Origin of the sequence: Listeria grayi DSM 20601 (assembly GCF_000148995.1) — a bacterium.
Classification (GTDB): domain Bacteria; phylum Bacillota; class Bacilli; order Lactobacillales; family Listeriaceae; genus Listeria; species Listeria grayi.
The window spans coordinates 1,248,002-1,305,672 of sequence record NZ_GL538352.1 but is presented as its reverse complement, the minus strand read 5'-3'; the positions used below and the strand labels follow the sequence as shown (position 1 = coordinate 1,305,672).

The 57,671-nt window shown below is 40.6% G+C and carries 60 protein-coding genes, 1 tRNA gene and 1 pseudogene (1 of these 62 cut by a window edge); 50 read left to right on the top strand and 12 right to left on the bottom strand.

Annotated features, from left to right (window positions below; all coding sequences use genetic code 11):
- The 5 genes from HMPREF0556_RS06565 to HMPREF0556_RS06545 form a co-directional block, all read left to right on the top strand.
- On the top strand, positions 1-443 hold the end of the coding sequence (locus HMPREF0556_RS06565) for a beta-glucoside-specific PTS transporter subunit IIABC (RefSeq protein WP_003756754.1). 1,462 nt of this gene lie to the left of the window's left edge; only the last 443 of its 1,905 coding nucleotides appear in the window; the start codon falls outside the window, past its left edge; its stop codon occupies positions 441-443.
- Between the two features lie 124 nt (positions 444-567).
- Positions 568-1,626, top strand: a complete 1,059-nt coding sequence (locus tag HMPREF0556_RS06560) for a bifunctional transcriptional activator/DNA repair enzyme AdaA (RefSeq protein ID WP_003756752.1) — start codon at positions 568-570, stop codon at positions 1,624-1,626.
- A gap of 23 nt (positions 1,627-1,649) precedes the next feature.
- Positions 1,650-2,513 carry an LD-carboxypeptidase gene (locus HMPREF0556_RS06555; RefSeq protein ID WP_003756750.1) on the top strand — a complete coding sequence of 288 codons (864 nt, stop codon included), beginning with the start codon at positions 1,650-1,652 and terminating at the stop codon, positions 2,511-2,513.
- Between the two features lie 218 nt (positions 2,514-2,731).
- Positions 2,732-3,067, top strand: coding sequence for a DUF4064 domain-containing protein (locus HMPREF0556_RS06550; RefSeq protein WP_003756748.1), 336 nt, complete (start codon positions 2,732-2,734; stop codon positions 3,065-3,067).
- A 117-nt stretch (positions 3,068-3,184) separates the two neighbouring features.
- Entirely contained in the window at positions 3,185-3,847 is a 663-nt protein-coding gene (locus HMPREF0556_RS06545; RefSeq protein ID WP_003756746.1) for a DedA family protein, read from the top strand.
- An 18-nt stretch (positions 3,848-3,865) separates the two neighbouring features.
- Here HMPREF0556_RS06545 and HMPREF0556_RS06540 read toward each other — a convergent pair whose 3' ends face one another.
- A complete protein-coding gene (locus HMPREF0556_RS06540) occupies positions 3,866-5,359 on the bottom strand; it encodes a glycosyltransferase (protein ID WP_003756742.1) in 1,494 nt (497 codons plus the stop codon).
- Positions 5,360-5,542: 183 nt separating this feature from the next.
- Between HMPREF0556_RS06540 and arcA the strand changes: the two genes are divergently transcribed.
- The 13 genes from arcA to HMPREF0556_RS06480 all read left to right on the top strand — a co-directional run bounded on the left by arcA (position 5,543) and on the right by HMPREF0556_RS06480 (position 16,681).
- Positions 5,543-6,766, top strand: a complete 1,224-nt coding sequence (gene arcA / locus HMPREF0556_RS06535; protein ID WP_040486533.1) for an arginine deiminase — start codon at positions 5,543-5,545, stop codon at positions 6,764-6,766.
- Between the two features lie 241 nt (positions 6,767-7,007).
- Positions 7,008-7,301: a 30S ribosomal protein S6 gene (gene rpsF / locus HMPREF0556_RS06530; protein WP_003756739.1), complete on the top strand. Its 294-nt coding sequence runs from the start codon at positions 7,008-7,010 to the stop codon at positions 7,299-7,301.
- A 56-nt stretch (positions 7,302-7,357) separates the two neighbouring features.
- The gene (ssb, locus tag HMPREF0556_RS06525; protein WP_036105238.1) at positions 7,358-7,849 is read left to right on the top strand and encodes a single-stranded DNA-binding protein; all 492 of its coding nucleotides are present in this window, start codon (positions 7,358-7,360) and stop codon (positions 7,847-7,849) included.
- Positions 7,850-7,875: 26 nt separating this feature from the next.
- Positions 7,876-8,115, top strand: coding sequence for a 30S ribosomal protein S18 (gene rpsR / locus HMPREF0556_RS06520; RefSeq protein WP_003756734.1), 240 nt, complete (start codon positions 7,876-7,878; stop codon positions 8,113-8,115).
- 223 nt (positions 8,116-8,338) lie between these two features.
- A complete protein-coding gene (locus HMPREF0556_RS06515) occupies positions 8,339-8,953 on the top strand; it encodes an accessory gene regulator ArgB-like protein (RefSeq protein WP_003756732.1) in 615 nt (204 codons plus the stop codon).
- The gene (locus HMPREF0556_RS06510; RefSeq protein WP_003756731.1) at positions 8,937-9,095 is read left to right on the top strand and encodes a cyclic lactone autoinducer peptide; all 159 of its coding nucleotides are present in this window, start codon (positions 8,937-8,939) and stop codon (positions 9,093-9,095) included. The genes HMPREF0556_RS06515 and HMPREF0556_RS06510 overlap by 17 nt, the downstream gene beginning before the upstream one ends.
- A gap of 75 nt (positions 9,096-9,170) precedes the next feature.
- Positions 9,171-9,893, top strand: a complete 723-nt coding sequence (locus tag HMPREF0556_RS13790) for a hypothetical protein (protein WP_003756729.1) — start codon at positions 9,171-9,173, stop codon at positions 9,891-9,893.
- Positions 9,883-10,467, top strand: coding sequence for a sensor histidine kinase (locus HMPREF0556_RS13785; protein ID WP_003756727.1), 585 nt, complete (start codon positions 9,883-9,885; stop codon positions 10,465-10,467). The genes HMPREF0556_RS13790 and HMPREF0556_RS13785 overlap by 11 nt, the downstream gene beginning before the upstream one ends.
- Positions 10,468-10,483: 16 nt before the next feature.
- Positions 10,484-11,218 carry a LytR/AlgR family response regulator transcription factor gene (locus tag HMPREF0556_RS06500; RefSeq protein WP_036105229.1) on the top strand — a complete coding sequence of 245 codons (735 nt, stop codon included), beginning with the start codon at positions 10,484-10,486 and terminating at the stop codon, positions 11,216-11,218.
- A gap of 183 nt (positions 11,219-11,401) precedes the next feature.
- Positions 11,402-13,375, top strand: coding sequence for a DHH family phosphoesterase (locus HMPREF0556_RS06495; RefSeq protein ID WP_036105497.1), 1,974 nt, complete (start codon positions 11,402-11,404; stop codon positions 13,373-13,375).
- Between the two features lies 1 nt (position 13,376).
- Positions 13,377-13,823, top strand: a complete 447-nt coding sequence (gene rplI, locus HMPREF0556_RS06490) for a 50S ribosomal protein L9 (protein WP_036105227.1) — start codon at positions 13,377-13,379, stop codon at positions 13,821-13,823.
- A 20-nt stretch (positions 13,824-13,843) separates the two neighbouring features.
- Complete coding sequence (dnaB, locus tag HMPREF0556_RS06485) at positions 13,844-15,211, top strand: replicative DNA helicase (protein ID WP_003756719.1); 1,368 nt, start codon at positions 13,844-13,846, stop codon at positions 15,209-15,211.
- A gap of 177 nt (positions 15,212-15,388) precedes the next feature.
- Entirely contained in the window at positions 15,389-16,681 is a 1,293-nt protein-coding gene (locus tag HMPREF0556_RS06480; protein WP_003756716.1) for an adenylosuccinate synthase, read from the top strand.
- Between the two features lie 63 nt (positions 16,682-16,744).
- Here the strand turns inward: HMPREF0556_RS06480 and HMPREF0556_RS06475 are convergent, their stop codons facing one another.
- The gene (locus HMPREF0556_RS06475; RefSeq protein ID WP_003756714.1) at positions 16,745-17,380 is read right to left on the bottom strand and encodes a GntR family transcriptional regulator; all 636 of its coding nucleotides are present in this window, start codon (positions 17,378-17,380) and stop codon (positions 16,745-16,747) included.
- Between the two features lie 162 nt (positions 17,381-17,542).
- Here HMPREF0556_RS06475 and HMPREF0556_RS06470 point away from each other — a divergent pair.
- From HMPREF0556_RS06470 to HMPREF0556_RS06420, 11 genes and pseudogenes are all read left to right on the top strand, one after another.
- A tRNA-Lys gene (locus HMPREF0556_RS06470) sits at positions 17,543-17,615 on the top strand.
- 240 nt (positions 17,616-17,855) lie between these two features.
- Positions 17,856-18,164, top strand: a complete 309-nt coding sequence (locus HMPREF0556_RS06465; RefSeq protein WP_003756711.1) for a hypothetical protein — start codon at positions 17,856-17,858, stop codon at positions 18,162-18,164.
- Positions 18,165-18,335: 171 nt separating this feature from the next.
- Positions 18,336-19,121: a C40 family peptidase gene (locus tag HMPREF0556_RS06460; RefSeq protein WP_003756708.1), complete on the top strand. Its 786-nt coding sequence runs from the start codon at positions 18,336-18,338 to the stop codon at positions 19,119-19,121.
- Positions 19,122-19,136: 15 nt separating this feature from the next.
- Positions 19,137-19,469 carry a DUF3139 domain-containing protein gene (locus HMPREF0556_RS06455; protein ID WP_003756705.1) on the top strand — a complete coding sequence of 111 codons (333 nt, stop codon included), beginning with the start codon at positions 19,137-19,139 and terminating at the stop codon, positions 19,467-19,469.
- 382 nt (positions 19,470-19,851) lie between these two features.
- Positions 19,852-20,076, top strand: coding sequence for a hypothetical protein (locus tag HMPREF0556_RS06450; protein WP_003756704.1), 225 nt, complete (start codon positions 19,852-19,854; stop codon positions 20,074-20,076).
- A 449-nt stretch (positions 20,077-20,525) separates the two neighbouring features.
- Positions 20,526-21,035 (top strand): DinB family protein, encoded by a 510-nt coding sequence (locus HMPREF0556_RS06445; protein WP_003756702.1) that lies wholly within the window; start codon positions 20,526-20,528, stop codon positions 21,033-21,035.
- 493 nt (positions 21,036-21,528) lie between these two features.
- The gene (locus HMPREF0556_RS06440) at positions 21,529-22,200 is read left to right on the top strand and encodes a hypothetical protein (protein ID WP_139028061.1); all 672 of its coding nucleotides are present in this window, start codon (positions 21,529-21,531) and stop codon (positions 22,198-22,200) included.
- 152 nt (positions 22,201-22,352) lie between these two features.
- Positions 22,353-22,985: an ECF transporter S component gene (locus HMPREF0556_RS06435; protein ID WP_003756698.1), complete on the top strand. Its 633-nt coding sequence runs from the start codon at positions 22,353-22,355 to the stop codon at positions 22,983-22,985.
- A gap of 88 nt (positions 22,986-23,073) precedes the next feature.
- Positions 23,074-23,253 (top strand): annotated as a pseudogene (locus tag HMPREF0556_RS13780) (single-stranded DNA-binding protein); the annotation flags it as partial.
- Between the two features lie 159 nt (positions 23,254-23,412).
- Positions 23,413-24,231, top strand: coding sequence for a MarR family winged helix-turn-helix transcriptional regulator (locus HMPREF0556_RS13015; protein ID WP_003756696.1), 819 nt, complete (start codon positions 23,413-23,415; stop codon positions 24,229-24,231).
- A gap of 65 nt (positions 24,232-24,296) precedes the next feature.
- Entirely contained in the window at positions 24,297-26,063 is a 1,767-nt protein-coding gene (locus HMPREF0556_RS06420) for an ABC transporter ATP-binding protein (RefSeq protein WP_050776995.1), read from the top strand.
- Between the two features lie 148 nt (positions 26,064-26,211).
- Here HMPREF0556_RS06420 and HMPREF0556_RS06415 read toward each other — a convergent pair whose 3' ends face one another.
- Complete coding sequence (locus tag HMPREF0556_RS06415; protein WP_003756691.1) at positions 26,212-27,585, bottom strand: M24 family metallopeptidase; 1,374 nt, start codon at positions 27,583-27,585, stop codon at positions 26,212-26,214.
- Between the two features lie 310 nt (positions 27,586-27,895).
- The gene (locus HMPREF0556_RS06410; protein WP_040486530.1) at positions 27,896-29,038 is read right to left on the bottom strand and encodes an epoxide hydrolase family protein; all 1,143 of its coding nucleotides are present in this window, start codon (positions 29,036-29,038) and stop codon (positions 27,896-27,898) included.
- 403 nt (positions 29,039-29,441) lie between these two features.
- On the opposite strand from HMPREF0556_RS06410, the gene HMPREF0556_RS06405 reads away from it, so the two are divergent.
- Both HMPREF0556_RS06405 and HMPREF0556_RS06400 read left to right on the top strand, forming a co-directional pair.
- Positions 29,442-30,005, top strand: a complete 564-nt coding sequence (locus HMPREF0556_RS06405; RefSeq protein WP_169308995.1) for a helix-turn-helix domain-containing protein — start codon at positions 29,442-29,444, stop codon at positions 30,003-30,005.
- Between the two features lie 40 nt (positions 30,006-30,045).
- Positions 30,046-30,267 carry a hypothetical protein gene (locus HMPREF0556_RS06400; RefSeq protein WP_139028058.1) on the top strand — a complete coding sequence of 74 codons (222 nt, stop codon included), beginning with the start codon at positions 30,046-30,048 and terminating at the stop codon, positions 30,265-30,267.
- Positions 30,268-30,270: 3 nt separating this feature from the next.
- On the opposite strand, the gene HMPREF0556_RS06395 is transcribed toward HMPREF0556_RS06400, so the two are convergent.
- Entirely contained in the window at positions 30,271-30,786 is a 516-nt protein-coding gene (locus tag HMPREF0556_RS06395; RefSeq protein WP_139028056.1) for a hypothetical protein, read from the bottom strand.
- A gap of 93 nt (positions 30,787-30,879) precedes the next feature.
- The gene (locus HMPREF0556_RS06390) at positions 30,880-31,734 is read right to left on the bottom strand and encodes a MurR/RpiR family transcriptional regulator (RefSeq protein WP_003756683.1); all 855 of its coding nucleotides are present in this window, start codon (positions 31,732-31,734) and stop codon (positions 30,880-30,882) included.
- Between the two features lie 173 nt (positions 31,735-31,907).
- On the opposite strand from HMPREF0556_RS06390, the gene HMPREF0556_RS06385 reads away from it, so the two are divergent.
- The 5 genes from HMPREF0556_RS06385 to HMPREF0556_RS06365 all read left to right on the top strand — a co-directional run bounded on the left by HMPREF0556_RS06385 (position 31,908) and on the right by HMPREF0556_RS06365 (position 36,127).
- A complete protein-coding gene (locus HMPREF0556_RS06385; RefSeq protein ID WP_003756681.1) occupies positions 31,908-32,924 on the top strand; it encodes an oxidoreductase in 1,017 nt (338 codons plus the stop codon).
- A 2-nt stretch (positions 32,925-32,926) separates the two neighbouring features.
- Entirely contained in the window at positions 32,927-33,925 is a 999-nt protein-coding gene (locus HMPREF0556_RS06380; RefSeq protein ID WP_003756679.1) for a Gfo/Idh/MocA family protein, read from the top strand.
- Between the two features lie 49 nt (positions 33,926-33,974).
- On the top strand, positions 33,975-34,859 hold the full coding sequence (locus tag HMPREF0556_RS06375; RefSeq protein WP_003756677.1) for a hypothetical protein: 885 nt from the start codon (positions 33,975-33,977) through the stop codon (positions 34,857-34,859).
- Between the two features lie 303 nt (positions 34,860-35,162).
- Positions 35,163-35,819: a Crp/Fnr family transcriptional regulator gene (locus tag HMPREF0556_RS06370; RefSeq protein ID WP_003756675.1), complete on the top strand. Its 657-nt coding sequence runs from the start codon at positions 35,163-35,165 to the stop codon at positions 35,817-35,819.
- 14 nt (positions 35,820-35,833) lie between these two features.
- On the top strand, positions 35,834-36,127 hold the full coding sequence (locus HMPREF0556_RS06365) for a hypothetical protein (protein WP_003756674.1): 294 nt from the start codon (positions 35,834-35,836) through the stop codon (positions 36,125-36,127).
- A gap of 28 nt (positions 36,128-36,155) precedes the next feature.
- Here the strand turns inward: HMPREF0556_RS06365 and HMPREF0556_RS06360 are convergent, their stop codons facing one another.
- Entirely contained in the window at positions 36,156-36,620 is a 465-nt protein-coding gene (locus tag HMPREF0556_RS06360) for an ImmA/IrrE family metallo-endopeptidase (RefSeq protein WP_003756672.1), read from the bottom strand.
- Positions 36,621-36,626: 6 nt separating this feature from the next.
- On the bottom strand, positions 36,627-36,962 hold the full coding sequence (locus tag HMPREF0556_RS06355; protein WP_003756670.1) for a helix-turn-helix transcriptional regulator: 336 nt from the start codon (positions 36,960-36,962) through the stop codon (positions 36,627-36,629).
- A 142-nt stretch (positions 36,963-37,104) separates the two neighbouring features.
- On the opposite strand from HMPREF0556_RS06355, the gene HMPREF0556_RS06350 reads away from it, so the two are divergent.
- Positions 37,105-37,356 carry a holin gene (locus HMPREF0556_RS06350; protein WP_003756668.1) on the top strand — a complete coding sequence of 84 codons (252 nt, stop codon included), beginning with the start codon at positions 37,105-37,107 and terminating at the stop codon, positions 37,354-37,356.
- Positions 37,357-37,391: 35 nt separating this feature from the next.
- Here HMPREF0556_RS06350 and HMPREF0556_RS06345 read toward each other — a convergent pair whose 3' ends face one another.
- Positions 37,392-39,368, bottom strand: a complete 1,977-nt coding sequence (locus tag HMPREF0556_RS06345; RefSeq protein ID WP_003756665.1) for a MucBP domain-containing protein — start codon at positions 39,366-39,368, stop codon at positions 37,392-37,394.
- Between the two features lie 251 nt (positions 39,369-39,619).
- Here HMPREF0556_RS06345 and HMPREF0556_RS06340 point away from each other — a divergent pair, with 251 nt between their 5' ends.
- A complete protein-coding gene (locus HMPREF0556_RS06340; protein ID WP_003756663.1) occupies positions 39,620-40,600 on the top strand; it encodes a matrixin family metalloprotease in 981 nt (326 codons plus the stop codon).
- Between the two features lie 47 nt (positions 40,601-40,647).
- Here HMPREF0556_RS06340 and HMPREF0556_RS06335 read toward each other — a convergent pair whose 3' ends face one another.
- Positions 40,648-41,184 (bottom strand): TetR/AcrR family transcriptional regulator, encoded by a 537-nt coding sequence (locus tag HMPREF0556_RS06335; protein WP_003756661.1) that lies wholly within the window; start codon positions 41,182-41,184, stop codon positions 40,648-40,650.
- Positions 41,185-41,470: 286 nt separating this feature from the next.
- Here HMPREF0556_RS06335 and HMPREF0556_RS06330 point away from each other — a divergent pair, with 286 nt between their 5' ends.
- The 4 genes from HMPREF0556_RS06330 (at position 41,471) to HMPREF0556_RS06315 (ending at position 47,758) form a co-directional block, all read left to right on the top strand.
- On the top strand, positions 41,471-42,172 hold the full coding sequence (locus HMPREF0556_RS06330; RefSeq protein ID WP_040486528.1) for a cyclic nucleotide-binding domain-containing protein: 702 nt from the start codon (positions 41,471-41,473) through the stop codon (positions 42,170-42,172).
- Positions 42,173-42,246: 74 nt separating this feature from the next.
- Positions 42,247-43,719, top strand: coding sequence for a MucBP domain-containing protein (locus HMPREF0556_RS06325; RefSeq protein ID WP_003756656.1), 1,473 nt, complete (start codon positions 42,247-42,249; stop codon positions 43,717-43,719).
- A gap of 2 nt (positions 43,720-43,721) precedes the next feature.
- The gene (locus HMPREF0556_RS06320; protein WP_040486527.1) at positions 43,722-46,109 is read left to right on the top strand and encodes an Ig-like domain-containing protein; all 2,388 of its coding nucleotides are present in this window, start codon (positions 43,722-43,724) and stop codon (positions 46,107-46,109) included.
- A gap of 65 nt (positions 46,110-46,174) precedes the next feature.
- Positions 46,175-47,758 carry an Ig-like domain-containing protein gene (locus HMPREF0556_RS06315; protein ID WP_040486526.1) on the top strand — a complete coding sequence of 528 codons (1,584 nt, stop codon included), beginning with the start codon at positions 46,175-46,177 and terminating at the stop codon, positions 47,756-47,758.
- A 48-nt stretch (positions 47,759-47,806) separates the two neighbouring features.
- Here the strand turns inward: HMPREF0556_RS06315 and HMPREF0556_RS06310 are convergent, their stop codons facing one another.
- A complete protein-coding gene (locus tag HMPREF0556_RS06310; RefSeq protein ID WP_003756648.1) occupies positions 47,807-49,309 on the bottom strand; it encodes an IMP dehydrogenase in 1,503 nt (500 codons plus the stop codon).
- A gap of 143 nt (positions 49,310-49,452) precedes the next feature.
- Here HMPREF0556_RS06310 and HMPREF0556_RS06305 point away from each other — a divergent pair, with 143 nt between their 5' ends.
- From HMPREF0556_RS06305 to HMPREF0556_RS06270, 8 genes are all read left to right on the top strand, one after another.
- Positions 49,453-49,734: a GNAT family N-acetyltransferase gene (locus HMPREF0556_RS06305; RefSeq protein WP_003756644.1), complete on the top strand. Its 282-nt coding sequence runs from the start codon at positions 49,453-49,455 to the stop codon at positions 49,732-49,734.
- 146 nt (positions 49,735-49,880) lie between these two features.
- The gene (locus HMPREF0556_RS06300) at positions 49,881-50,294 is read left to right on the top strand and encodes a CidA/LrgA family protein (protein WP_003756642.1); all 414 of its coding nucleotides are present in this window, start codon (positions 49,881-49,883) and stop codon (positions 50,292-50,294) included.
- A complete protein-coding gene (locus HMPREF0556_RS06295) occupies positions 50,291-50,962 on the top strand; it encodes an LrgB family protein (RefSeq protein WP_003756640.1) in 672 nt (223 codons plus the stop codon). The genes HMPREF0556_RS06300 and HMPREF0556_RS06295 overlap by 4 nt, the downstream gene beginning before the upstream one ends.
- Before the next feature lie 321 nt (positions 50,963-51,283).
- Positions 51,284-52,714 carry a PTS mannitol transporter subunit IIBC gene (locus HMPREF0556_RS06290; RefSeq protein ID WP_003756637.1) on the top strand — a complete coding sequence of 477 codons (1,431 nt, stop codon included), beginning with the start codon at positions 51,284-51,286 and terminating at the stop codon, positions 52,712-52,714.
- 22 nt (positions 52,715-52,736) lie between these two features.
- Complete coding sequence (locus HMPREF0556_RS06285; protein ID WP_003756635.1) at positions 52,737-54,812, top strand: BglG family transcription antiterminator; 2,076 nt, start codon at positions 52,737-52,739, stop codon at positions 54,810-54,812.
- Between the two features lie 17 nt (positions 54,813-54,829).
- Positions 54,830-55,258 carry a PTS mannitol transporter subunit IIA gene (locus HMPREF0556_RS06280; protein ID WP_003756633.1) on the top strand — a complete coding sequence of 143 codons (429 nt, stop codon included), beginning with the start codon at positions 54,830-54,832 and terminating at the stop codon, positions 55,256-55,258.
- A complete protein-coding gene (locus HMPREF0556_RS06275; protein ID WP_003756632.1) occupies positions 55,258-56,409 on the top strand; it encodes a mannitol-1-phosphate 5-dehydrogenase in 1,152 nt (383 codons plus the stop codon). The genes HMPREF0556_RS06280 and HMPREF0556_RS06275 overlap by 1 nt, the downstream gene beginning before the upstream one ends.
- A gap of 82 nt (positions 56,410-56,491) precedes the next feature.
- The gene (locus tag HMPREF0556_RS06270; protein ID WP_003756630.1) at positions 56,492-57,136 is read left to right on the top strand and encodes a hypothetical protein; all 645 of its coding nucleotides are present in this window, start codon (positions 56,492-56,494) and stop codon (positions 57,134-57,136) included.
- 47 nt (positions 57,137-57,183) lie between these two features.
- Here the strand turns inward: HMPREF0556_RS06270 and HMPREF0556_RS06265 are convergent, their stop codons facing one another.
- On the bottom strand, positions 57,184-57,591 hold the full coding sequence (locus HMPREF0556_RS06265) for a DUF6157 family protein (RefSeq protein ID WP_040486525.1): 408 nt from the start codon (positions 57,589-57,591) through the stop codon (positions 57,184-57,186).
- Positions 57,592-57,671: the final 80 nt, after the last annotated feature.

Sequence of the window (57,671 nt, the reverse complement as noted above, 5' to 3'; positions counted from 1 at the left end):
TTTATGCACCATTAGAAGGACAAACGATCTCTCTAGCAGAAGTTAGCGACGAAGCATTTGCATCCGGGGCGCTTGGCAAAGGAACTGCTTTTGTTCCAACAGTCGGTAAAGTTTATGCACCAGCTTCCGGGAAAATCGCCACACTGTTTCCAACTGGACATGCACTTGGAATGGAAACAAACGAAGGCGCCGAAGTTTTGATACACATCGGCATGGACACCGTTCAATTGAACGGTAAGTATTTCACGACACATGTTAAACAAGGCGATCAAGTAGAGCAAGGTCAATTGTTAGTGGAATTTGATGTGGAAAAAATAAAAGCAGAAGGCTATGACATCACTACTCCAATGGTCGTGACAAACTATACGAATTATTTAGACGTTATCATCCAAGAAAATGGAAAAGTCGCTGTCGGAGAACATGTTCTTACCTTAGTAATTTAAAAAGTTGATCCCGCCCTTCACTTGGAGAGCGGGATTTGTTTTGTCAAAAAAATGCCTGTCAACTTTGCTGGTTTGCTTGTATGGAATCTTTGTTATATTCTATGTAATAAGAGGAAAAGGAGTAATGACAATGATAAGTGATCCGGTAAAAATCGATCGTTATTATGAAAAGCTGATAGAACGCAATAGCGAATACGAAGGGACTTTTTTTGTCGGTGTGAAAACCACAGGCATTTTTTGCCGGCCTACCTGTCCCGCGCGTAAGCCTAAGAAAGAAAACTGCGAGTTTTTTGAAACGGCGCAAGAAGCAGCGTTAGCCTCTTATCGACCTTGTAAAAAATGTCAGCCACTATCCAAGCAAAACGGATTATCGGCAGAAGTCAAAGTTTTGATAGATGCCATTGAAGCAAACCCAGAAAAACGCTGGATGGACAGAGATTTCGATGCGCTATCGATCAGTGCTAATACAGCTAGAAGACAGTTCAAAAAACATTTTGGAATGACATTCATTGAATACGCCCGCTCTAGAAGGTTGGGCTTGGGTTTAAAATATATCCGAAAGGGGGAGAAAGTCATCGACGCTCAATATGAAAGTGGTTATGAATCAAGCAACGGATTCCGCGATGCGTTTACAAAAACGATGGGGACGATACCAACTAATTCAAAAGAGGTGACTTTGCTAAACTCAGCTTGGCTGGAAACCAAGCTCGGACCAATGCTAGCAATCTCAGATGAAGACTCCTTAGTGTTATTAGAATTTGTGGATCGAAGAGGTTTGGAGAATGAAATAAAACGGTTGAGAAGCCGTTTGAATGCAGCGATCATCCCGTCAAAAACACCAATCATTGAAGCAATCGAAAAGGAACTAGAACTTTATTTTGATGGTGAACTGCAGGATTTCAAAACACCGCTTCGTCTTATTGGTTCAGAATTCCAACAAACCGTTTGGAAAGCATTGCAGGAAATCCCGATTGGAACAAGTATTTCGTACAAAAAACTTGCGGAAAATATTGGTCGTCCAACTGCGAGCAGAGCTGTAGCGAGAGCAAATGGAACGAATCAGCTTGCAATCATTATTCCGTGTCACCGTGTGATCAATACAAATGGGGAATTAGGTGGTTATGCCGGAGGTCTCGATCGAAAAGAATGGCTATTAAATCATGAAAGAAAAAGTTTCACGTGAAACTTTGAAAGAGGTATGAAGCTATGCTGAAAGCAGGAGATAAAATTGGGCTAGTTGCTTGCTCGAATAGCAAGACGGAAAAAGACCGCGGGAAATTAGAAGCACTTACAACTTTTCTGAAAGCGAGTTACCAAATAGAAGTTGTATTAGCACCAACGATCTTTGTAAAGTCAGGAAATGTTCCAGCTATCGAACGAGCGAAAGCGCTGATGACATTTTATGAGGACCCGGAGATAAAAGCCATATTTGACATTTCCGGCGGTGATCTCGCCAATCAAACACTGCCGTTGCTTAACTATGAAAAAATTGCTCAACGCGCAATCCCTTTTATTGGTTATAGTGATTTGACAGTTATCTTAAATGCGATCACGAAAAAGGCACGAGTTAGCGGTGTGCTATTTCAAATTCTGCAGATCATGGAAGATCCAACAAAAGCAGCTTTGCACTCCTTTGAAACGTTATTTTTTGCCCAAGAAAGTATCATACTTCACGGATACTGGCGGTCGAGAGAACAATTAAAAGGAAAAGCAACATTGATCGGCGGAAATATCCGCTGTTTTCTAAAATTGGCAGGCACTCCATTTTTTCCTGAGGTCGAGGGCAAAGTCCTTTTGTTAGAATCTGCAAGCGGCGGGATAGAGCGGGTCAGTGCTTATTTCTCACAATTGGAACAAATGCAGGTTTTTGACCAGATAGCCGGTTTGATTGTTGGGGATTTTTCAGAGCTACGTGAACAAAATGAAACAGTTAAACTAGCAAGTCTTCTCGAAGAAATCGCCTCCGCTTACCACCTTCCTATTTTCCATACACCGGACATTGGTCATCAACCTGCTTCGACAGCTGTTCCGTTAGGCAAAGAAATTAGGCTGGATCTTATGGAAAATTAACAATAAATTAATAAAAACATCAGTAGAAATTCATAATTGATTGGTAAAATAAATTTGTAAGTTAGGACAACTATTAAGCGAATAGTGTTCCTTACCTTTTATACTCCCTTTTTAAAACCGATATTCGTATCGGTTTTTTTTTGAGAATAAAATAGTTATTAATAATCATTTTTATGTTAAAATAATAACATAGTAAAGCTGTCAAAGGAGGGAATAAAATGAAAGTAGAAGGATTATTAGGTTTTTTAGGGGCAGCGTTAGGTATTGGTTTCTCGCTGATGGTTCTCACGATTCCAGGTATTTCCCAAGCATTGGAAGAAGAATCATTCGTTTTTTATATGCTGAACATAGCAACTCTGCTATTATCTGCGGTTGGGCTTATTGGAGCCTTTGTTGTACCGCATCGCGCTAGACTAGGTGGCGCATTGATGGTTGCTTCGGCGATAGGTTGTACGATGTCGGTGTCGATTTTATTCTTGCTTCCGATCGTTTTATTAGCGGTAGGCGGCTTGATCGCATTGATCAGTCATGAAGAATCAACTGTAAACGAATAAATCGAAAAGCAAAGTTCTTTAAGCGGAACTTTGCTTTTTTACTGCTAAAGTATGAAGGTAATCTTGGGATGGATATGTTAAACTATAAACAAAACATGGAATGGAAGTGGATGCTTGGTGCAGATAATCGTAAATTTGATTGATTTTATTTTACATATTGATAAACATCTAGTCGAGATAATAAATATATTTGATATATGGACATATATCATTTTGTTTTTAATTATATTTGTAGAAACTGGTGTGGTTATTTTCCCGTTCCTACCCGGAGATTCGTTGTTGTTTGCCGCGGGAGCCTTGTCTGTATTGGATGGATCAGCGTTGCATATCGTGCCGGTAATCATTGTTTTGTGGCTCGCTGCAATCTTGGGAGACACGGTCAACTATGCTATTGGTAAACGAGTGGGAACGGCGATCCCTAAGAATAGCTGGATATCCAAGTGGATCAACCAAGAAAAAATGGATAAGGCAGAGCAATTTTTCAATAAATATGGCGGAAAAACAATTTTTATTGCGAGATTTATGCCTTTTATCCGTACGTTTGCACCATTTGTGGCAGGTGCCAGCAGAATGAACTATCGTTACTTTTTGACGTATAATGTTTTAGGCGCAACCGCGTGGGTGCTGATCTGTACGCTGGCAGGCTACTTTTTCGGGCAAGTGCCGATCATCAAAGATAACTTTTCGTTGGTAGCGATCGGGATTATTATCGTTTCGGTATTGCCAATCATTATTTCCTTTATTCGGAGTAAATTTATGAAAAAAAAGACGGACAAGTAATCAACTTGTCCGTTCTTTTTATGCTGTTGCAAACAAATCCTTCCATAACCGCAGTAATCTCTCAGGCGGAAATTGCTCGCTCAGTGCTTGCTGCGCTCTTTTACCCATTTTCCGCATTTCTTTTTTATGATCAAGTGCATACAATATCTTATTCGCCAATGCTTCTACATTTCCGCTCTCAATAAGAAAGCCTGTTTCACCGTCGCTGATAATATCAGACGGACCATAGTTGATATCAAAAGAGATAACTGGCACGCCGTAACTGATCGACTCGGCGATACTTAAGCCGAATGCCTCATATTCAGAGGTGGAGAGAGAAGCGATCTTATTCTTTAAGACTTCTTTGATATCGTTGGCATAGCCCATCATGAAGACATTGTTAGATAAATTTTTCTCAGAGATCAACGTGCGGAGTTCTGCTTCGTAGTCGCCTTTTCCATAAATGATCAAACGAGCCGCCGGATTTTTTTCACAGACGATCGCAAAAGCTTTGATGGCATTTTGGATCCCTTTCATCTTTACAATTCGCGAAAAAATAACGATATCATTCGTTTTGCGGTGAGAGATCCGTTTCTTATCAACGACTAGGAAATTGGGAATAACATAGACATTTTTAAGATGAAATTCATCTACAATATGCTGTTTCTGTTTTTCGGTCATTACAATAATCCCGTCCAAGGCATCCGCGTGTTTGAAGATATACAACAATGCGGCTTTGATTTTAGCGCCCGGACAGTAAGGCTGTCGAAAGTGGTTCGTATGGATGTAAGCATATTTTTTGATTTTCGTATGGTTCGTTTGAAGAATCTTGGGAAATACTTTCGGACCATCACATAGCAAAACATTACTTGATTTGTCCTCGATCAGCTGCTCAAGAAAATGAATACAGAGATCATCGAATGTCGAAAATTCTTTATGGACGCCGAGCAACATATGAGTGGTCGGTTTTTCTTCTTCATCAAATATCCGTTCTAAATAAGGTTCTTCCTCGCTGTTAAAGATCGTTTCGGACTTTTTTGAGCCATCTGTGCGAAAAGAACGGACACATTTGATTTTTCCTTGGCGATAAATGGCGCGTTCTTTTCGTTCTCCTTCTTGGAAAGTATCCATGTAATTTACGTTATTATCTGCATTATATTTGACTATATGCCAAATGTTGTTATCTGAAGGTGAGATATATTTAAATGTGCCTTCTTTTTTTTGTGTTTTTTTAAATGTTTCTAGGGCGGCTAATCTATTGGCGAGTTTGTAGGATGAATCAGTCGGATTTAAATATTTTAACGACTCATCATCAAAAAACGTGAATAAATTAAGCATTTGGGTCCGGGAATCCATCTTATTCGCAGCTTTAATATTTTTAATGATCGTTGCGTAGTTGGGATTGTAATCTAACGTCACGATGTCGGCGCGGATTCCTTCATTATAGAAATGCGTGCTCCGGTAATACATGGCGTTGGCGATGCCGGCTCTATTCTCTTTGATCGAACCAATAAGCATGTAGACTTGTGTCATAATAGTAACTCCTTTCTTATTCGTGTTCGCCCCTTCAGTTTTTCACACCCAAAGACGACTTGTCAATCGATATCCTAAAAGTGTCCTTTAGTGTTATATTGCTTTTATTTGGAGAGTTCAAACGTTTGTTTGTCTATAATTTATGAGAGAATAGGGTATAACTTGTTTATGGAGGGGGATTTTATGAACACTAATTTACAAGTAACTTCAGAAGTAGGGCGCTTAAAGCGAGTGATTTTAAAACGTCCAAGTAGAGAATTAGAAAATTTAACGCCAAAGTATTTACAAGGTTTATTATTTGATGACATCCCATTTTTAGACATTATGCAAAAGGAACACGATGCCTTTATAGATCTACTGCGCTCAAAAGAGGTCGAGGTATTATATCTGGAACAGCTGCTGGCTGATGCACTTCAAGAAAAAGCAGTCCGAGAAACATTTCTGGACACATTTTTGATTGAATCAGAACAAGTGGGACCAGAAGCTGCTGAATTGAAAGCTTATTTGAATGGACAAGATCCGCAAACGATGATTGAAAAAATAACTGCCGGTGTCCGAAGGGAAGAGGTGCCCGGCCGCAAAAAGCAATTATCCGATATGCTTACAGACCCATATCCATTTTTGCTAAATCCAATGCCGAACCTTTATTTTACTCGCGATTTTGCGGCAGTCGTCGGCAAAGGTATCACCATCAATAAAATGCATCAGCCGGCGAGACGTAGAGAGTCGGTTTTTATGGAATATATCATGCGTTACCATCCAGAATTTCAAAAAGAACAGATTCCGATCTGGCTGAATCGCAATAATTCGTTTTCAATCGAAGGTGGGGATGAATTAGTTTTATCGGAAAAAGTACTGGCGATCGGGATCTCCGAACGTACCGATGCACGTGCGATCGAGAACTTGGCTAGTCGTCTATTACGAGGCCATTCTGGATTTGAAAAGATTTTAGCGGTAGAAATACCAACAACGAGAGCATTTATGCATCTGGATACTGTTTTTACGATGGTAAGCGTCAACCAGTTTGTGATTCACCCAGGACTGATAAAAAACAAGCAATTACATATCTATGAAATCGAGCTGACAAAAGACGGAGAAGATTTGCAGATCGAACGTCATGACGATTTCAAAGCCGTATTGAAACGGGTTTTGGAACAGCCAGAAATCGATTTTATTTATTGCGGGAATGGGGAAGAGATCGATGCTGCCAGAGAGCAGTGGAATGACGGTGCTAATACACTTGCGATCGCTCCTGGCGAAGTGGTCACCTATGACCGCAATGTCCTCTCTAACAAGGCGCTGAGAGAACATGGCATTGTAGTCAATGAGATACCGAGTTCCGAACTGTCACGCGGCCGTGGGGGTCCAAGATGTATGACCCTTCCAATCCTGCGAGATCCAGTCTGAAAAACACGAAAGCAGCTTTAAAAAACGATTTTCGTACTTTTGATAGAAATGGCTAAAAAGGTGTGTTATAGTGTTTCTACAACGAAATGACGACCAAGATAGGCTTGCTGGAAGGCAGCTATTATGGTATAATCATTTATTGTGAGTAATTATAAATTATTCCTTGCTCGTTCTCGTCAAGAGGATATAAGTAGTATGCTTATATCAGAGCCGTTTAAGACCATAAGGAGGTGTAGAGTAGATGGCTAAAAAGTACGAAGTTATGTACATTATCCGACCAAACATTGAAGAAGATGAAAAGAAAGCGTTAGTAGAACGTTTTGATGGCATTTTGGGACATGATGGCGCGGAGATCATCGAATCAAAAGAATGGGGTAAACGTCGTTTAGCGTACGAAATCAATGATTTCAACGACGGTTTTTATCACATCGTGAAATTGAACGCTGAAAATGCAAATTCTATCAACGAATTTGACCGTTTAGCTAAAATTTCCGGCGACATCATTCGTCATATCGTAATCAAAGAAGAAGCGTAAGCAATTTTCAAGGAATAGAGTCCTTGATTTATAAAATGAGAGGAGGTTGGTTCTGCATGATGAATCGTGTAGTGCTTGTAGGACGTTTAACGAAAGACCCAGAATTACGCTATACTCCAAGTGGTGTAGCTGTTGCAACATTCACATTGGCGGTAAATCGAACATTTACTAATCAACAAGGGGAACGTGAAGCGGATTTTATTAATTGTGTGGTTTGGAGAAAACCAGCTGAAAACGTAGCTAATTACCTTAAAAAAGGCAGCTTAGCAGGTGTGGACGGCCGTGTTCAAACTCGTAATTATGAGGGTCAAGATGGAAAACGTGTTTATGTAACGGAAATCGTTGCAGAAAGCGTTCAATTCTTAGAACCAAGAAATAATTCGGGTCAACATCAAGACAATAATAATAATAGCTATAACCAGGCGCCTGCAAACAATGGTTTTAATCAGAATCAGCAGCAATCTCAAAGTTATCAAACGACTAATAATGATCCTTTTGCAAATGATGGTAAACCGATCGACATTTCAGATGACGATCTACCGTTCTAAAAGGTAAATGATAGGAGGAGAAAAGAATGGCTGGAGGACGCAGAGGCGGACGTCGTCGTAAAAAGGTATGTTACTTTACTGCTAATGGTATTACACATATCGATTACAAAGACGTTGAATTGCTTAAAAAATTCGTTTCCGAACGTGGTAAAATCTTACCTCGTCGTGTAACTGGTACAAGCGCAAAATACCAACGTAAACTTACTGTTGCTATTAAACGTTCTCGTCAAATGGCATTATTACCATTTGTCGCAGAAGAAAAATAATCAAACACCGACACCTTTGTTACTATTGTAGTAATAAAGGTGTTTTTTTATGAACTGCGAATGATGTTTTTAGGACTTTATACCCAATTTTCGGATTTTCTGTATACAGAAAATGCTCGTAATGTAATTTTTTACGCTGTTTAAGACAAAAATAGAGGCTTTTAGGATAAATATATTCCTTTTCTCAAAATACATTGTAAACTATAAAGTGGAGGTGAAATAATTGAGCAATTATTCTCCAAACGTTCCTTTATCAGCTAGACTGGCAGAGAAAATAATAACAAAAGAACGCTGGGCAGATGATGAAGAAGGATATTTGAAAGTTAAATACGGTTTAGAAATTATTCTAATTAACGCAATGAAATTCATTGCTGTTTATGGAGTAGCGTTATTGCTGGGGATAGTATGGCAAACGATTACAGTACATCTAGCTTACTTGATGATCAGAAGATATTCTTTTGGCCTTCATGCTACTAAAAGCTGGGTCTGTACGGTAGTGAGTGTCAGCATGTTCGATTTGATTCCTTATTTTGCAAAAGGGCTGCTTTTGAATAATTGGATAGTTTTAGGTGTATTTATTTTTGTTTTGCTCAATGTCTTTTTTTTCGCTCCAGCAGATACAGAGAGTCTTCCCTTGATCGGGAAAGACAATCGTAAAAAATTAAAAAGAAAAGCAATGGTGTGTACGCTGCTATTAACGGGAATAGCACTACTCGTTCCAATTGCTGAGATGAAAGTTCTAATCATGTTAGGGGCCTTGTATCAGGTCGTAAGTATCAATCCGCTAGTTTATAAAATTTTAAATAGGAGGTATCATAATTATGAAAGCTATGAATAAAGTCGGAAAAATGTTGGCGAAAAGCATCGAGAGACAATCTATCAAAGTAGCAGATTCATCTTCTTCAAAGGCATGTTCTATGTTTGCGTATGAACCGAAAAGTCCTATGGTTTTAAAAGCACAAAAGAAAGCGGAAAAATAAAGTATTTTTTTACGAACAAACGTGCTAAAATAGACTAAAATGAACTAGCTTACATAGATCATATGGAGGAAGATTATGTTAGGTATTTTAGTTGGAACGATCCAAATTTTGGCAATGTTTTTTGGAGTTCAAATTCTAGCAAATAGTAAATATAACAAATTAGAGGGAGCAGGCACCTTAGTTTTGGCTTTATGTGCGCTCCCTCTATTTGGGCTTATTAAGTACTGGGCGACATTTTTATTAGCGCTGATCCTTGCTATTTCGCTTTTTATCAAGAATAGACGAGTTATTTACTCAATATCGATTGCACTTTTAACAGTCATTTTATTGGTCGTGAGTGATTCTATAACAAATTTAGTATTGATCGAAATGAGCGGATTGGACTTTCAAAAAGCTTCTTCTAGTCTTTTTTCGCGTCTTATCTATTCGCTAGTTATGTTCTTGATCGTTATCGGGCTTGCCTTGTTGATAAGGAAGTTGCTAAATCATTTCCGCTTGGAGCGGTTTATTGAATATAGAAAATATGGCTACATCCTCTTTACTATCATAGTAATTACGGTTATAGCTTTTTACGTCAATATTTATGCCGGTTCGATGGCAGGTTTCAGTACGCGGGTTTTACAAAGCAATACATTATTATTTACTGGCTATGTATTGGTCTTAGCCGTTATCGTAACCATTATCTTGCGTGTTGCGACACGGGAAATCCAGATGCAGAATCAAAAACAACAGATGGAGCAATTGCAAGAATATGTAGAAACATTAGAAGTATTACACAAAGATATGCGTGTTTTTTAGACATGATTACATCAATATCTTATCTTCTTTAGTTGGTTATATCGATAATGATGACATGGCCGGATTGAAACGTTATTTTGAAAATAATATTGTTCCTTTAAATAAAGCGATCGAATCGAACAACTATAAAATCTCTCTGCTCCAAAACATTCATGTAGTCGAGCTGAAAGGATTAGTGGCGGTTAAATTGATTCGGGCGCAAGAATTGAAAGTAGATGCGATCATTGAAGTAGTAGAGCCGATCGAAAAGATCAATATGGATATGATCGATCTATGTAAGACGGTGGGTATTTTATTGGATAATGCTGTGGAAGCGGCGTTGTTATGTGAAAAGCCATTTATTCGTGTGGCAGTCGTGAAGCAGGAAGAATCGACGGTCATTGCTTTTGCTAATAGTTTACCGGCGGAGATCCCGCCAATCTATAAAATGTTTGAAGAAGGCTTTTCTACAAAAGGCACCAATCGAGGTTTAGGCTTGTCCACTTTACGGGAAGTGATACAGGGCTACTCGAATGTAACGCTAGATACGCGGATAACAGAAAGAGAATTTATTCAAGAATTAGAAATTATTTAAAGAAAAGAGGATGGATATGTTATCGGTTTTTATTTGCGAAGATAGTTCGATGCAGCGGAAGAGAGTGACAGGGTATATCAATCAGTATATCAAGTCGCAGCGGCTAGACATGCAAGTGAAACTTTCTACGGGAAACCCTTTTGAAGTGATTGATGAATTGAAGGCGGCAGAGACAAATGAGATGGGCCTTTATTTTCTAGATATTGATCTGCAGCAGCCGGAAATGAATGGATTTCAATTGGCACAAAAGATTCGCGAGCATGATCCACGTGGATTTATCATTTTTATTACCACGCATGCGGAACTTAGTTACATGACTTTCACTTATAAAGTGGAGGCGCTCGATTATATTATCAAAGACGACTTCAATGAAATGGAGAAACGGGTGTATGACTGCTTGGCGAAAGCGGAAGAACGTGTCAATGTGAAGCCAGAAGCGGGCGCGGTCTTCACGCTGCAGATCTCTGATAAGAAAGTGATTCGCGAGCGATTTGATGATATTTTGTTCTTTGAGACTTCTCCAACTGCGCATAAAGTCATTTTACATGGCAAAAACAGACAGATCGAGTTTTATGGGAAATTGAAGAATATTGAAAAAATGCTGGACGACACATTTTACCGATGTCACCGTTCTTTCATTGTAAATAAAAAGAATATTCATGAGATGGACAAGTCGAATGGGGTTCTCAAGATGATCAACGGCGAAAATTGTTATGTCTCGACAAAGCAGATAAAGAGTCTTTCCTTTTAAAGTGGCGCCCAGCCGCTTTTTATTTTGCATTTACTTGCAGAATCTGGGGATTATGTTAAAATCCGTATATCAAAGCATTTTTCGGAAAGTTTTCTATCGTTTCCACGCTATGGTATTATTATATAGATGGAAAGAGCTATCGGTAGTTTGAGGATTGCTTTATTTGGGGAGCTGAACAAGAAAATGAAAAGTTACTTTGAAAAAAGAATGTGGATGTATCCGATTTACGGTTTAGCCGCGGGTATGATCGCATTAGCTATAATAACTGCCTTTTTTGCTTGGTGGCTAGCTTTAATTACTGTCGTAGTGGGGATACTGCTGGGAATAATGATTTTTTATTTCGAGTGGCGGCTGGATAAAGATATACACATGTATGTTACCAATCTCTCGTATCGAATCAAGCGGAGTGAGGAAGCGGCACTTATTGACATGCCGATGGGGATCCTGCTCTATGATGATTCGCTCAAGATCGAATGGGTCAATCCGTTTATGGAGAAATATTTTGACAGAATGGAATTGATCGGGGAGCCTATCGAAGAGGTGGGGCCTGAATTTGTAGAGGCGATCCAGCAGACAGAAGAACAAGGGATCGTATCGATCACGTGGAAAGAATACCGTTTTGATATTATTGTGAAGCATAAAGAAAAGGTATTATACTTATATGACCGCACGGCTTATTATGAAATCAAGAAAAAATATGAAGATGAAAAATCGGTTTATGCGATCATCTTCTTGGATAATTATGATGAGTGGGCACAAGGCATGGATGATCGAAGACGTAGTGCGTTAAATAATTTGGTGACCTCGATGCTGACGAATTGGGCACGAGAACACCGGATCTATTTGAAGCGTATTTCAACGGATCGGTTTATGGCTTTCTTAAATGAAGGTATGTTGAAGAAGTTGGAAGAAGAAAAATTCCGGATCTTGGATCGGATCAGGGAGCGCACTTTTAAACAAAATATTCCGTTAACACTTAGTATTGGAATAGGGTATAATGAAGAAGACTTGATTGAGCTTGCAGAACTTGCTCAGTCCAGCTTAGATCTAGCTTTAGGACGAGGTGGGGATCAGGTCGTCATCAAACAATCTGGGGGGGAAGTACGCTTTTACGGTGGGAAAACGAACCCAATGGAGAAACGTACCCGTGTCAGAGCGCGAGTGATCTCGCAAGCATTGCAAGAATTGATTACGCAAAGCGATCAGGTTTTCGTAATGGGTCATCAATATCCTGATATGGATGTCATCGGTTCTAGTCTAGGCGTCATGCGGATCGCAGAAATGAACGAACGCAAAGGTTATGTGATCGTGGAGCCCGATAAATTAAGTCCTGATGTGGAACGGCTGATGAGCGAGATCGAGAAATATCCGAATGTGATCCAAAACATCGTCTCCCCGCAAACAGCGAAAGATGCGATGACGGATAAAAGTCTGCTTGTCGTTGTCGATACACATAAACCTTCGATGGTGATCAGTCCAGAATTATTAGAGGCTGCCAACCATGTTGTCGTTGTGGACCACCACAGACGCTCAGAGGAGTTTGTAGAAAGCCCGGTGCTCGTTTATATCGAGCCATATGCTTCGTCGACTGCAGAGCTCATTACGGAGCTATTTGAATACCAGCCGGATCTAGAACAAGTAGGAAAGATCGAGGCAACGGCTTTATTATCCGGGATCGTTGTCGATACAAAAAATTTCACCTTGCGAACAGGTTCAAGAACCTTCGATGCAGCAAGTTATTTACGCTCATTAGGTGCTGATACCGTGTTAGTGCAACAATTTCTAAAAGAGGACATCGCCACCTTCACGCAGCGAAGCAGATTAGTAGAGTCGCTAGAGATCTATCATGATGGCATGGCGATCGCTAAAGGTGAGGAAGAAGAAGTTTATGGAACTGTCATCGCTGCACAGGCTGCAGATACGATGCTATCCATGGAAGGCGTTGAGGCATCCTTTGTTATCACCTTGCGAGCAGATGGCCGAATAGGCATCAGTGCAAGATCGCTCGGAGATATCAATGTCCAAATAATTATGGAAAAACTAGGCGGCGGCGGACATTTGTCCAATGCAGCTACCCAGATCAGTGATATCACGATCGCAGAAGCAGAAGAACAATTGAAAGAAGCCATAGATGCTTACTGGAAAGGGGAAAGATAAAATGAAAGTTATTTTCTTACAAGATGTAAAAGGTAAAGGTAAAAAAGGCGAAGTGAAAAATGTTGCAGATGGTTATGCACAAAACTATCTTATTAAAAACGGTTATGCCGCAGAAGCAAACAATACAACACTTAGCGCTTTACAAGCTCAGAAGAAGAAAGAAGAAAAACTAGCAGCAGAAGAATTAGAAGAAGCGAAAGCATTGAAAGAAAAAATCGAGAACTTAACAGTCGAATTGAAAGCAAAATCTGGTGAAGGCGGCAGATTATTCGGCTCCATCACTTCAAAACAAATCGCACAAGAATTGCAAAAATCACAGGGGATCAAAGTCGACAAACGTAAAATCGACTTGCCGGATGCGATCCGTAGTTTAGGACATACAAAAGTTGAAATCAAATTGCATCATGAAGTAAGTGCGACACTTGACGTCCATGTAACAGAAGAATAAGAACAAAGGAGCGTAATGAAGTGGATGATAATTTTCTAGATCGTACGCCACCACAAAATATCGAAGCGGAACAAGCAGTTATTGGCGCCGTTTTTCTAGAACCCAATGCGCTGATTACAGCTTCTGAAATATTGATGCCAGATGATTTTTACAGACGTGCCCACCAGCTTATCTTTGAATCGATGCTGGATCTGAATGACCACGGGAAAGCCGTGGATATTTTAACGGTTTATGAAACGCTCGCTGCCGAAGGGAAATTAGAAGACGTAGGCGGACTCGCTTACTTAACAGAACTTTCCAGCGCCGTTCCAACCGCTGCCAATTTGGAATATTATGCGCATATCGTGGAGGACAAAGCGCTGCTGCGCAGATTGATCCGCACAGCAACACAGATCGCCACAGATGGCTATTCGCGTGAGAACGAACTAGATATGGTAATGGACGAAGCCGAAAAAAATATTTTGGAAGTGTCCCAACGTAAAAATGTAGGTGCTTTTAAAAATATCAAGGACGTTCTTGTCAAAACCTATGATGACATCGAGACCCTCCATAACCGCAAAGGCGATATTACGGGAATCCCGACAGGATTTAACGAGCTGGACAAAATGACAGCTGGTTTTCAGCGAAACGACCTTATTATCGTTGCTGCCCGACCTTCCGTCGGTAAAACCGCCTTTGCACTCAACATTGCCCAAAACGTTGCAACTAAGACCGATGAAAACGTAGCGATCTTCAGTCTCGAAATGGGCGCCGAACAGCTAGTTATGCGTATGCTTTGTGCAGAGGGAAATATCAATGCCCAAAATTTGCGTACAGGTGCTTTGACCAGCGATGATTGGCAAAAACTAACGATCGCGATGGGAACATTGTCGAATTCCGGAATCTACATCGACGATACTCCTGGCGTACGCGTGAACGAGATTCGTTCGAAATGTCGTCGTTTAAAACAGGAGACAGGTCTCGGCATGATCGTGATCGACTACTTACAACTGATTGCCGGAAGCGGCCGCGGCGGCGAAAATAGACAACAAGAAGTTTCCGAGATCTCGCGTTCTTTAAAAGCCTTAGCACGTGAATTAGAAGTCCCCGTTATTGCTTTGTCGCAGTTATCCCGGAGTGTGGAACAACGCCAAGACAAAAGACCGATGATGTCCGATATCCGTGAATCAGGTTCCATTGAGCAAGATGCTGATATCGTTGCCTTCCTTTATCGAGAAGATTACTATGACCGTGAAGGCGAAAATGACGGTACGATCGAGATCATTATTGCGAAACAACGTAACGGCCCCGTTGGCGACGTCAAACTTGCCTTTGTGAAAGAGTATAATAAGTTTGTAAACCTAGAAATACGCTATGATGATGCCATGGCGCCACCGCCAGGCGCGTAAATAAAACCAGTCCTAGTCATTTAAGGGCTGGTTTTTTGTCATAAAAGCGAACAATAAAAAAACTCCATTTCACATCGTTCGTGAAAAAGTTGACGAATGGAACGGCAAACGGTACAATAAGGAGTGGAAAAATGGCTAAGTAAATTTAGCCCAAGACCAATTAAATGAGGTGTTTAAATGTCTTCAGTTGTTGTTGTAGGAACGCAATGGGGCGATGAAGGAAAAGGGAAAATCACAGATTTTCTTTCGGAAAATGCGGAAGCGATCGCGCGTTATCAAGGTGGTAACAATGCAGGTCATACGATCAAATTCGATGGTGAAACATACAAATTACATTTGATTCCATCCGGCATTTTTTACAAAGAAAAAATCAGCGTTATCGGGAATGGGATGGTAGTAGATCCTAAAGCGTTAGTAGAAGAATTGAAATATTTACATGATAAGGGAGTAGATACTTCTAATTTACGTATCTCCAACCGTGCACACTTGATTCTTCCTTACCACATTCGCATTGATGAAGCGGATGAAGAACGCAAAGGCGCTAATAAGATCGGAACAACTAAAAAAGGCATCGGTCCAGCATACATGGACAAGGCTGCTCGCGTTGGTATCCGTGTGGTGGATCTGCTTGATAAAGAAGCATTTAAAGAAAAATTAAGCCATAATCTACAAGAAAAGAATCGTTTGTTAGAACGTTTCTATGAATTAGAAGGCTTCCAATTAGAAGATATTTTAGAAGAATACTACGAATATGGACAACAGATCAAAGAGTACGTTTGTGATACATCTGTTGTATTGAACGACGCGCTAGATGAAGGAAAACGCGTTTTATTTGAAGGTGCTCAAGGCGTTATGCTGGATATTGACCAAGGAACATATCCATTCGTTACTTCCAGTAATCCAATTGCCGGTGGTGTTACAATCGGAAGCGGCGTTGGCCCGTCAAAAATCAATCATGTCGTTGGCGTTGCAAAAGCATATACAACACGTGTAGGCGATGGACCATTCCCGACTGAATTATTCGACGAGATCGGCAACACGATCCGTGAAGTTGGTCATGAATATGGAACAACAACTGGAAGACCGCGCCGTGTCGGCTGGTTTGACAGCGTGGTTGTCCGTCATGCACGCCGTGTGAGTGGACTGACCGATCTATCATTGACATTATTAGATGTGTTGACAGGAATCGATACACTTCGCATCTGTGTTGCCTATGAACTAGACGGGAAAACAATCTCTGAATTCCCGGCAAGTCTGAAAGATTTAGCACGATGCAAGCCAGTATATGAAGAGCTTCCAGGTTGGAAAGAAGACATTACAGGCGTAAAATCGTTAGACGATCTACCGGCAAATGCGCGTCATTATATGGAACGCATTGCTCAGCTTACAGGCGTTCAAGTATCGATGTTTTCCGTTGGCCCTGACCGTAACCAAACACATGTAGTAAAAAGCGTTTGGCGCTTGGCATAAAATGATAAAACGACTAAGCAGAGCGCTTAGTCGTTTTTTTTGTATGTTTCACGTGAAACACCATTATTCAGCTTTGTCGGGATACAGAAAATTAGTGACCCGTTGCAGTGAAAATTCATTCCCAATAAAATAAATAATATCATTCTCTTCAAATTTCGCATAGGGTCCCGGAGAAATAATCAATTCATCCTCATGTTTGATCGCGATCAGTGTGGCAGCAGTGCTTTGCCACAGATTCATTTCTTGGATCGTCTTGCCGATATATGGAGTATGCGCCTCGATTTCCAGTTGAAAAGGTGTTAAGGGATTGATTGTTTGGAACCGTTTTGTTTGATCAAGCAGTTCTTCTACCAATTGATGAAAACGGTGGCTTTCCTCCGACTGCTGTTTCAAACTGTCTTTGATATCAGCATGCAGCTCACTAATGGATTGGACTTCCTTATATTGATTAATGAATTTAATCGCATTATCATAGGATTTGATATAGGCACCACTGCCATGTTGGATCTCTACGATCTCTAAATCTGCCAATACCAGCAATGCTCTTCTGGCAGTTTCCGCAGAAACATGATAGCGACTCGCAATATGTGATTTTGCTTGGATTTTGTCGCCTTCTTTATAACTTCTTTCCATGATCTTAGTGGCAATATCGACAGCGATTTGTTGGTATTTAGATATTCGAACAGCGTGTTGAGCCATTTTATCTCCTTCTCCTTCAAGGTAATATTCTTACCTTCCATTTAAGCGATTTTTCCGTTCACTGTCAAGCGCCGAAAAGAACCTAGCTAATTATTGACAGCAAGCATAGCAGGGAGTATACTAATCTTTGTGATGATTTTGCTAAATCACACATGCAAAACCGGGTTGTTAGCTCAGTTGGTAGAGCAGCTGACTCTTAATCAGCGGGTCGAGGGTTCGAACCCCCCACAACCCATTGGGTGCCAAACCCACGAGACCGAAGCACTGTCGGCGTTTTAGGACGTTTGGAAGACGGGGCTTGCGGTCTTTTTTTATATTTTCAACTATCCTAACAGTTATAGTTGGTTCGCTTTATTTTTCACCTGTGCGTAACGCAAAAACAAAAAAAGCGTTTGGAACATTTAAATAAGTCTAATCGGCTGCATTTCGGTGCAGCCTTTTACTATATCAAATAATTGGAAAAAGATGATGTAAAATGACAAGCGTCAAAGTAGCAGGAATTTCAGTAAACCTAACGAAAGATAATTTTGATCGCAAGGAGGATAAAGGGGTATCTGTCGCAATCAAAAGCACACGGAAAGGAAATGTAGATTATCGCTTATTTGCGGACAAAAAAACGAATGGATCTTGGGTAAAAGTGCAAGAGGCAGAATGGTCTGAAAGTGGATTGGCACCGAAGCAAAGTCTAGTGGATGTATATAGATTTAAAGACTACTTCAAAAATCAAGCTGGAACATTCCGTCTTGTTATCGGCTTTTATGTGGATAAGGCAAAATGCGTTTAGGGAATGTAAGAACAAGTTCGTTTAAAATTAAATAATTTTAGAGTCCAGTTCCTTGATTTAGGGAGCTGGTTTAATATACGAGTTATATAAATTGAGAAGCAGTATTTGACTTCTTATGTAAATTAAGATATTGTTACATTGTAACAAAAATATTACATACGAGGTGTGCATATGAAAAAGATAATAGTAGTTATATTTGGAATGTTATTGTTAATTCCATCAGGGATGAATGTTAAAGCAGCAGAGGAACAAGTAACGGATGCGAAATTAAAAAGTGATTATCAAGAAATGCTAAAGGATGGGACAATCGATAATAATATTACATCGAAGCAATACATAGACTTTTATAGAGAGTCAGAAAAAATGCGAGACAAAATGGAAAAAGAAGTTGTTGATGAAGGTGACTTCACTGTGAGAGCATATAAAGCGGGGTTTAACTTTCAAAAAGGCGACTTTCTGGTAACTAACGCAACTTCATTTAAAGGTATAACAGGGCATGCCGCTATTATTACAGGAGCAAATTCTGTATTAGATGCACCCGGATATGCTCATCCAGTTACTAAAAACGGCAAGAAAGTATCATTGAATACGACAAGGCAACAATCGATAAGTAGCTTCCTGAAAATGTACAACAAAAAAAGTTATCATTGGATTGCTGTGTGGAGAGCAAAAAGAAAAGATGTGTCCCTAAAAGCTGCTAAATGGGCAGACACACATTATTATTCTTCTAAAGGTACAGCCAAACAAGATAAGTTTCCTAAATATAGTTTATCATATGGTTTAACAAGCACAAATAAAGTATATTGTAGTAAATTGGTCTATCAAGCATATTATTATGGTTCAGGGAGTTTGAATTATGTAGCGCCTAAAGCATTTGCTCAATTAGTAGATCCGTATACGTTGCCACATATTTTTATGGGTAAATATGAGCCTAACAAAGTAAAAACCTATAAGTAGTATAGGAGGAGTAATATGAAAAAATGGTATATTATAATACTAGCAATAATATTAGTCGTGGGTGCTGGTTATCTGTTTATGTACAAAATACCAGCAAACAAAGCTGATCAAGCAATAAGTGAATTTGTCAAAAAAGAGAATAAGAATAATGCAAAGATAAAGGAATCCAAGCTCTATAAAAATTGGAAATTAGGTGGGTTTTATAAATTTGTCGATTATAGTGACGATAAAAATTATACCTATCAATATCTCTATGATTCAGGTGCAAAGGAATGGAAAGACAATATTTTTGTAGATGTGGGTCAATTGGAAAAAGGAAAGAAACCTAAACATTATTATACTAAATAATTAAACTCCGTCCTTGCTACAAGGATGGGGTTTTCCCATGGGCAGAACTTAACATCTTTTATTTATTTTCAACATTCCTTGTTTATCAACACATCCATATAAGATGCATTATACAGCCATTATTACCTATTATTTATCACAGCTTATCATCCTATATCAAAACTCTTAATCAGCGGGTCGCCCCCACAACCCATTGGGTGCCAAATCCACGAGACCGAAACACTGTCGGCGTCCTAGGACGCTTGGAAGACGGGGCTGGCGGTCTCTTTTGAAAATCCTACTTTAAAATAAATCATCAAATTTATCGCGAGAAGTGGGGCTTCCAACTATCTCAACGGTTATCTGACATAAATGGATCAGCAAAACGTAACTTGCAAAAGACTTGGCGAATGCTGTAAGCGTTTGTGCTAAACTAGCAGCAAATCAAACAGATGGTAGTGCATCTTCACCGGGTGGCGGAGTAGGACGAGCTCCTGCATCGGGAGGAGGGAATGCAAAGCCAGCTCCAAAACCGAATAAGGGTAAAAAAGGCGATAGTAATAATTTGCCAAAGACAGGTAAAAAATATTCTTCAAAAGATTTAATTGTCAATGGTAAAGTAAAATAACGAAGATATTACGGGAAAAACGGAAAAGTAGAATTAGACATTGATTACTTTCATGCTAAAGAAGGATTTTATTTTTGCAAAGATGATGACTGGGAAATAGGACCTGAAAAAAATTATTATAAATTAGTTATGGAGAGCAAAATAGATGGTAAACCATGGATAGAGCTGGTTGCAAATAATGATATAGAAGTTGAAACAATTCTATAGGCTCACAGTATACAAAAACCTCGCTTCGGCGGGGTTTTTTCCATCTTTTAACAGTCAAGCCACAATCAAATGGAAGCTTATGAATTGGCAACAAGATTTTTGGAGGATCTCTAGATGGATCATCGTAGCGTTAGATCAATAATAATGCCTCTTAAACGGTGTGAAATCCAGTTTTTGGGGAAAACTAAGTACGTAGGACAAAAGCTGTCTGTTTTTATTGCGGACAAAATGGAGGAGATAAGATGAAAGCTACACAATTGTCTATCGATACTTTAGATCGAGCTCAGGAGCGTTTCGTGGATACGCTTGATCAGATGAATGTGGAGGAGGCAAATACGATGCCGAAGCCGCTCATCAAGTCTGTTACCTGGCTTTTCTGGCACACTGCCAAAATGATCGATCAGCAGATTTCTGGTCTTAACAATAGTGAGCCGTTATGGACGAAGGCGGGCTGGCGGGAGAAATTTGATTTGGATCTGCCGGATGATACGCAAGATTGGCGTCATACGCCGGAAGAGGCGGCGAAAGTAGTAGTGACGGATAAAAGTTTGCTGAGTGATTATTTAGCGGAGAGTGTGGAGTTAGCGAAAACCTATTTAGAAAATATTGATGACGAAGCACTCCATGAGGTGATCGATGAAAATTGGGATCCTCCTGTTACGCGTCAGGTTCGGTTAGTTTCAACGATTGATGATGCGGTGATGCACTCGGGGCAAGCGGTTTATACAAGAAGATTAGTTATTGATAAATAAGTTGTCACTTATTTGCGGGGCCGAAGTACCATTGGCGTTTAAAACGCTTGGAAATGGGACTTTCGGTCTTTTTATTATGCGGGGAAATGTATAATCATTCTTGCGTGTTGAATATTTCTCTGCGAATGTTATTAATAATCTTACTTATACTTCTTTTCTTACTAAAAATATGAAGATTTTATGTGTTTTTCATAGCATCAATGAATATAATGATAAAAGAACCTCAAACTGAAACGCCTTTTCTTAAATAAGGGGAAATTCTCTCTCATAATGAGGGTGTCAATATCATTTCATCGTCTTTTAAGACCGTTATCGAGCTTTTTAAGATGTATTTGTTATGCAATTTGCTTTCATGCTATTATGGATGTGTTACAGCTAGAAAAGGGCTGCGACATAAAAAAGATGTGATAAGTCCCAAGGGATTTGTTAATAAAGTTACTCTGAATCCAAGATGAGAAAAAAGTTATCATTTGTACAAACATCAATAGAAAGGGTGGTACATATTAAAAAAATCATCTATAGCTTAATGACTGCAATGTTAGTATTTGCGATAATTCCTTCGCCTGCTTATGCGATGAAAGTTTTAGAGCCGTCGAAAGAGATCGCGGCTGCTCCTGTGTTGGAAAAAGTAACGTATAACTATAAAACAAAAAAGGTGTATGTTACGGTCAAAGGAGAATCGTGGACGGATTTTAGGGCTAAATTGAAGGGAAGCAAAAAATCCCGCTACCAATCAAATGGCTCAGTTGGAGTTCGATCAGTGACGTTTGCATTTAAAATCAAAGCAAGTAAAGCGATTATTTTGCAGAAAAAGCCGGAACAAAACCTCTATTGGGGGAAAGAGCTAGTAGTGAAACGTAGTCAGTATGTTACCAAAAAGCCTGTGATGAAGAGAGAATGGCGGACGGAAACGGACGATCGTGGCTATGTATATGCCTATGGGAAGGGAACGGCGCCTAAGAATGCTTATGTGAAAGTATATTATAAAGGAAAAGTTGTTAAAAAAATCAAAACCAAATCGGGGAAATTCCGTTACAAGGTCAAAGTGAAATTCCAGTTTGGCAAACATTTAAAGGTATCAGCAAAAGTGAAAAATAAAAAACGCAGCTGGCCGATCAAAGCGCGAGATCTTGATAAGCAAGTTTTTCTGATATCGGAATCATAATTATAAAAAATCATCTTCTTAGGAGAGGGTGATTTTTTTTGGATAAATGAATTAGCCGAATCGTAGTTGATTTAATATATATTTTTCCCGAAAATGAAGTTATAATAATAATCATCAGAACTGTATAAAAAATTAAGAAAGGACATTCTCATATGTCTAAAAGTAAAAATATCACCCTACTAGCAGTATTTACCGGTATTATATTATTATTAGCATTCACACCTTTGGGATTTATTCCTTTGGGCATCATTAAAGCAACGATCATCCATATCCCTGTTATCATTGGTTCTATCTTATTGGGACCAAAAAGAGGAGCGATCTTGGGTGTTGTTTTTGGTGCCACCAGTTTGATCAGCAACACGATCTCGCCGGCGCTTCTATCATTTGTGTTTTCGCCATTTATACCGATCCCGGGTCTGACACACGGTAGCTTATTGGCTTTGCTGATCTGTTTTCTTCCACGGCTGTTAGTCGGAATCTTGCCGTTTTATTTTTACCGCTTTTTTGCTCGGTTGTTCAAGTCCCGTAAACCTAGCGTTTCTTATTTGCTGGCGGGGATCGCTGGATCTTTGATCAATACGGTGCTGGTTATGGCGGGAATCTATTTCTTCTTTGGGAATGCGTATGCGGAGGTGCAAAACATTCCGATCAAGGAAGTATATGGAGCGATTATTTCTATTATTGCTATCAACGGCGTTCCGGAAGCAATCGTTGCGGGTCTGATCACAATGGTCGTTTTGAAGATCGTGAACAACAGTAATCGGTTTAAGCAGTTGTTTCGTTAATAAGCAGAAGGAGGCCTATGAGGATGAAAGAAGTACTTCGCGATTTTTTTCAAATCATTGACAAGGAGTTAGACACACTCCTGATAAAAGCACCTTCTCGCTACCAGAACTTTACGGCGAGGAAGCATGGGAAAAAATCTATATCGGAGACCGTGTCATGGCGGGTAAACGTTTTCGCCGTGAGGTTTTGCAAGGTCATTATCCGAATGTACGATTGTTGCCGGATAAGGATCACAGACAGCGTACACAGTATGTTAAATCTAACTAATTGTGCCGTGAAAAAGCGCCTGCTACCATAGGGGCGTTTTTTTTTATAAAAAAATTTATCAAAACTGTTGACAAATACTTCGGTACCGAACTATAATAACTCATGCAATAAAGTTCGGTACCGAAGTAATAGTTGAAAATTAGAAATGAGGGTTCTGATATGAGTAGTTTTACAGATGAACTAATGAAACAATTGCGGTTTATCAGTGATGCAGGTAATGCTTTTATGAAGCAGAATAAACAAAGACTTACGGGACAGCAACGTGTGCTGGCAATTTTAAAGATGGAAGACGGGATGAAGCAAAGTTTTTTAGCAGAATTGTTAGATCTACGCCCTAGTTCTATCGCAGAATTAGTGAAAAAAATGGAAGCTGCAGGGGATATCGTCCGGTTAGAAGATGAGACAGATAAACGGATCAAAAGAATCCATCTGACGGATCAAGGTCGTGAGAAAGCAGAAAAAAATGCCTCTTTAAAAGAAGCTAATCACAGCGAAGCCTTTTTTGCAGGGCTGACGGAAGCGGAACAACAAGCGTTTCACACAAGCTTAGAAAAGGTCGCAGAAGGATGGGACGCAGATTTTAAAGAGAGTGCAAAGCGCTTTACAGACCCAATGGATCGTTTCCAAAAAATCCAAGAATTCCGAGATTCTTTTTTTGAAGGCTTTGAAAATATGGATCCGGAAGTTCTTAAAAAGATGAGAAAAATGGAGCGGCCATTCCATAATCGTTTCGCTGATAATTTGCAAAAAATGTCGCCGGAAGATATTGAGAAGATCCAGTCGATGCGAGAATCATTTATGAACTATTTGAGCGATCATCAAGATGATATGGATCCAGATAAAATAAGAGAAATGCAAGAAGAAATGGCGCATGCGATGCGAGATTTTCACCGGGATGGTGGCGGTCGTCCTCGAGGTTTCGGTAGAGAGTTTCCACATGGCTTTTGGCGTAGAGGAAACAAACCCGAAAATGATTAGAACGCCAAATATAAACACGATTATAGGAAACTTCTGACGTGCTGTTGGAAGAGGAGGAAAGCATTATGGAAAGAGAAGCGGTGTTGTTGGAAGAAAGACCAGCAGCAACAAAAAAATTTAAATTTAAAAACTTTATTCAATTGATCAATAGCGTGAATCCTAAAAAATCACTATTTGTGTTCGGAATGCTTTTGAGTTTAGTGACAAGCGGAGCAAGTTTGATCGTACCGCAATTGACAAAAGGATTGGTCGATACGAGCGGCTTATCCAAAATCGACGGTAAAATGCTGGCAGTATTGATTTTGGCATTTGTTATCCAGCTCGGTTTTGGTACGATCGGTGGCTATCTGCTGCGCTATGTGGGAGAGAGTGCGGTCAAGACACTACGCGAAAAGCTATGGAAGCATTTACTGAAATTGCCTGTTGGTTACTTTGACAATCATAAATCCGGTGAAAGCAGTTCCCGCTTGGTCAATGATACGAGCGTTATCAAGGAACTGGTAACATCGCAATTTCCTAACTTTGTAACTGGTGCGATCCAATTAGTTGGTTCGATGATCATTTTATTCTGGATGGACTGGAAAATGGCTGCCATCATGTTTGGCGCGATTCCTTTGATTGCGCTTATCATCGTACCGATCGGAAAGATCATGTCCCGGATCGGTAGACAGCTTCAATCCGCAATTGCCGATTTTAATGCTGATGTCAGCGAAAAATTGTCGGAAGTTCGCTTGATCAAAGCTAGTAATGGTGAGGAGTTTGAGCGGACGACGGGGGGGAAGATCATTCATAAGATTTTTACACTAGGGATCAAGGATGCTAAAGTCGAAGCAGTTTTGCAGCCGATCATGATGACAACGATGTTGGGATTATTCGTCGGAGTGCTGGGTTATGGTGCTGTTCGGGTTCAAGCAGGAACGCTGACAAGTGGTGCGCTAGTTGCTTTCTTGCTGTATCTGTTTAACATCCTTGCGCCTGCTATGAGTTTTGCGACATTCTTCTCGCAAGTACAAAAAGCAATGGGTTCTACAGAAAGAATCCAAGAAATCTTAGATACTGAATTGGAACCTGCCAAATCCGGCAAAAATATCGATGTTGTCGGAAATACGATCAAAGCAGAAAATCTCTCTTTCAGCTATACACCAGAACGTCCTATTTTGAAAAATGTTTCTTTTGAGGCCAAGCCGAATACGGTAATTGCTTTTGCTGGACCGAGTGGTGGCGGTAAATCAACGATCTTTTCCTTATTAGAGCGGTTTTATCCACCAGTAGATGGAACAATCAAAGTCGGAGATCAAGATATCCAGGATGTCGATTTGACTAGCTGGCGCTCGCAGATCGGCTATGTCTCCCAAGATAGTGCTGTTTTTGCAGGAAGTATCCGTGATAATCTACAATATGGCCTCGAACGAATTTTATCCGACGATGAGTTATGGGAAGGATTATCGCTTGCCTACGCAGATCAATTTGTCCGCGAATTTTCAGATCAATTAGACACGGAAATCGGGGAACGCGGTGTGAAACTGTCAGGTGGGCAAAAGCAACGCCTTGCGATCGCGCGCGCCTTTTTAAGAGATCCAAAGATTCTGATGCTGGATGAAGCCACAGCGAGTCTGGATTCACAATCAGAAGAAAAAGTGCAACGGGCACTGGAACACTTGATGGTAGGCCGGACAACATTAGTGATCGCTCACCGCCTTTCTACAATTGTCGATGCGGATCAAATCTATTTCATTGAAAAAGGAACCGTAACTGGTAAGGGCACGCATGCAGAATTACTGCAAAGTCACGAGCTGTATGCAGATTATGTGAACGAACAGATGGTATCTTAGTAAGTGTTTTGAAAAATGTCTTGCTATGCGGATTATCGATAAACCGCTGGTATTAGGATAACAGTGGATAAACGCTAAAATGAAAATCAAAAAAACGAGCTGATGAAGTAACCGGTCAGCTCGTTTTTTTATTAGGCGTCAAAATGCACTACTTGAAAACCATAGCCGCCGTTTTATCTAATAAATAAGGGCGATAGTAAGCAAGTGTATCACTCATCGGAAGGATCTCTTCGGATAATTCGATACCAAGTTCCTTTTTTAAATAGTTGCGTCGCCGCATTATGCGCTCCCACACAAGTGGATAATCTTTCTGGATCTCTATCCGTAGATCTTTATCGGCGATCGCTATGCCTTCTTCTGCACTAACACCTGCAAAACCAGCTACACTTGGAATAATATCGATTTGGAAAATTTGGCCACTTTTTACAGTGCATGTGGAACCTGGATAAAACGGAGACGCTAGCCATTCTTCGGTTGCTGTAAAATGTCCGGGATTCAGCTCCCAGTGGAAGTCTTCTTGAGGAAGAACGGTTTGGATGTTTTGATAGAGAAAGTCGCCACTGATGCCTATTTGGATCGTTTGCAGCCAAGTAGCAAGGGCGCGGAAATAAGGCGTAACCACTTTAGCTACATAGTCTTGTTCCTTTACCGGTAATTCGGAAGCGGTAGAAACAGCATAGGCAGATCGACTCGATAGTCCGCCTTTGAAGCCGATGGTAAGTGACATTTTATCACCCAGCTGAATGGCTTTGTTGCGCGGATAAACAACGGCATCAGTAAAACGATCGCCAGTAGCGCAGATTGTAGTTACCGTCTGTGGTTGCCCGCCGCTAGCCAAGAGACCAGCTATTTCTATTTCTGTTTTTCCTAGATCGATATGATCAAGCGCATCGAGCAGACTTCTGCCAGCGAGTGCAGCACCATATTCAAAGTGAGCGATTTCGTTAGCATCGTTGACTGTCCGAATGCCTTTCTCAGGGGAGATCAGTACCGCGCTGAAATTGAACAGTTCGATCTCCAAGTGTTTTAGTGTATCGATCAAATAATAAGGAAGATCAAATAAATATTGGTTTTGGTAGGATGTGGAAGTGAACAGCTTCCAACCAATTACCCCAACTTTTTTTCCTGTTGAAATATCGGCGGCTTGGAAGTAATCTTCTAAGCGTGTATCGTCTTTCATAGGCTGGTTTGGCAACGAGAAGAAAGGAACATGGATGGCTTCTACGTCGATTCGCGAGTAAGCTGCCATTTTCATATTTTCATTACCAAGAAGTACATAAGCTTTGCCGCTTTGATGAACAATCAAGAGCGCTTCCTCGAAACGCGGGACGAATCCAGTAAAGTATTCAAAGTTGTCGCCGTGTTCGCGGTCAGCGTAGATTATTACGGAATCAACATGCTGCTCCCGCATAGCAGTCATTAGGTTTTGCTTGCGGTGCAAAAGCGTTTCGTTTGTTAGGTTAATGGGAGTTAGTAAAGCATCTGTTTTCGGAGGAGAAACTGGTTGTAATCGAATATTCATTTGATCGACTCCTTTATGTCGTTTTTATTTAGTAAGAGCATGCATGTAGCCACAAATAACCTTTAAGCAGCTGTAAAGATATAAAATAGGAATAAAAGAACACAAAAAATATTGATGATCAGTAGGACTTTTTTATAAGTCTCATTAATATTTCCTTTCTGATTTTTCACTAGAAAAATGTAGCTGATAGCAAACAGCAATAATAAGATCAAAAATGGGATCGCCATAGTCAAAGTCCTTTCCTGTCAGTAATAATATTACTATATCACACTTAATGAAAACGTGGCTTTGTCTTTTTAATAACGGCGCTTTATAAAGTTTTGGCAAATCGGAAAAGTTCTTTAGAAAACCATTCTGGCTCCTCAAATGCGGTAAAATGACCGCCCTTGGGATTTACCGACCATTGCTGCACATTGAAAGCTCGCTCGACCCATGCTTTGGGAGGTAGATTGATATCAGCGGAAAATAGAGAAATAGATGTAGGAATGGTTATAGTTCCAAGCTTGGGAAGTGTATGGCTATTGGCGTCATACATCCGGATAGAAGACGCAATCGTATTCGTGACCCAATAAATCATTACATGGGTGAGAAACTCATCGTTAGAAAAACGTTTTCTCAAGTCGCCATCACAATCACTCCAGCTACGATATTTTTCTAGCAGCCATCCTGCAAGACCAACTGGCGAATCGCTTAAACCATAAGCCAGCGTTTGTGGTTTGGTCGATTGGATCGCCATATATCCCGCCTCATCGCGCAACCACTTTGAAACGGTCTCGACATAAGTTTGCTCAGATTTGTTTTCTATCTGACTCCCGCTCTTTTGAATAAGTGCTTGGATCAGTCCTACATCTGTCAAATGAATGCCTAAAAGCTGTTCCGAATATTTTGCAGCAAGGTAACGTGTGACCCCCGAACCCATATCTCCACCACTAGCAACAAATTTTTCATAACCCAATGTTTCTGTCATTAATTTTACCCAAAGATCCGCTACGCTGGCGTTATTAAATCCTGCTTGCTTGGGAACTTCCGAAAAACCGAATCCCGGCATGGAGGGGACGATGATGTCGAAAGATAGATCAGAATCGATTCCATAACGTCGGGGATTCGTCAAAAGTGGAATCACTTTTTGATAGCGCAGATAACTATCGGGCCAGCCATGAGTCAAAATGAGTGGGATGCGCCGGGAAGTCTGCCCTTTTTCATACACAAAATGAATGGATAGACCGTCGATCGTTGTCTTATATTGCTGGAACTGATTCAATAGTGCTTCTTGCTTTCGCCAATCGTAGTCGTTCAACCAATAATCGGTCAGTTTTTGCAGGAAATGTCGTTCTGTACCTTGCTCCCAGCCAATCGCTTCTAACTGGCTAGGCCAGCGAACAAGCTCAAGTCTATGCCGCAGATCCGCTAGCACATCATCGGTGATACTGATTTTGAAAACTTCCAGGTTCACTTCTATCACTCCTCGGTAATGGTATATAAATCCATTCTAAAGCAAAGCGGTTATGATACAATAAACAAAATGATGTTTTTTATTATACTTTTTGTTAAGAGGTGGAAACATGCAGTTCGATCCTTATAAAAAAAGAAATGTGCCCATTGATTTTACTGCTGCAGAAAGTTGCCAATTTGTGTGGGAGGAAGAGGAATACAGGATTCTTTTTATAACAAATGGGAAGCTGGAGATATCATTAAACCAAGTTTCCATGAAATTGCGAAAGGGAGATATACTTTGCCTAACCAATCAAGACAGTTTTACTTTTATTTCTTCCGCCGAATTGGCAGCGGCCTCCTTTCGGTTTGAGCCTTCCTTTTTAAAAACCATACAGCTTTCACAAAAAAATGAGACATTTTCTATGGCTCCTGAAATCAAGACAGGATCGATCCTTTTTAAACGAGATTCCCGCCATTCAGGTGTTTATCATGCATCAAACGCGGTCTACACGCAGTTATTAGAGTATTTCTTTGTAATGGGCACGGAAGTTTTTGCGAAAAGCGACTCTTTATGGGTCTGTCGTATCAAAAAATATCTCATTCAATTTTTATATCTGTTAGAGGAAACGAGTAACAGGGAAGAACAAGTCTACTTAGACCAGCTATTGAGCTATATCCATACAAATTATCGAAAAAAAATAACGTTAGTGGAGCTTACAGAGTTAACGAATTCAAACCGTGTGACTTTAAATCAAAAATTTCGCGAGCGTTTTGGCTGCACTGCTATGGCCTATTTGTTGAATTACCGATTGAAAGTTGCTGCAGATCTTTTGACACATACAGGGTTAACTGTAAATGAGATTGCGGCTTCGACTGGCTTTGGGTATGAAACCTATTTTATTAAGCAATTTTCCGCTAAGAAAAAAGTTTCTCCAACGACTTATCGGAAAGAAACAAGACGTTTGGCTACAGCAGCTAAGCTATAGAAAGAGCTTCAAAATATAAAACTAAAAAGGGATGGGTAAAGTGGTTCGGATTTTTCGTTATTTATTAAGTATTATCTTTATTTGGGTGTTATTCCACATTTTTGGAGCAATTTCATATAGTCTATTTCCGAATGTTGAAAGGAACTGGGATATTTTACTAGGCATCTTTTATTGTGGTGTTATTTTTTTCGGAGGAATCATTATTGGCAATTGGATCGTTTCGACCATTGAAAAAGAAACCCGCCGTAAAATGCGGGAATAAAAGCTATTTATCTGGTAGATTAGTATACAAATGTTCAGCGTCATCTGCGAATAGACAGGTCTGCATAAAATAGTCAACTTGTCGGCCATGTATTTGTAAAGTAATGGCTAGTTCTTTCCATTTGTATGTATTTGGTTCGGCTTGGATGGCAAGTGCTAATGCTGTTAATGAACGAGTGTTCAGCTTTTCGCGAATTTCCGAAGCATGGAAATAATAACAACGGTACGTATCTACTTGTACATATTCTGTATGCTCGCTGAAATAGAGCTGCATGATATAAATGCTGTCTGATGTTTTATAAAACGTATATAGCCAGCTGTTTATTTCGATGATCTCAAGTGCTTTAGTATATACGAGCGGCTTGGGTCGATAATAGACAGAGGGCTCTTTTTTTTGTGGCCGCAAAGATACAGTGAGGAATAGGAACACAAGCAGCAAAAAGCAGGCAGCCAACAGTTCACCGCTTCTTATGGATAGATCGATAATTGCTAGTAATTGAAGCAGGATAAGTAGCAACATACCAAGAGACACAATACTTATGAACCACGAAAAGATCTTTTTCTTAGGGAGCATCAGCTTCTCCTTTCAAGCTATTATTTCTCGGGAAATAAATCAAGCATTATTATCACTTAAAAATTGCTGATTTAGGGTTTGATAGTCCTTGTTTTTCTCGTAATCGATTTGATAGAGCGTCGAGAAAATAACATTCAGAATATAATCGAAGGCTATTTGTGAAGCGAAGGTGGCGATCTTTAGTTCTGATTTATCTTCTAAGTTCGGCACGGCAATACAAATATCCGCAATTTTACTAAGTTTGCTTGTGATATGAGAAGTAAGCAAAATAATCGGCACGCCACGAGATTTTAACCATTCTGCAGCTGTGATGTCATGCGGCGACTTAGCATCGTAACTAATAAACAGAGCACAATCTTCGCTTGTGATATTTGCTGTGTGGACGGCCCATTCTGAACGGTCTGTAGCCAAGATGGCATATTGGTTGATTTTCCAAAGCTTGTTTTGAAAACTTTCTGCGCGAATCTGAGAATCTCCTAGGGCAAACAAAAAAATACGTTTGGCATCGTACAATTGTCGCGTAGCTTGAAAAAGCTTTTGCTCGTCTAGCAAATGGTAGCTCTCGGTGATGGTTTGCTGAGTGAGTTCCATCATTTCACGACTGATTTTAAGAATAGAATCGTCATGCTCAAAAGGGATATTTGGATTGATCTCTGAGAGAACGTGATTTTCTTGCTGATTCGTTTTCAATAATTCGATTTTAAAGGACTTAAATCCATCTAAGCCTAGTTTTCTGGTGAAACGAATAATCGAAGCATGTGACGTATAGGTTTTTCGAGCTAATTCTTGAATGGTCAGTTGCTCCATATTAGCTGTGTTTGCAAGAATGTAGTCAGCGATCACTTTTTCAGTATTGGTAAAATTAGTCATTGTTTTGATTTTTTGCAACAGCATCAAAAGGGCTCCTCTCGAGTGAATATTGAACTTTTTGTGCAGAAAAATATTATTTAAGCCTGTGATTCAGGACTAAATTTCCTAAATAACTATAGATAGAAGGGGAAAATAGCGTTTTTGAGCAAACAAACTTATAATGTATATATAAATAGTATGAAATTGGGGGAACTTTTATGTTAACTATCGGTTATATTGGAAATGGAAAGAGTACGAATCGCTATCATTTGCCTTTCGTTTTAGAACGCGACACAATCAAGGTAAAAACGATCTACCGTCGCAACCCAGATCACGATGCGTGGGATAAGCATGAACATATCCATTATACAACGGATTTGGAAGAAATGCTGATTGATCCGGAAATTCAACTGATTGTTGTTTCGACCACGCAACAGTCACACTATGAGTATGCGAAGAAAGTTTTGGAACACGGCAAACACGTGTTGGTAGAAAAGCCATTTATGATGACATATACGGAAGCAGAAGAGATTTTTGCTTATGCGAAAGCACATGATCTGCTAGTGCAATGTTACCAAAATCGCCGCTTTGATTCCGATTTTCTCACCGTCCAAAAGGTGATCGAAAGCGGGAAACTTGGCGATTTACTAGAAGTGGAGATGCACTACGACTACTTCCGCCCAGAAGTACCGGAATCTACCCATGAATTCAAGTTCTACAATAGTTATTTATACGGTCATGGCTGTCATACGATCGATCAAGTATTGAGCTATTTTGGCAAACCGGACGATATTCATTACGATGTTCGACAATTACTTGGAGAAGGACGTATGAATGATTACTTTGATTTAGATTTTTATTATGACAAATTAAAAGTGTCTGTCAAGTCGAGTTATTTCCGCTTGAAAGCAAGACCAAGTTTTGTTGTGTATGGTAAAAAAGGTTCGTTTGTAAAAGAAACGAAAGATCGTCAAGAGGAACATTTGAAACTATTCTATATGCCCGACAATGCTGATTTTGGAATTGATCTGCCGGAACATTACGGCGTATTGACTTACGTCGATGATAACGGAGTCTATCATGAGGAAAAAGTTGTTTCTGAAAAAGGTGACTATGGTCGCGTGTATGATGGACTATATGAGGCGATTGTGAATGGAAAAGAAAAACAAGTGAAAGATGAAGAAACATTATTACAAATGCGCATTCTCGAAGACGGCGTGAAAGGGTGTAAATAGCCATGAAATTAGGAATCGTTGGATCAGGAATGATCGTCCATGATTTACTTCCAGTCTTTACTTCTATCCCAAAAATCGAGCTGGCGGCAATTTATGGAAGAGCCAAGAGTTTAGAGAAATTGGAAGACTTGAAAACACGGTACAACATTGCAAAGATCCATACTGATTATGAAGTGTTTTTAGCAGATGGATCTATTGATACGGTGTATGTAGCGTTGCCCAATCATTTACATTTTAGTTATGTAAAGCAAGCGTTGGAAGCTGGAAAAAATGTAATTTGTGAGAAACCTTTTACTTCTAATGTTCAAGAGTTAGAAATATTAATTGATTTAGCAAGGGAGAAACAAGCGTTTCTTTTAGAAGCCATCACCAATCAATACATGAAGAACTTTTTAGCGATCAAAGATAAAGTTTCTGAGCTAGGGAACATCAAGATCATTGAAGCAAACTACTCGCAATATTCCTCCCGTTACGATGCATTCAAAGCGGGTAATATCCTGCCTGCTTTCAACCGCGAAATGTCAGGCGGCGCATTGATGGATCTTAATATCTACAACATCCACTTCGTCGTTGGGCTGTTTGGAAAACCGAAAACCGTGCAATATTATGCTAACATCGCTCAAGGAATCGATACTTCTGGGATTTTGATCCTTGATTATGAGTCCTTTAAAGCGGTATGTATTGGATCGAAAGACAGTAAAGCACCTATTTCTGCGAATATCCAAGGCGATGCAGGTACGATCCATGTCAACGGTACGGTAAGCGTCGTTGATTCGTTCGAGTTTTTGCCGAATAAAGGCGAAGAAGTGCATGTGGATGTAAAAGATCATGAACACCGCATGTATGATGAGTTTGTTGCTTTTGAACGCATTCTTTCCGAACAAAATGAAGCAGAGATGCTTGACCGACTGGCACATAGTCTAAATGTCATGGATGTAGTTACGCGTGCGAAAGAATCAGCGAATATCAAATTTGCAGCAGATGAGAATCCGAATTACTAACGACGTTTTGTGAAATTTCTAAAGGGTATCGAATATCGAGGTGATAGATATGAAGAAATGGTTGACAATTTTCCTAACACTCGGTGCGCTCTTGCTAGTCGCTGCCGGTTGCGGCGGAGGAAATTCAAGCGGAAGCAGTTCTACTAGCGATACTTCCAAAGATAAAAAGCAGATGACGGAAAAGAAAGAAGCGACAGATAGCCAAAAGAAATCGAACGATCAAACAGATAAGATGAACAGCAACAACACAGGCAGCACCAAAAGTGACACCAGTACCAACAAGTCTAAAACACTGACACCGAAAGAAGTCATCGCTGCAACGAAAACACAAATCGCAGCGAAGAATATTTATTTGCCAACAACGATCCCGCTTTCTTCTGATAGTAAACATCTAACCGCATTAACAAGCGGTGATCAAGGTAATTATAAGGTTCGATTTTTTGAAAGTGATAAACCGATCCCGATCAATAATGCCAAGCTGAAAGATGGCAAATCAGCTTCGGAAGTTGCTACAGTAGCGAAAAAAACTTATGCGACGAATAATGAAGCGAAACAAGCTGTCGGACATACGGACCCGCAAACGACTGGTAGCAAGCCAGTTGATTTAGGCCATGGCATCAAAGGATATCCAGATGCCGGCGCTGGGAACAAATACTTGAATTGGAATGAAGGCAGATGGTCTTTCGTGGTCCATGCGATCAATGACGGAAAAAGTGACTATGAGCCGTTAGCGAAAGAAGTAGTAGCAAAACTCGAAAAAGAAACGCTCGTGATCCCACATGAAGTCGGAGATATGAAATTGGATTCCGAGAAAAATAATCGCGTAGATGCTAATACAGTCAGCTGGCAAGAAGGAAAAAGCGTTTATACGATTACAAGTAGTGATGCAATAGAAGCTGTAACAATGGCTACGCATTTTGATAAAATAAAATAAAATCAAAAAACCGCAAGTGCTGATCTGAAGATCACAGCTTGCGGTTTTTTTGATTATCAGGAGATATCAAGTTATCAATTGTTAACGCTAAAATGACAGGAAAGTGACGGCTCTTGTTATTTATATCACAAAGTGAATGTTGCTATTACTGCTTTATATTGATTGGTTTTTCACAATTTATGCGATTTTGCTACCATTTGGTAATATTATTTAGGGTAGTTATGTTATCATTTAATTGCTATACTTAGCTCGTGATTTTAATGAAAAACGGCTAAACATTTTTTAGTAAAGGATTGGATCAAAATGCAGAACCGTTATTTTCAAGAATACCTTGAAAGTCAAAAATGGGAAGTAGTTAGAAAAGAGTATCATGAATATCTGACATATAGAGGTTTGTTGGATAGTTATGTCTATGTGCTCAAGGGCGGCGTCATCAAAACGAGTGTGATTTTAAAAGACGGCAGGGAATTCAATCTTGCTTATGTAAGACCTGGGGAAATCATTTCTATTATAAATGACGAAACTTCTAATCGTACTCCGGCTCCGTTCAACATCCGGGTCGAATCAGAAGAGGCGTTTCTCTACCGCGTGAACCGAGTGGAATTTTGGCGCGATGTCAATCGCAACTTAAAACTACAATCCTATGTGAAAAATTACTACCGTGAAAATCAGCAAGCTTATATGTATAAACTGCAAACCATGCTCATGAACGGTAAAAAAGGAGCATTATGCGCAGTTTTGTGCGAACTTGCAGAGCTATTCGGAGTAGCATCCAATGAAAAGATCTTGATCGATTTTCCGATTACTAATGAAGATATTGCCGGCTTTTGCGGAATCAGTTCGCGAAATAGTGTTAATCGAATGATGCGTGAACTAAGGGAAGCTGATATCATTGAAATCAACAACCGTAAGATCGTGATCAAAGATTTAGTATATTTGAAATCACGAGTTGCTGAATAAGGGGTAAGGTGAAAATGAAGAAACTGCTTGTAGTGCTTGGTGTACTCTCATTGCTTCTAGGAGCATGTGGGAAGCAAGATACCTATGGAGGTATCGTCAAAAATGTGAAGCAGGTGGACACTGCTGAGGCTGGTCGAAGTCATTACCGTGTATTCGATCATGGCAGATATGTAGAACGTGTGGATCGCAAAGGAGATATGCAGGCAGTTTTTATCCGCGATGTCGATATTTATAGACAAATGGAGCAGTCTGCGCAATCAAATGTAAAAAGCGTTCTGATGGATATGAAGCCAGATTATCAAAATTGATATATTATAAAAATAAAGCATGCAAAAATCACTTTTTGCATGCTTTATTTTGTTGGACACGTATCGTATTGCCAAATGTAATGCTGTAATCCCGGTGCGAACACTTTGTCCCGAATTTGTTTTTATAGTGATCGACCGTTTTTTTCAGGAATTCTTCGGTAACGCCCAAATGTTCTGCAACCTCGAAATACTCATGAAAGCCAGCATAGTAACAGGCGATGATGTCATCTAACGGAATAAGAAACTCGTAGCTGCGCTTGCGAGCAAACATTTCCTGTTTCCGATGGCTGATGTCTGTCTGCTCGGTAATATTGCCGACAGTATATTTGGCGTGCATTACTTCTTCGATCAGCGTGCTTGTTTTCTCTTGTTCGCTTAGCAGACTGTTGATATAAATAACATTATCCAAAAAGAGTCCAGAAAGTTTTGTCGGTAAACGTTCTTCTCGAATCGTTATTTCTTTGCCATACCGCGCTACAAATTTTTCATACAATTGAACTCACTTCCCGCGATGGAGTCTTTTTTTCATCTCTATATAAGCAAGGATGTCACGCAATTCTTCCTCTGTCACGTCATCATCGATATGAGCTGCTATCGTCAAACCATTTTTATTTGGCGGATCTATTTCTCGAGGCGGAAAAAAATCGTCCATACTTTTGCCGAATAATTGCGCTAATTCGTATAAAACATCTTGGCTGGCTTTGCGGTCGCCATTTTCATAGCGGCTGACTGTTTGACGGCTGGTACGGAGAAGCTGCGCCAGTTTTTCCTGACTGTAACCATTCTCTTCCCGAAAAAATCTGATTTTATTCCCAATATATTTATTCAGTTCCATGATAGTTGCTCCTTATATAGATTGTTAAGGTTAGTATAACATATAAAGCACCAAAATGGAAACTTTTTTATAAAAATAGCACCTATATGTTTACAAAGCACCGAATTGGTGCTAAAATAAATAGTGGAAGGGGGAAGATTTTATGGATTTTGGTAAAGAACTAGTAACGTACCTTACTTTTTTCTCTATTATAACCCCATTAGTAGTAAAGGCTATCCGCCAAACGGGAGTCATCAGAAAAAGATGGTCAAATCTGCTAAGCATTGGTGTAGGGGTATTATTGGGATTATTATCGATCTGGCTTCCCGGTGCCGCAAGTCCGGCTGTAATGGCTTGGGCTGGAGGGTTATCAGGGCTGGGCGGGAACTTTTTATTGCAGTTGTATCAAAAATAGAGCTTGCTGTTTTCGTCAGCAAGCTCTATTTTTGATTAATTTTTTCGACGCTTTTTAAATAGTAAGAAGGCGATAATGATCAAAAGTAAGCCTCCAAAGCTATATAAAACTGTATCTAGCAATTTGTCGCCAGTCGTTGGTAGCTTAGAAACAGATTTGGTAATATCTGATTTTGGATCAATAATCAAATGCCAGCTGGTATGAGTATTTGTTTTTGGTGATGTTTGCTTTTTGTTTGCTGGTTTTTGTTTTTTAGGTACTGTATCCTTTTTGGGATCGTCAGGACCAGACGTAGTTTTTTTGTAGACATAGTGGACGACTTGTGCTGAATCAGAGAAAGTACCTTTTGCATTGTCCGGGGTTTCCGTAAGTTCCCAACCGTTGATCGATTTAGGCTCAGATGTATATTCTTCGCCGATCTTGCCAGTTAGAATAGTATCTTTCGCTAGCTCATTCCCGTCTTTATCGAGATAGCGAACGGTGACTGGCTGTGCAGTTGTTTTTTCATAAACATAGGTAACAGTTTGTGCCGAGTCGGAAAAATTACCTTTTGCATTGTCCGGGGTTTCCGCAAGTTCCCAACCGTCGATCGATTTAGGTTCAGATGTATATTCTTCACCGATCTTGCCAGTTAGAATAGTATCTTTCGCTAGCCCATTCCCGTCTTTATCGAGATAGCGAACGGTGACCGGTTGAGCGTCGGTTTTCTCATAAATATAGCTAACTGTTTGCGCTGAATCAGAGAAAGTGCCCTTTGCATTGTCCGGGGTTTCCGTAAGCTCCCAGCCGTCGATCGATTTCGCTTCAGAGGTATAAGGATCGCCAATTTTCCCGTTAAGCGTCACGCTGTCAGCAATTGGTTCGCCGTCTTTATCCAGGTAACGGACGGTAACATCTTCTCCGGTTGCACGTTCATAAGGTAAAACCAGCTGCCCGGAGAATGTTTTGTTCGGATCGTCGTAGGTTTCATTCCAATAGGAAAGGAAAGTCCCTTCGTCAGAAAGATCTGTCCAGTTGATCGCATTTTCTTCCATGGTTCCGGTACTTTCGTTTTCAGGATAAGGTGCGATCTGGCTTGGGTTATTTGTTAGCCCGCGGATGGGGCTTTTTTGCAGATATTCTGTACCCTTCACAGCGATTTTATCAAGCGAGATCGTTTGGTTACCGCCGTTTAAAGTAGTCAACGGAAGTGACTGGATCGGGGAAATGTCTGCGATGTGGTTTCCATAGATGGTTAAGTTTGTTAAATTGTGTAGGCTTTCTAAAGGTGTCACAACGCTTAGCTGATTGCCGCTTAAACTCAATGTTTGTAGAGTGGTGCGGGTAGCAATTGTGTTTAAAGCGCCGTTTTCAAGTTTATTATAGGAAAGTTCTAATGATTGGAGCTGATTCATGTTTTCCAAGAAAGATACATCGGAAATATCATTTCCCCATAAATAGATCGTGCGTAATTCTGTAGCATTTTTCAAAAAGGAAACATCTTTTAAATTACTGTGCCGCGAGCCGAATTCGGTTAGTTTCGTCAAGGAAAGTATGGGGCTGTAATCAGCGATCGGGTTGGCGTCAAGGTGTAGATTGGTCATATTAGTCAATTTCTCTAAGGGAGTAAGGTCATGGATTTTAGAGTTCATGAGGTACAATATACTCATTTTTGTTAAATTTGTTAAAGCACTAATATCAGAAATATTGCTTTTTGGAATATAGAGGTAGTATAAATTGTCTGCGTATTGTAAGCCTTCTAAAGAAGAAAGGTTCTGATCGCTTTCTGCAAATGCTAAAGCGGTAACTCTTTTCATATCTGCTTTAGTGAGAGTGTTGACATCTGTAATGCCAAGTTTTGCTGCAACTGCTTTTTGAAGGACCTTATCCGGCATCCAAGTATCGATAGACTCTTCCGCAGTTGCCTTTGTTGATGCAGGCTGATCCGTCGTTTGAGCAAAGGTGATGTGGGGTGCTACGGTAATAAATATAATAGTACAAATCAATATCGAGATAAAAATATTTTTTCTCACATTATCCAGCCTCTCTAGTAATAATTATTTCTTTGTAGTTATTGTACTAAATAAAAACCACATTTTGAGGGCGAAAATGGTATTAAATATGGCGATATTGTGACAAAAGTCCTTTTCTTAGGGAGAGAGCGCGACGTCCCGTGACACAAAGTTGTCTTTTTTCAACTCGGATAGTAAGCTAATGCCGCAAAAAAGAAGTGGAAAAGCTTTTATAATGAAATTCAACAAGAAAAGAGGGGCTGGGAAGGTGCATGAAAAAATTGATCAGCGTAACATTAGTAGTTCTTTTTGTTCTGTTGCCAGTTTTTGAGACGGTGCATGCAGAAGCGCAGACACCAATGCTCAATACTAGATACCGAAGCAAAAATGTGACTTACCGTAGTGTGACGAAAATTAAATTTTATAATGAAGTATGGAATAAGGGTGCGCAGGAATGGCGGAAAACAAAAGATATTTCAATCAAGAAGAAGCAGTCAAACAAGAGTAAGTTGACGATAGATGCTAAAACAGAAGCATCAAATTGGCTGGGATTAACTTTTCACACTGTGAATACCAATAATAATTATATCGTTTCCTCGAAGTTATATTTGAACCGCTATCATCATATTAAAAACGCCAAGTTTTATAATAAAAAAATGTATATTGGTGCTGCGATCCATGAATATGGACATGCGATGGGGCTAGCCCATAATACTAAAAACAAAAAGTCTGTCATGTTTCCAAATCCGACCAAAGCGCTCCCTACTAAAGTACCGAATGTAGACAAAAAAGCTATGAAAAAAAGATATGCCAAAGCGCCGAAAAAAGGCGTGCATCCTTTTTCAGAACGAATGCATGCGACTTGGATAAAAGAATATCCAAATTTAAAATCACTACAGAAAGCAAGCCCGATCATAGTGGACGGCTATGTTACTAGCTCGCAGACAGTAAAAGGCAGCATTCCAAAGACGAAGCATACTTTCCAAATAGAGAAGATTCGGCGGGGAGCGAATAAGCTAACTAGTCGCAAAATCTCAATCAAGCAATTAGGAACAAAAAAAGTAGAGCTGGAAGAGAGTATGCTCTTATCGAAAAAACAAAAGGTTCGATTATTTTTAAAACAAGATCCCCAAAACAAAAAGGCATACATACTGATCAATGAAGGAGATTCCATTTTTTTACCGCAGCAGAAGGGCAAGGTTTATAAACAAGTTTCCAGTGGAAAGCTGTATGCTGCTACAAAGTTAAAATAACGCTAAAAAAAAAGCCTGCAAACAATATGTTTGCAGGCTTTTTTGTATTAGTTGAGTGATTGTTGAGAGAGGAATAAGGCAAGTTTTTCAATATTCCCTGTACAACCGTCAGTGATCCATTTTTTAGTTAAGGAGAACAATCCGGCTGCCGAATATTCCCTTACAAATGGACAAAATTCATCCTCTGGATAATGGGTGAATAACAGCTGCTGGGTTTTATTTACGAAGGTTTGAAACTTTTCATGAACAAGGTCGGATAATTCTGTCGTCAAGAACAATGTGATCTGTTCCATATTAGCTTTTATATATTCAAAGTACGCGTAAAAAATCGAATAATGATCGATTACGTTATCTTTGCTTATTTTTTCAAAAAATATCTGGAACAAACGGTCAAGATAAGTTGTAACGATTTCTTCTTTATTAGCATAATTTCGATAAAAGGCCATCCGGGATACACCAGCAATACGAGTGATCTCAGTAACAGATATTTCATGAAATTTTTTTGTAGCCAATAAACGAGTAAAAGCGGTAAAAATACTTTCTTGGGTCAGCTGTCTTTGAGAATCTGCGTATGTCTCTACCATAGATAAAACCTCCCCCGAAAATTATATTTGTTAATTCATATTACTTCTAATGGGCGATAAATACAAGATATTTTTAGAGTTTTTCCCTAAAACCCCTTAACTTTGTGAAAAAAATAAGTGGTAATGCGTTTTATCTGAAAGCGCTCTATAAGATTATGAAGAATAAACTTTTTCAATAATTGGTCAGCAAATGTTACGAAAAATTCACAAAGTCTTCTCCTTAGTTGTAAATTCTCAATTATAAATGTACAGAATTATGCTAATTTTAATTCAAAGAGGTGAAAACATGTATAGAGTTTCCTTAGAAGACAATGTCTCGCACGCTCAAATCGTGGAAGAGTTAGAAAATAATGCGTGTAGCAGTACATTGATAAAGAAAAAGTTTTATGGACGGGACAAAATGATCTTTACAGAAAAAAACAGCTTTTTGCAAGTACTCTATTTGGAAGAAGGGTACATGGGAACATTTGTGAATATGGGAAAGGAGGGACAGCGCGTACTCGATTTTCATAAACAGGGAGATCTGATTGGTTTTGATGAACTGCTTTTGCCGCAGCACAGCAGGAAAAACATTTATCGCTATTCGTTTGACCGCTGCAATGTCAGGATTATCGACGGTGAATTTTTGTTGGATTATCTTTCTATCAGACCAGTGTTTATGGAATATTTAACGAAGCGCATGGCAGAAAGACTCTATCAATTAATGATGAAAGAAGGCGGTAAAGGAAAATACCAAAAAGATAAAGTGATCATTGGACTCTTGGAAGCAGCACACAAACTTGGGGCAAGCGATGAGGGCTATTATCAGTTTCCCAGCAGTATCAATAATACGACATTAGCAAATTATTGCCGGATCGATCCCACATCATTTTCCAAAGTGTGCAAGCATCTTTTTGATGAGAAATTTATTTTGGATAAGAAAAAGATGCTGATCGATCTGGAGGAGATGCAAGAATTTTTAGCATTTTCGAAAGGGCTCTATCTATAGAAGGAAAGGAGGTGAGTGCAGAAAGTCCGTAATTCCAGACACAGAACAATAAGGCAGCAAGGGAGGAAAAGAAGATGAAAAGCAAAAAATACCAATGGGGAGCAGCGATCCTAGTTACTTTTATCGCCGTATTACTATTGTTTCCGGCTGATTCGCTCGCAGCATCAGATGATTTTGATGTCGCAAAGGGCTGGGGTGTAGAGGAGTACACGAGTGATTTAAATATTCCTTTGGACAAGGTATTTATTGAAGACTCTGGTGCGAAAAGAGATATTGGCAACGGGGAAGAGAAAATCAACCGCGCTTTCCTGAACTTTGCGAATATCGGGAACTCAAAGTTTCGAGCAGTAAAAACGCTGCCGCTCAAACACGGAGTGACCTATAAATTCAAATGGCGCTTTGGCATGGTGACAACAGGAAAAGCCACTGCAGCCGTTGATTTTAACGGTAAAACTTTCACATCTAGCAAAGAGCCGTGGGATGTCTATGAATACACGATCACACCGACGGCGGATATGGATTATAAGATCACCATGAGCTTCGTGGCACCAAAAGTAACGAATGTCTTTCTAATGGTAGGCTATGACATTGATCCAGATGGTTCTAAAGGTATCAAGGTCATCAAAAAAGGAAAACCTGTGACTGCACATTATGTCAACGAAGACAATCAAAAAATAGCAGACAGCGAAGTGATCGAGGGTAACGTGGGTGAGGATTATACATGCATGGCGCGAGCAATCCCCAATTACAAACTTAAAGAAGTAGTCGGAAAGGAAAAAGGCAAGATAACAGAAACCGCGCAAATCGTCCGCTATGTTTATGAACCAGTTAAAGAAGAAAAGAAAACGACTGGGAAAGTAACGATCAAGTATGTCGATGAACAAGGCAAACAAGTAGCTGCGGATAAAATTCTAACGGGTAAGATCAATACGGCTTTCCAAGCAGAAATCAAAGCTGTTCCGGGATACATAGCAACACATATCTCAAGCAGCATGGGAATTTTCCAAACAGAGGATCAAATCATAAAAGTAGTGTATAAAGCAGTTAAACCAACGGAAAATAGCAATGTCATCGTCAAATTTTTAGATAAGCAAGGGAAGGAAATTGCTGTTCCAGTCATTCTTACCGGCAAATTAGGAGCAGAGTATAAAGCTCAGCCTAAGGAACTGAAGGGCTACAGAGTAACTGGTATTCCGAAAAATCAAACAGGAATATTTACGAAAGATACGCAATCGGTCATTTATCAGTACGAGAAGGAAAGCAAAAAGGATAATGAAAAAGACCCGAAAAAGCCGGATCCTGATAAACATGAGTCCAATGGGAACGGGCAAAGCGGGAAGAAACCGATAAAGCGCACGGATATTTCCACTAACACTACCGGTGACGCGAAACAGCCTGCAAAAAAACCGGGCAAGCAAGATTCCAGTCATTTATTGCCAAGTACCGGAGATAGCACTTGGGATCTGTTTCTATTTATCGGTTTGGTAGTGATGGGAACCGGATTAATTACATGGAAGAAAAAAATCAGGGATGAAAAAGGAGAATGAAGATGAAAAACGTATATAAAAAAGGCTTAGCTAGCCTAGTAGTTGCTGGCTGTTTGCTGACTTTCAATCATGGGATGGGAGTGGAAGCATCAGCAGCGGAAAAAGCATCGAAGACAATTTCAACACCAGCATTTATGCAAATGGAACTGCCGCAGAAAGCACAGTTGCTGGCAGCAGATGATTATGATATCGCCAAGAATTGGCAGGTGTTGCATTATAAAAGTAAGCTGAACATTCCACTGGATAAGATCTTTTTACAAGATGTCGAATCAAAGAGTCCGACAGAAACATTGAAGCAAGCATATGTAAACTTTGCTAACATCGATGCGATTTTCAAAGCGCAACGAGTTTTCAAATTTAAAAAGAATCATACGTATAACCTGAAATGGTACTACGGTATTCGGACAACTGGGAAAGCAGTAGCGACCGTTGATTTTAACGGAACGAAGAAAACGGTAGCCAATGCGCCGAACGTCCGCAACTTATATGAAGAGAAGATAGTTGCGAAAGAAGATATGGAGTATGTCGTTACAATGGAATTCACAGCGCCGAAAGTAACGAATGTCTTTCTGATGGTTGGACGTGATATCGCGGACAGCGACAATGGCATCGTTGATGTTACAGTCGAAAAACCAACTGTAACACAACCGGAAGCCGGAGATACAGTCTTAAAAGGTAAGGCAGAAAGCGGGAACACGATCCGTGCTTATAATGAAGCCCAAGAAGTGATCGGCGAAGGTAAGGTAGCTGCCGATAATTCCTTTATGGTGGGTATCGATCATAAATTGAAGCATAACGAGAAAGTATTCGTCACACAAACCAACAGCGAAGGGCTAGAAAGTGATCCTACAGAAGTAACAGCAAAAGATACGATCGCACCTGAAGCACCTAAAGCGGAGGATGTTGAATTTACTAAACAAATTGCATCGGGAAGTGCCGAAACAAATGCGAAAATCATCATTCGCGACAAGAACGGTGATATCGTTGGACAAGGTATTGCCAACAATTCTGTTGTCAACGACACAACAAGCACTTTTTCAATAAAATTGGCGAAAGAAATGGCAGTCGACGAAACATTGAATATTGTGGCAGTTGATGAGGCAGGGAATGTCAGCCCGAATACAACAGTAAAAGTGGTGGATAATTCTGTTCCGGAAGCACCTCAAGTGGATGCGATCACCGACCAGGACAGCACTTTGACTGGTAAGGGCTCTAAACCGGGAAGCAAGATCGAAGTGAAAATCGGCGATCAAAAATTTGAAGGAACAGTGGAAAATGATAAAACTTTCTCAATTGACTTGAAACGTCAGTTCCCAGGAGCTACTAAGATCACAGTCGTAGAGATCGATAAGAACCAAAAACGCAGTGAAGAAACGGTAGTGACAGTCAAAGGAACTGTAAAAACAGCCGTTCCGCAAGTGAATACAGTAGGCGACTCTGACAAACAGCTTACGGGTACAGCGGAAGCAAATGCTAATATCCAAGTAACGATCAATGGGGCGGTTTACACAGGAAAAGCAGACGAGAAAGGCAACTTTGTCATCCAGCTAAACCGAACTTATCCAGAGGGAACAGAAGGCAGCGTTATTGCTACAGGAAATTCTGGCATAGAGAGCGATGCAGCAACCTTCACGATAACAGATACTACAGCGCCGGAAGCACCAGCCGTAGCTGTACTGAAAGACGATGAAAGAACATTTACAGGGAAAACGGAAAAAGGTGCTACCGTCCGTGTAACATTTTCTGATAAAGACAAAGTCATTGGTCGTTACGAAACGGTAGCGGACGCAAATGGCGATTTTTCAATCAAGCTAGACAACACCTATAAAGCAGGAACGATTATTGAAACGACCGCGACGGACAAAGCAAATAACACTAGTCCAAGCGTCAAATCCAAAGTGCTGAGCAGCACAGAATTAGAAGTGGAACTATTAGAGATTACGAGCCAAGATGAATCAGCTGACGGACAAACATCACGTCCGAACAGTTATTATCAAGTGAAGATCGGGGATCGTGTCTATGAAGGATATTCCGATGATAACGGCGAATTCACTATTGATTTCAACCGTACGTATGAGGTAGGACTTCCAGTAACAGTCTTTGCGAAAGACGCAGATGACCGCACGGAAGTTGCTCATGCAGTTGTAATGCCGAGACACCCTACTTCCATATCACCACGTAACGGGGACAGCGCTGTTTCCGGTCAACTGGATCCAGGGGCAAAAGTAACGCTTACGGTCAATGGAAATGATAAATATGAAACGACCGCAGATGCAGACGGCAACTTCATTATAAACTTGAATACGCCGCTTGATTTTGGAGATATCGTCAATGTAACTTCTGTTGTTAATAACATTACTTCTAGTGGAATGGATGTTATGGTCTTCTAAAAAAAACATTAAAATGCCACGGCTTGCGAAAGCCGTGACATTTTCTAATGAAAGGGAGTTTGAAAATGAAAAATCATAAAAAATGGTTCCTTCGAATCGTTTTGCTTTTGGTTATAATGACTGCTGTGCATTTTATCGACAAACCACTAAAAGCAGAAGCTGCAGAAGTAACAGCTCGTACCTTTCTGAAAGTGAAGATCGATCCGGTTTATGATACGAGTACATATATCACAGGAAGCGCTGCGGCAAGAAGTACAGTGAGTATTCAAATAGCCGGGCGTGTTTACAAAGTCCGAGCTGATAATGCAGGGAGATATAAATGGTATATCGGCGGTCATCTGCCGGTAAATACATGGATCAAAGTTTCTTGTAATTCGTGTTTCTATTCTTCCAGTTCTTTATATGTACAAAAAGATCCGCGAGCAGTTCCAACACCATACTTAGAACCGGTCACCGAAAGTGATACGACCATAAGCGGGACAGCAAGAGAAGCAGATCGTGTCGAAATCTACATCGACAATGCTGTTTACTGGGGCTATCCGGATAGAGTGACTGGTAAATTTACCGTAGCGCTTAATCGGACATTGCCGGCGGGAACGAAAATAACTGCTCAAAGCAGGCGGGGAAATTACCAAAGCCTAAAAACGACGATCACTGTCAGTGAGGCGCCTGTAAAATTGATAGCACCAACATTGGAAAATATTACGGATAAGGATGTTTCGGTAAAGGGGATCGCGAAAGATGCAGAAATCGTTTATCTGAAAATGGGAACGACATCATATTATGCGTATCCTAATGCCACCACAGGGGCATTTACGATCGAACTGAACAAGGCCTATCCGGCAGGTACAAAGGTAGAAGCATACAGCAAAAAAGGTTCAGCCACAAGTTCGGTCACAACGGCCGTGGTTTTAGAAGGGGCAAAAACGATCACCGCTCCAACGGTTAATACAGTAAGCAGCGAGGATACTATGATCACTGGTACGGCTGATCCAAATGTTAAGCTGATCGCGAAAGTCGGGACAGATGAATATGAGGGTTACAGCGACAATAGCGGAAAATTTTCGTTGCGTTTGGATAAGGCTTATCCAGCAGGGACTTATGTACTGATCTATGCGTCAAAAGATGGTCAGAAAAGCACAGAAGTTATTACCACAGTCGTGCAAGGCGCGTTTCTACTGGGAATCAATATGGTGAAAGACCAAGATGGTTTGATAACTGGCAAAACGATCGCTAATGCGGAAATAAAAGTTCGTATCAATGATCGCGTCTATCAGGGGAATGCAGATAGTGAAGGTTATTTCCAAATCATGATCGCAAAAACATATAAAGCTGGTCAAAACGTCGAGATTACCGCTGTTGATCCAGTTTCCAAGCATGTAGAGCGGAAGTTCATCCAAATCTATCCGGCAAAACCAACGATCAATACGGTTCGCGCTGGGGCAGATAATATTTCCGGTACCGCTAGTCCGCGGGCATATGTGATTGTGAGAGTCGGCGGGAAAGATTATGGGACATTCGCCTCCGCTTCCGGATATTATTTTGTTTCTATCAATCCGAATGATGCCGTTCGGGGAGCGAAGGTAGAAGCCTTCCAAATCAGTCAAAATATTGAAAGTGCGATCGCGGAAGTGGAAATATTGAATTAAGATATGAAAAAAGAAGCAGCTATCAGTGGGCTGCTTCTTTTTTGCGGTTTATAAATTATTAGAGGTATCTTTCAATAACACATCATGCGCTCCGCCTTCTACGATCGATGTAGAGGAAACGAGTGTGATCTTTGCTTTCTGCTGCAACTCTGGAATCGAAAGAGCACCGCAGTTACACATGGTCGATTTTACTTTGCTTAGGCTGGTATTGACATTGTCTTTGAGCGAGCCAGCATAAGGGACGTAAGAATCAACGCCTTCTTCAAAGGAAAGCTTTTTGTCCCCACCGAGGTCATAACGCTGCCAGTTGCGGGCACGGTTGGAACCTTCGCCCCAATATTCTTTCATGTAAGTGCCATTTACGTTTACTTTGTTGGTCGGACTTTCATCAAAGCGAGAGAAATAGCGTCCCAACATCAAGAAATCAGCGCCCATCGCTAAAGCAAGGGTCATATGATAATCGTACACAATGCCACCGTCAGAACAGATCGGGATATAAGTACCAGTTTCTTCATAATACTCATCACGGGCTTTAGCAACATCGATCAATGCCGTAGCTTGACCGCGACCAATGCCTTTTTGTTCCCGAGTAATACAGATCGAGCCACCGCCGACACCGACTTTGATGAAATCAGCGCCTGCTTCTGCTAGAAAACGGAAGCCGTCGCGGTCAACGATATTCCCTGCGCCCACTTTCACCCGATCACCATATTGTTTGCGGATAAAATCTAATGTGATTTTCTGCCATTCGGAATGTCCTTCTGAAGAATCGATACAAAGTACATCCGCACCGGCTTCTACAAGTGCAGGCACGCGTTCTTCATAGTCACGAGTATTGATCCCTGCGCCTACCACGTAGCGTTTCGAGCTGTCCAATAATTCCAATGTGTTTTCCTTATTAGAATCATAATCTTTGCGGAAAACGATGTAAGCAAGATGTTGATCGTCGTCGATCAATGGTAGAGCATTTAGTTTATGATCCCAGATGATGTTGTTCGCTTCTTTTAACGTCGTTGTTTTATGCGCTGTCGTTAGCTTTTCAAAAGGCGTCATGAAGTCAGCAACTTTTTCTGTCAACTGCATGCGGGTGATACGGTAATCGCGGCTCGTAACGATACCAAGCAGTTTTCCTGTGGAAGTACCATCTTTGGTCACTGCGACTGTCGAATGACCGGTTTTTTCTTTTAAGTCCAACACATCTTGTAGTGTTTGATCAGGACGGATATTGGAATCGCTTAGCACGAAACCGGCTTTGTGATTTTTCACTCGGGCGACCATTGCTGCTTCTGATTCGATCGATTGGGAACCAAAAATGAAGGAAATGCCCCCTTCTTTGGCAAGTGCGATCGCCATTTCATCATCCGATACAGCCTGCATGATGGCAGATACAAGCGGGATATTCATGCTGATCTCCGGCTGCTGTCCTTTCTTGAATTTTGTTACGGGAGTTTTAAGGGCTACATTCGTAGGGACACAGTTCGTGGAAGAGTATCCAGGGACAAGCAGGAATTCACTAAAAGTACGTGATGGTTCTTCAAAATAAAATGCCATTTTTTTCACCTAACATCCTTTCTGGTTTCGATTTTAATTTATCTTTTATTATTTCAATGATTGTCTGATAAGTCAAATATCTTTTCGTTTGACTTTTACAAGAAATGGGAACCATAATATAGAAAAAGCTAGGAGGAATCGTAATGGAATTCAGAGAAGCGGCGAATAAGATCTATGTTGTAAATGATTCAGGAGAAACCATTGGGACAGCTAGTCTTAGCTTTCCAAAGCCAGATATTTTTACCATCGACAGTGTTGTAGTCGTGGAAGCAGCTAGAGGACGTGGTCTGGCAGCCAAATTGGTAGAATTATCCGTTATTCGAGCGATTCGCGAAGAAAAGAAAATCGTGCCAGTCTGTTCTTATGCAGTGGCTCAGTTTGAAAAGAGAACGGATTATCAGCTGGTAGAAGCAGCGCATCTATAAGCAGTGAGAACGAGATAAACCACAAAGCGGTCGTTAATGGACCGCTTTTTTGCTGTGACGTTATCATTTGGTAGTAATGAAAACTGTTTTCATAACACTGGATTCTGGATATAATAGAGATAGCGAAATCAAAGGAGTTTTTAAGAATGATAAAAAAATACCAAGCAACGTTTTTATTAGGGGTAAAAATGGTTGCTCAATTTGCTATTCTCATTATTTTTTATGAGCTTGGTAATGGTGTCCAGTGGCTGACCCATATCTCTATTCCAGGGAGTCTGATCGGATTGATTCTATTATTTGTTTGTCTATGTCTCCGAATCATTCCTGCTCATTGGGTAGGATCAGGTTCCAGCTTTTTACTTTCCGTTATGCCGATTCTTTTTGTACCAGTCGTGGTAGGTCTGATCAATTATGGGCCGTTATTTCTGCATCACGGCATTTTTATTTTACTAGAACTGATTATTTCCTCGATGATCATTTTTTTCACAGCAGGTTGGTTCACCCAATTGGCTGTTAAATTTTTTTATAAACGAAATCATGGGAAAGAGGGCTTAGAATGATAGAAAATAGCGCGCTCTTTCTCTTAACGATTATTCTTTTTATGATCGGTGTATGGTTTCATAAACGGAAACCATCTGTTTTCACATTGCCGCTCTTTACTGTTAGTGCAATGATGATGGTCGTATTGTTACTCGGTCATATCGACTACGAGAAATACCTGCATGCGACCCAACTTTTTAATTTCACATTAGGCCCTGCCATTGTCGCCTTTGCCTTTCCGCTTTATCAGATTCGTGGGATCGTTTGGAAATTCGCTCCCTTTGTAGTAGCTGGTTTCACCGTCGGCATTTGTATCTCGCTGACAGCAACCTACTTACTGAGTTTTGTACTGCCAATCAGTCCAGACATCGTTCATTCACTTTGGGAGAAAAATGTGACGCTTCCCGTCGCGATGAGTATTTCACAAGAAACAAACGGAAGTGTCGCGCTGACCTCGATCGCGGTGATCTTATCTGGCTGCATCGGACTTAGTTTTGGACATAAAATCATGAACTGGATGCGGATCCATCACTTTGTGGCCCGAGGTGTAGCAATGGCAGCAGCGGCGCACATCTTCGGTACGAATGCTTCAATGGCATTGAATAAAGAAGAAGGCGGAATCGCGCTGGTAACGATGGCCGGGACAGCGATCATGGCAAGTGTGATCATTCCGTTGGTTTTGCATTAAGTGTCACTCTTAAAGTAACCCTGAAATCTCCTATAGTTGATCAAAAATGAAAGAATTCCAATAATATCTTACAGTTTTACTAGTTGGCGGACAATAATTATTGTCCGTCTTTTTGTAGAGATACCAACACATTAAGTATGTTATTTTACATTTGTCCTCCCCGCTTTGGACAAAATAAGCTTTACTTTATATTGCGAAAGCGCTTGCACTGTTATTACAATATAGGAGAAGGCAGTGCCTATGAAAAATTGTATGCGCAGACGATTTTTCAAAAGATAGATCGATTTATAAAAAGGAAAACCAAAGAGGAGGAAATTTTCCATGAGTGGGGAAAAAGGTGGCATTAAAGTTAAGATCCAGCAATTCGGTAGTTTCCTAAGTGGTATGATCATGCCGAATATCGGCGCATTTATCGCTTGGGGATTGATCACAGCGATTTTCATTCCTAAAGGCTGGTGGCCAAATGCAGATATTGCAAAATTAGTAGATCCGACAATCAAATACTTATTACCAATCTTAATTGGGTATACAGGTGGTAAGTTAGTTTATGACGTACGAGGCGGGGTTGTTGGTGCGATGGCAACGATGGGTGTTATCGTCGGTACAGACATTCCAATGTTCCTTGGAGCGATGATTGTAGGTCCGCTTACAGCATGGCTGATGAAAAAAACAGACAAACTTTGGGAAGGCAAGATCAAAGCAGGATTTGAAATGCTTGTTAACAACTTCTCAGCAGGGATTTTATCCGGGATTCTAGCAATTCTTTCTCTAATCGTCATTGGTCCTGCTGTTGAGGGGCTAGATAATATTTTGGCAGCTGGTGTAGAAGGATTGATGAGTGTCCATCTACTTCCGTTAGTAAGTTTATTCGTAGAACCAGCGAAAGTACTATTTTTAAATAATGCTATCAATCATGGGGTGCTTAGTCCGATTGCGATCGATCAAGCGCATCAGGTCGGTAAATCACTCTTGTTCTTAGTAGAAGCTAACCCTGGACCAGGTCTTGGTATTCTGCTTGCGTACTCTTTCTTTGGAAAAGGTACAGCAAAACAAACTGCACCAGGAGCAATCATTATCCAGTTCCTAGGTGGTATCCATGAAATCTACTTCCCATACATCTTGATGAAACCAATTCTTATTTTGGCAGCAATGGCCGGTGGGGTAACTGGTATCGCAACACTTTCCTTATTCCATGCGGGACTTGTCGGGGTCGCATCACCAGGTAGTATCCTAGCAGTACTTGCAATGACGGCACGAACAGACTACGTTGGTGTAATCCTAGCAGTCGTGCTCGCAGCACTCGTTTCATTCCTAGTAGCTTCCTTACTGCTTAAAACATCTAAACAACCGGACACAGATCTAGCAGCAGCAGAAAGCAAAATGCACGAAATGAAGGGTAAAAAGGCAATGACACCTTCTCAAACAGCAACACCAGTAGCTGAGGTGACGGAGCAAAACACATTGCCTACTAATCCGCGATCCATCATCTTTGCTTGTGATGCAGGTATGGGATCAAGTGCGATGGGAGCAAGTGTCCTTCGCAATAAGATCAAAAAAGCAGGATTAGATATCGAAGTGAAAAATACGGCGATCTCCCAATTGCCGGATAATGCGGATATTGTCGTGACACACCAAGACCTTACTCCTCGGGCGAAAGAAAAATTACCGACAGCTTATCACGTATCTGTAGAAAATTTCCTAAACAGTTCCAAGTACGATGAGCTTGTTGAGGAACTCAAAAATAATCAGTAGTTCATTGAAGGAGAGAATATAAATGTATATGTCAGCGCGCGCCAGATTGATCATGGAGTATATCTTGACGTCAAAAGAAGCCATTACAACAAGCGCGCTAGCTGATTATATGTCTGTGAGCGAACGAACAATCAGAAGAGATCTGAAAGAGATCGAAACGACCCTGCAGGGATTCCATTTAGAACTGCAGCGCGAAAATACGATTCTCACGATTGAGGGTAATGAAGCCGATAAACAGGCTTTCAAATGGCAGTTATTAGATCTCTCTTATAACGAATATACGCCGCTAGAACGTCAGCAGTATATACTAAAAACGATTTTGAAGAGTGATGAAGCGGTAAAACTGATTGCGCTCGCAAACGATTTAGGGGTGACGGTAGCAACCGTAAGCAATGATTTAACAAAAATGGAAGAAGAACTGGATGAGTCCGTGCGAATCGAGCGGAAACGTGGCTCGGGCGTTAGGCTTATCGGCACGGAGACCGCCAAACGAACATTGCTCACGAATCTATTGGGGGAACAGTTTTCAGAAGCAAATCTATTTCGTCTGATGCAGGAACAGCCGGAGGAAGAGGGAGCAAAGCAAGCAGCTTCCGAGCGGTTGCTGCATTTGATCGACCGTAAGCTGATCCAGAAGGTCGAGAAAGTCTTACGCAACTGGCGGCAGCAATTAGAGTATCAGATCACGGATGATGCCTATATCAGTTTAGTGATCCATATCGTTATTTCGATCGATCGGATGCTTGCCGGACATTTTATTTATGAGCTACGGAATGAAAATGCAAAACGCTATCCGGAATTTCAAACAGCGAAAGAGATCATTGCCGAATGTTTGGAAATGGAAGCAGATGTTGTTCCGGACGGGGAAGCGGGACTGGTAACGATGCATATCCGCGGAGCAAAGGCGCTCCATTATGACAGCGGCGATTTTACAGGTAATGAACATATCCAAGCGGTGACCGTTGCCAAGCAGCTGATCACAAGCGTAGAAGCAAAGATCGACCGTCGTTTAGACCAACAAACGTTGCTAAAAGGTCTGACAGCACATCTAAGGCCCACACTGAGACGTTTACATGAAAATATGCGTATCCACAATCCATTAGTCAAATCGATCAAACAGGACTATCCTGAGCTGTTTGACATTGTCAAAGCAGCATTTACAGAAATTTATCAAAGCGGTAACGTCCCGGACGAAGAAATCGGATATCTTGTCCTGCATTTCGGTGCGGCGATCCTACAAGGCAATGAGGAAAAAGTTTATTCAGGCATCGTAGTCTGTGCCAGCGGGATCGGTACTTCCAGAATGTTGGTCACAAGGCTAAGGCAAGCAATTCCAGCACTGAAAAAGCTGCAGACGGTCTCGCTCTTTGAATTGCCGTTGCAAATGAAAAAAGAAAACTATGACGTGATCATTTCTACGATCGACCTTGGAAATGTCGATTTCCCCTACTTTTTCGTTTCACCAATGTTGACGGAGCGGGAAGTTTCGGAGATTGAAGTCTTTCTGAATGAAAAGCAGGCAAACTATCACCGTCATGCAGACGAAGAAGAGATCAATCGGCAGACTACGATCTTAGAAACCGTCCACCGACTGGAAAATAAACAGTATTATATTTCCACCATCATTGATCTTTTAAATAACTTCCAAGTTTCGCGGATCGAAGGAAACAGCTCGGATCTGGAAGATACACTTCGGGCATTATGTATGCGGATCATGGAAAAGGATCGAGAAATGAATGTGGAAATGCTTATCAAATCATTGCTTTCCAGAGAGAAGTGGAGCGGGTTCGGGATCACGGGAACCAATTTAGCACTCTTTCACGCCCGTAATTCCGAAGTGAAGACGCCGATTTTTCAAATTTTCCCATTAGAGAATAAAATGACTGTCCCTGCGATGGGCGGAGACAACATGGACGCAAGTACTTTTGTTGTATTACTTGCACCGGAAAAGTTCGCGCAGCAAGGGTTAGAAGTTATGAGCTATATCAGCGCGATGCTGATCGAAAGCGAACAGACGACACGCATCTTGGAATCCGCAGACAGCAGTTTGATCACAAGTTTCATCATTCAAAAGCTGAACCAGTTTCTGAATGCCTAGTATTGGAGGAATTAACCATGGAATTAAAACAAACAGACATTAAATTGAACCAAACATTTGCAGATAAAGAAGCAGCGATCCGTTTTGCAGGGGAATTATTAGTAGAACAAGGCTATGTCCAAACTGCTTATATCGAAAAAATGATCGAACGCGATGCTTTGACGTCCACTTTTATTGGGAATCAAGTAGCGATCCCGCATGGTACAGAAGGAAGCAACGAGCTGATCAATGAATCGGGGATCGTTATCATCCAGGTACCGGAAGGCGTGGATTTTGACGGAAATGAAGTGAAAGTCGTGATCGGTATTGCCGGCGCTGACGGTGAACATTTAGATGTATTGTCCAACATCGCGATCGTTTGCTCAGAAGAGGAGAATGTTGCAGAAATCATCCACGCAAAGTCTGCACAAGCAGTCATCGATCTTTTTGAAGGAAGTGACCTATAATGGCAGAGCAAGCATTGCACTTCGGCGCAGGCAACATCGGCCGTGGCTTTATCGGTCTGTTGCTTTCCAAAGCAGGTTACCAAGTCGTATTCGCAGATGTCAATGAACAATTAGTCGATGAATTGAAAAAAAGACAAAGCTATGAAGTCGTACTTGCCGACGAAGCAGAAGAAGTAATTCCTGTTTCTGGTGTAACGGCATTGCACAGTGCGAATGAAGCAGCAGCATTGATCGATACGATCGCTTCTACAAATATAGTCACTACCGCAGTTGGACCGAATGTACTGGCGATCATTGCTAAATCATTAGCGGCAGGAATCCAAAAACGCGTCGGCAATGAACATGTGTTACTTGTCATCGCTTGTGAGAATATGATCGGTGGCTCCGCATTTTTGAAAGAAAAAGTGTATGAGCAGTTAGATGATGAAACCAAGCAGTATGCCGATAAATATGTCGTTTTCCCAAATGCAGCGGTAGACCGTATCGTTCCTAATCAGACGAATGATGATCCGCTGACAGTAAAAGTAGAACCGTTTTATGAGTGGAAAGTCGAACGTCCAAAACAAGTAGCTGATCTGCCGGAAATTGATGGTCTTACTTTTGTAGATGACTTAACACCTTATATCGAACGGAAGCTCTTTACCGTCAATACCGGCCATGCTGTTACAGCGTATTTTGGTTTCATGCGTAAAATCGACTCGATCGAATCTGCCATCCATAATGAACAGATCCTGTTTGCCGTTCGCAGTGCGCTAGAAGAAACGGGTGCGCTCTTAGAACGGAAATTCCAATTCTCCCATACAGAACATCAAGCTTATATTGAAGAAATCATCAAACGTTTCAAAAACCCGAACATCTCGGACTACGTGACACGGGTAGGACGTTCGCCAATCCGCAAGATCGGGGGCGACGATCGTTTCGTGAAACCTGCCAATCAATATGTAGAAGCTTTCCATGAAACACCGAAAGCACTCATCGATGCGATCGCAGCAGCCCTTCATTTTGATAATCCCGAAGATGAAGAAGCGGTTGCCTTGCAGAAAATGATTCAAGAAGAAGGCGTAGATAAAGCAATCACAAAATATACCGGCATTGAACCATATTCCCGTTTGTTTGTGAATGTGAAAGAAGCATATGAGCAATTAGCATAAAAAAAGGCTGATCCTTAATTAGGGATCAGCCTTTTTTATTACCCGGGAAATGTTATAATAGAGAAAAAAAGGGGAGAATGGATTGAAATCACATAAAAAGAGAAAAATCGGGATAGTGGTCCTTGGAAGCATCATCATTATTATTGTTTTAGCTGCGCTGATCTACTGCAAACACATGAACTTCTGGCCATTTCAAGGAGATAAAATCGCCGGGCTTCCGGATGATCATTTAAAGGTAGCGGACAAAAAAGTGGAAGGGCCAGTTTCGCTGTTGTTTGCTTCTAGCGGAGAGATTTTATTTAATTCGAAGGCGAAATATATTTCGGCATATATCGATTATTATGAGAAGGACAAGCGGAAAAAGCATGAGCTATTGATGCAAATTGGCGTTGAAAAAGCAGGCTTGAATGGAGCTTTTGATTGGGGAATGTTTTCTAAAACGAATGATGTCATACTGCCGAGTGAAGGAAAAATAAGAATTATTAAGACAGACAGTGCTGAAACATCGAAAAGTTTCAAATTCCCTGTAATTAAATGGGGGGATAAGAACATCACAGCTTCCTCATTCAATGCTTTCTCATCTGGGAAAATCAAACTAGGTAAAAAATATATCGTCCAAACATGGACATCTGATGGGCGTGCATATGGTGAAGCAGCTGATATCTTCAGTAAGAAAGCACTGCGACACAGTAACCAAACGATTATTTTCTATATTGTTTTTAAATAATTTTACAAAAAACGAGGTCACTAATTTTAGATAGTGACCTCGTTTTTTTATCTGCGCGATTTCATACCTTTCAGCTGTTGAAGATTTTCATCTGCGAGAAAACGTGTATATGCTTCCGTTTCGGCACCATAAATCGCAATCTTCCCAGCTCCATCATAATGAAGTCCCCAGCCATATTTTTTCGGTAGCGGCGAGGCGCGGAAACATGCTTTCGGCTTAGAGAAGAATTCAGTCCGAAGGGTTGCCAACGCTTTTTCATCCGTTGTAGAAATATCATTTTTGAGCAGGTGGGTTTGAAACTGTACATCTTCTTGAGTGAACGCATAAGGATGGTCATGCAGCAGCTTATATTCCAGTGTTGCCACGGTTTCTTTCCCCCTATACTGCTCAGGCGTTTTGCTTGTTGTTACAGGAGAATCTTCGGAGATACGGATAAATGTATTAACATAACTCACAGTATTCACCTTCTTTCCTGTTTTATTTTATTATAATACAAAAGAACACATTGTAAATATGTTGTCAGTTTTGGAGTTAT

Excerpts from the sequence above, each read along its gene's own strand:
- HMPREF0556_RS06365 (WP_003756674.1), top strand. The coding sequence starts at position 35,834 with ATGAAGAAACTGCTTGTAGTGCTTGGTGTACTCTCATTGCTTCTAGGA.
- HMPREF0556_RS06540 (WP_003756742.1), bottom strand. The coding sequence starts at position 5,359 with ATGACACAAGTCTACATGCTTATTGGTTCGATCAAAGAGAATAGAGCC.
- HMPREF0556_RS06380 (WP_003756679.1), top strand. The coding sequence starts at position 32,927 with ATGAAATTAGGAATCGTTGGATCAGGAATGATCGTCCATGATTTACTT.
- HMPREF0556_RS06375 (WP_003756677.1), top strand. The coding sequence starts at position 33,975 with ATGAAGAAATGGTTGACAATTTTCCTAACACTCGGTGCGCTCTTGCTA.
- HMPREF0556_RS06350 (WP_003756668.1), top strand. The coding sequence starts at position 37,105 with ATGGATTTTGGTAAAGAACTAGTAACGTACCTTACTTTTTTCTCTATT.
- HMPREF0556_RS06385 (WP_003756681.1), top strand. The coding sequence starts at position 31,908 with ATGTTAACTATCGGTTATATTGGAAATGGAAAGAGTACGAATCGCTAT.
- HMPREF0556_RS06310 (WP_003756648.1), bottom strand. The coding sequence starts at position 49,309 with ATGGCATTTTATTTTGAAGAACCATCACGTACTTTTAGTGAATTCCTG.
- arcA (WP_040486533.1), top strand. The coding sequence starts at position 5,543 with ATGAACACTAATTTACAAGTAACTTCAGAAGTAGGGCGCTTAAAGCGA.
- HMPREF0556_RS06480 (WP_003756716.1), top strand. The coding sequence starts at position 15,389 with ATGTCTTCAGTTGTTGTTGTAGGAACGCAATGGGGCGATGAAGGAAAA.
- HMPREF0556_RS06495 (WP_036105497.1), top strand. The coding sequence starts at position 11,402 with ATGAAAAGTTACTTTGAAAAAAGAATGTGGATGTATCCGATTTACGGT.
- ssb (WP_036105238.1), top strand. The coding sequence starts at position 7,358 with ATGATGAATCGTGTAGTGCTTGTAGGACGTTTAACGAAAGACCCAGAA.
- HMPREF0556_RS06275 (WP_003756632.1), top strand. The coding sequence starts at position 55,258 with ATGGCAGAGCAAGCATTGCACTTCGGCGCAGGCAACATCGGCCGTGGC.
- HMPREF0556_RS13790 (WP_003756729.1), top strand. The coding sequence starts at position 9,171 with ATGTTAGGTATTTTAGTTGGAACGATCCAAATTTTGGCAATGTTTTTT.
- HMPREF0556_RS06315 (WP_040486526.1), top strand. The coding sequence starts at position 46,175 with ATGAAAAATCATAAAAAATGGTTCCTTCGAATCGTTTTGCTTTTGGTT.
- HMPREF0556_RS06395 (WP_139028056.1), bottom strand. The coding sequence starts at position 30,786 with ATGTTGCTACTTATCCTGCTTCAATTACTAGCAATTATCGATCTATCC.
- HMPREF0556_RS06435 (WP_003756698.1), top strand. The coding sequence starts at position 22,353 with ATGTCTAAAAGTAAAAATATCACCCTACTAGCAGTATTTACCGGTATT.
- HMPREF0556_RS06300 (WP_003756642.1), top strand. The coding sequence starts at position 49,881 with ATGATAAAAAAATACCAAGCAACGTTTTTATTAGGGGTAAAAATGGTT.
- HMPREF0556_RS06550 (WP_003756748.1), top strand. The coding sequence starts at position 2,732 with ATGAAAGTAGAAGGATTATTAGGTTTTTTAGGGGCAGCGTTAGGTATT.
- HMPREF0556_RS06295 (WP_003756640.1), top strand. The coding sequence starts at position 50,291 with ATGATAGAAAATAGCGCGCTCTTTCTCTTAACGATTATTCTTTTTATG.
- HMPREF0556_RS06320 (WP_040486527.1), top strand. The coding sequence starts at position 43,722 with ATGAAAAACGTATATAAAAAAGGCTTAGCTAGCCTAGTAGTTGCTGGC.
- HMPREF0556_RS06355 (WP_003756670.1), bottom strand. The coding sequence starts at position 36,962 with ATGGAACTGAATAAATATATTGGGAATAAAATCAGATTTTTTCGGGAA.
- rpsR (WP_003756734.1), top strand. The coding sequence starts at position 7,876 with ATGGCTGGAGGACGCAGAGGCGGACGTCGTCGTAAAAAGGTATGTTAC.
- HMPREF0556_RS06460 (WP_003756708.1), top strand. The coding sequence starts at position 18,336 with ATGAAAAAGATAATAGTAGTTATATTTGGAATGTTATTGTTAATTCCA.
- HMPREF0556_RS06445 (WP_003756702.1), top strand. The coding sequence starts at position 20,526 with ATGAAAGCTACACAATTGTCTATCGATACTTTAGATCGAGCTCAGGAG.
- HMPREF0556_RS06390 (WP_003756683.1), bottom strand. The coding sequence starts at position 31,734 with ATGCTGTTGCAAAAAATCAAAACAATGACTAATTTTACCAATACTGAA.
- HMPREF0556_RS06555 (WP_003756750.1), top strand. The coding sequence starts at position 1,650 with ATGCTGAAAGCAGGAGATAAAATTGGGCTAGTTGCTTGCTCGAATAGC.
- HMPREF0556_RS06420 (WP_050776995.1), top strand. The coding sequence starts at position 24,297 with ATGGAAAGAGAAGCGGTGTTGTTGGAAGAAAGACCAGCAGCAACAAAA.
- HMPREF0556_RS06370 (WP_003756675.1), top strand. The coding sequence starts at position 35,163 with ATGCAGAACCGTTATTTTCAAGAATACCTTGAAAGTCAAAAATGGGAA.
- HMPREF0556_RS06340 (WP_003756663.1), top strand. The coding sequence starts at position 39,620 with ATGAAAAAATTGATCAGCGTAACATTAGTAGTTCTTTTTGTTCTGTTG.
- HMPREF0556_RS06335 (WP_003756661.1), bottom strand. The coding sequence starts at position 41,184 with ATGGTAGAGACATACGCAGATTCTCAAAGACAGCTGACCCAAGAAAGT.
- HMPREF0556_RS06465 (WP_003756711.1), top strand. The coding sequence starts at position 17,856 with ATGACAAGCGTCAAAGTAGCAGGAATTTCAGTAAACCTAACGAAAGAT.
- HMPREF0556_RS06280 (WP_003756633.1), top strand. The coding sequence starts at position 54,830 with ATGGAATTAAAACAAACAGACATTAAATTGAACCAAACATTTGCAGAT.
- HMPREF0556_RS06305 (WP_003756644.1), top strand. The coding sequence starts at position 49,453 with ATGGAATTCAGAGAAGCGGCGAATAAGATCTATGTTGTAAATGATTCA.
- HMPREF0556_RS06475 (WP_003756714.1), bottom strand. The coding sequence starts at position 17,380 with ATGGCTCAACACGCTGTTCGAATATCTAAATACCAACAAATCGCTGTC.
- HMPREF0556_RS06285 (WP_003756635.1), top strand. The coding sequence starts at position 52,737 with ATGTATATGTCAGCGCGCGCCAGATTGATCATGGAGTATATCTTGACG.
- HMPREF0556_RS06500 (WP_036105229.1), top strand. The coding sequence starts at position 10,484 with ATGTTATCGGTTTTTATTTGCGAAGATAGTTCGATGCAGCGGAAGAGA.
- HMPREF0556_RS06415 (WP_003756691.1), bottom strand. The coding sequence starts at position 27,585 with ATGAATATTCGATTACAACCAGTTTCTCCTCCGAAAACAGATGCTTTA.
- HMPREF0556_RS06290 (WP_003756637.1), top strand. The coding sequence starts at position 51,284 with ATGAGTGGGGAAAAAGGTGGCATTAAAGTTAAGATCCAGCAATTCGGT.
- HMPREF0556_RS06405 (WP_169308995.1), top strand. The coding sequence starts at position 29,442 with ATGGCTCCTGAAATCAAGACAGGATCGATCCTTTTTAAACGAGATTCC.
- rplI (WP_036105227.1), top strand. The coding sequence starts at position 13,377 with ATGAAAGTTATTTTCTTACAAGATGTAAAAGGTAAAGGTAAAAAAGGC.
- HMPREF0556_RS06455 (WP_003756705.1), top strand. The coding sequence starts at position 19,137 with ATGAAAAAATGGTATATTATAATACTAGCAATAATATTAGTCGTGGGT.
- HMPREF0556_RS06330 (WP_040486528.1), top strand. The coding sequence starts at position 41,471 with ATGTATAGAGTTTCCTTAGAAGACAATGTCTCGCACGCTCAAATCGTG.
- HMPREF0556_RS06510 (WP_003756731.1), top strand. The coding sequence starts at position 8,937 with ATGAAAGCTATGAATAAAGTCGGAAAAATGTTGGCGAAAAGCATCGAG.
- HMPREF0556_RS13015 (WP_003756696.1), top strand. The coding sequence starts at position 23,413 with ATGAGTAGTTTTACAGATGAACTAATGAAACAATTGCGGTTTATCAGT.
- HMPREF0556_RS06325 (WP_003756656.1), top strand. The coding sequence starts at position 42,247 with ATGAAAAGCAAAAAATACCAATGGGGAGCAGCGATCCTAGTTACTTTT.
- rpsF (WP_003756739.1), top strand. The coding sequence starts at position 7,008 with ATGGCTAAAAAGTACGAAGTTATGTACATTATCCGACCAAACATTGAA.
- HMPREF0556_RS06560 (WP_003756752.1), top strand. The coding sequence starts at position 568 with ATGACAATGATAAGTGATCCGGTAAAAATCGATCGTTATTATGAAAAG.